This window comes from Cobetia sp. cqz5-12 (assembly GCF_016495405.1).
Classification (GTDB): Bacteria; Pseudomonadota; Gammaproteobacteria; order Pseudomonadales; family Halomonadaceae; genus Cobetia.
In genome coordinates this window covers 343995-399755 of the sequence record NZ_CP044522.1, presented here as the reverse complement: position 1 = coordinate 399755, position 55761 = coordinate 343995, and the positions used below count along the sequence as shown (strand labels likewise).

Genomic DNA, 55761 nt, shown 5'->3' with positions numbered 1-55761 from the left:
CGCAAGGTAAACATGTCCTTACGACGAGACAGCCGGTCATCGAGGGGATTTTCGAAAAACCAGCGCGCAGTCTACCCAAAAGCGGCGATGGCCCCAACCGGCGCAATGACAAACGAAGCCGTCATCGCGCGGGATATAGGACCAATCGCGACTTACTGAGTGACGCGGTGGTCGATACGCAGCATCAGCGGCGCGTCCGCAGCCTCATGGCTGACATCGGCATCGGCCTCGGTGCTGCGAGTAACGATGACATTCTCGAGCGTGCCTTCGAGATCCCCCGGCTGGGCCGCCGGCTGCCCGGAAGCGGAGATACGCGCCACGAGCGTGACGCGCTCGGCCATCGAGAGCCGTGCCATCGGAGCCATGGCATTGTCGTCCGACAGAGTGAGCGTCAGCGGCAGCCTGTCCGCGGTGGTGCGCACCACTGCCAGCGGCGGCAGCTTGCCTTCGCCATCACGCGCCACGACGAACAGGGTCGCCGCTTCGGCACTGACCGGCAGCGCCGCCAGCTGCGCCTCGAGTGCCGGGTCCAGTGACACCTTGAGCGTCAGACGTGCGGCGCCCTCCTTGGTGTCCTGATCAGTCCTCGCTCCCTGCGCATCCGCCGCGTCGTTATCCCTCGCTGCCGAGGGAGCCAGGGCGATCGAAGCATCGACGTCTCCGGCACTGGCCATGCGCTGGCGTGCGGCCTTGATGCCTTCGCGCAGTGCCTTGGCGGCATCGGGATTCTCGAAGCCGGCAATCGCCTTGCGCCAGTAGTCGATGGCCTCGGGATAGCGGGCATGGTCGAAGGCCTCGATGCCCAGCAGACCGAGTACCGTGGGCTGACGCGGATCGGCTGCCAGCACCTCATCGATCAGCCCCTGCACCTCATCGGTCAAGGTACGCTGGGCGGCGAAGAACTTGAGCTGCGCCAGCTGCGCGATCAATGCGGGTACGCGACCTTCGAGCGCGATCAACGCCTCGAGTGACTGCATGGCCTCATCGAGGCGTCCGGCATCGCGGTAGAGCGGAAACAGCGCCATCCATACCTTGGCGTTGTCGGGCTGGGCCTCGGCCTCGGCACGCAGACGCGCGAGGCGCGCCTCGAAGCTGGCGGCATCATGGATCGGCGTGGCGGCGATCGCCTGCGCCAGCGCCAGGTCTCCGCTCGCGCCTTCGCGCTGATACCAGTAGAGCGACCCCGCCACCATCGCCACCAGCAACACGGGCACCAGCACACGGCCACTGCTTGCAGCCTTGAGCGGTGAGCGCCTCAAAGCCTCGGCGTCTTCCAGCAGGCTGCGTTCCAGCTCGATCCGCCCTTCCGCCAGCGCCGTGTCATCCAGCTCGCCCCGCGCGTGACCACGCTCCAGCGAGGCCAGTCGACGCCGATAGACGCGCACGTTCTCGGCGCCGAGACTGTCGTTGTCCTCGAACGCCTGCTGATCGGCATGCACGCGACGCGCACGCCGCAACGGCAGCAACAGCAGCCAGCCGGCAGGAATCAACAGCACGGCAATCGCCAGCCATAGCAGGATCATGAACGCTCCTTGGCATCTCGAGAAACTTCGCGGTGCGTGGCGAGCAGCGCCGACAGACGCGCCTGCTCATCATCATCCAGCGCACGCACACGCGCACGGCGACGGGCACGCACGATCAGTGTCACGATCATCAAGCCGATCAGGATCAGCGCCGCCGGGCCGCCCCACAACAGCCAGGTACGCCCATCGAGGCGCGGATTGTAGAGCACGTACTCGCCGAAACGCGCGACCATGAAATTCTGGATCTCGCTGTCGCTGCGACCATCCTTGAGCAGGTCGGCCACGTTCTGACGCATGTCGCCGGCAATCGGCGAATCCGAGTCGCCGATTGCCTGGTTCTGACACTTGGGGCAGCGCAGGGCTGCCGTCAGGCTGTCGTAGCGCTTCTGCAGCACGGGGTTGTCGAACTGATGCACCTCGATGGCAGCCTGTGCCTTGCCAGCCGCCAGCCATGAGAGAAACAGCAGCACGACCAATGCCTGTACCAGCGGGATGGCAAAGCTCTTGAGGACAGGCTTCATGAACGGGCCTCATTGCGGCTCTTGTTGTCGGCAGCCGCTGGCTCGGCGATTCGCTCCAGCGTCGGCATGATCACATCGCGGATGTCTTCCGGGCGGATATAGCCGGTGTGGTGATAGCGAATCACGCCCTCGGCATCGACCAGGAAGGTTTCCGGTGCACCGTAGACGCCAAGATCAAAGCCCAGCGTGCCATCGGGATCGAAGATGTTGAGACTGAAGGGATTCCCGAACTCCTCAAGAAACTCATGCCCCTTGGCGCGCGTGTCCTTGTAGTCGACGCCGATCATGCGCACGCCACGATCGGCGAGGTCCAGCAGCTGTGGCATCTCATGCTTGCAGGTCGGACACCACTCGCCCCACACATTGACGAGACTGACCTGGCCCTTGAGCAGCGAGGCATCGATGCGCGCCTGCGGGTCACTCAGCGTGCTGAGCGAGAATTCGGGGAAGGGCCGCGACAGCAGCGCGGAATCTCGCGCATAGGGGTCATCATCGAGGCGCTGGTAGAGGAAGGCACCCAGCCCCACCACGGCCAGCAGCGGCACGAACAGCACCAGACGACGAAGATTCATGGGCGAGCCTCCTGCGGGGTGAGTGAGGGATTGTCGGTCACCGTGCTGGTCTCGACACGACGACGATAACGGCGATCCAGCACGGCGATCACACCACCTGCGCCCATCAGCAAGGCGCCCAGCCACAGCCAGCGCACGAAGGGTTTGACCTGAATCCGCACTGCCCAGCTGTCATCATCGAGCTTCTCGCCCATGGCGACGTAGAGATCACGCGTGAAGCCGGCATCGAGGGCGGTTTCAGTCATCGGCATGCCGCTGGCCAGGAACAGGCGCTTCTCGGGATGCAGCGTCGTCACCGCCTCGCCATCCCGGCTGACCTCTACCGTGGCACGGTCCGACAGGTAATTTGGGCCGCGATACTCGCCAAGCTCGGTCATGCGGAATTGATAGCCGCCCACGCTGACCTCCTTGCCCTGCACCATGCGCACGTTCTCGGCAACTTCGGTATTGGAGACCAGCGTCACACCGACGATGGTCACCGCCAGGCCCAGGTGCGCCAGCTGCATGCCCCAGTAGCTGGGCGTGAGGCGCTTGAGGCCCGCCCAGCGCCCTGCCTTCGAGGCACTCTTGTCCCACAGGTCGCGCAGCAGCGGCAGCACCACCCACAGCGCGATGACCAGCCCGAGCGCCACCGAGAAGCTCCACTCGATATCCAACAACAGCGGCAACAGCCCGCCGATGATGAGTGCCGCGCCGCCGGAAAGTGCCAGACGGCGTGCGAGCTCGCGCCCCGGCATCTGCTTCCAGCGCGAGGCCGGCCCGAGCCCCATGAAGGCACACAGCAGCGTGGTCAGCGGCACGAACAGCGCATTGAAGTACGGCGGACCCACCGAGATCTTGCCCAGCCCCAGCGAATCCAGCACCAGCGGATAGAGGGTGCCCAGCAGCACGGTGACCATCATCACCAGCAGCACAAGGTTGTTGACCAGCAGGAAGGCATCACGCGACAGCCAGTGGAAGCCGAGCGTCGAGCGCACGCGCGGTGCGCGCAGCGCGAACAGCAACAGCGAGCCACCGACGGTGATACCGAGCAGCACGAGGATGAACAGGCCACGGTCGGGGTCACTGGCGAAGGCGTGCACCGAGGTCAGCACGCCGGAGCGCACCAGGAAGGTGCCCAGCAGTGACAGCGAGAAGGCGAAGATCGACAGCAGCACCGTCCAGCTCTTGAAGGCACCGCGCTTCTCGGTGACCGCCAGCGAGTGGATCAGGGCGGTACCGGCCAGCCACGGCATCAGGGAGGCATTCTCGACCGGGTCCCAGAACCACCAGCCGCCCCAGCCAAGCTCGTAGTAGGCCCACCAGCTGCCCAGCGCGATGCCGACGGTGAGGAACGCCCAGGCGATGTTGGTCCAGGGACGCGCCCAGCGTGCCCAGGCAGCATCGAGACGCCCGCCCATCAGCGCTGCCATCGCGAAGGCGAAGGCTACCGAGAAGCCGACATAGCCCATGTAGAGCATCGGCGGATGGATGATCAGGCCGATGTCCTGCAACAGCGGATTGAGGTCCGCGCCATCTGTCGGCATGTCCGGCAACAGGCGTGCGAAGGGATTGGAGGTCAGCAGCACGAAGGCCATGAAACCAGTCGAGATCAGCCCCATGATGCCCAGCACCCGTGCCAGCATGTCGCGCGGCAGATGGCGCGCGCCCAGCGAGACGGCAAAGCCCCAACCGGCCAGAATCAGGCTCCACAGCAGCACCGAGCCCTCATGGCTGCCCCAGACGGCGCTGAACTTGAAGTACCACGGCAGCTGACTGTTGGAGTTGTTGGCGATGTAGGCGACGCTGAAATCATCCAGCAGGAAGCTCGCCGTCAGGCAGGCATAGGCGATCAGCACGAATAGGAACTGACCCCAGGCCATCGGCTGGGCGAAGCTCATCCACAGCGGGCGACGTGTGGCGGCCCCCGCCAGCGGCACGACAGCCTGCACAAGGGCCAGACAGGCACCCAGAATCAGCGCGAAGTGGCCGATTTCCGGCAGCAGTTGCGTCACCATCACTGCGCCTCCCGCGAAGCTTTCTCGACCACGGAGGAGCCGGACATCTTGTCGCTCGACTCGTTCCCAGCCATGTTCCCGGTCCTGTTGCCAGACACATCGCGCCCGGAGGCCTTGAGTGCGTCGGATACCTCCGGCGGCATGTACTTCTCGTCATGCTTGGCCAGCACTTCGCTGGCCTCGAGATGATCACCATCGAAGGTGCCCATCACCACCACGCCCTGCCCTTCACGGAACAGGTCCGGCAGAATGCCCTGATAATGCACCGTCACGTCATGATCGAAATCGGTGACGGTGAAGATGGCATCCAGCGTCTCGTTGTCGCGCCTGACACTGCCATCGCGCACCATGCCGCCTGCGCGGATCTGACGCCCCTGGGGCGCCTCGCCATTGGCGATCTGGGTCGGGGTATAGAAGGCATTGATGTTGGCGCGCAGAGCATAGAGCGTGAGGCCCACCGCGAGGGCGGCCAGCAGCACGATGGCCGTGACGATATACAGGCACTGCTTGCGTTTGGGAGTCATGGTCAGGGCTCGGTCAGGGCAAGGGACGTTCATGCCTCTCGCGGCCAGCGGGACGACTGGCACGGGAGGTCGAGAATGGATTCAGGAGCGGGCGGATTCCCGACGCAGGCGACGGCGGATATCGGCCTCCACCGCGCGACGGGACAGCCGCGTGGCAATCACCAGCCCCGCGAGGCACGTCGCCGTCAGCCCCCAGGCGGACCACACATACAGCGCATGGCCGCCCATGGCGAAGAACTCGCTGACACTCGAGAAAGCGACATCGGGCAGGCTCATCAGTGATCACCCTCTGTGGAAACGGAGCCCGCAGGCGAATTCTGGCCGGGGCGTGAGTCCGAGTGCGGCCTCAGCAGATCACGCACCCACTGCTTGCGGCTCTCGCGACGCAGGACTTCGACGCGAGTGCGCATCAGCACCAATGCGCCGAACAAGGCGTAGAAGCCGATCACCATCAACAGCAACGGAATCCACATGCTGGCCGGCATCGGCGGTGCTTCGCTGAGCGTGAAGGTGGCCGGTTGATGCAGTGTGCTCCACCAGTCCACCGAATACTTGATGATCGGGATATTGACCATGCCGACCAGCGCGAGGATCGAGGCCGCACGCGAACCGCTGTCACGACTGGCAAAGGAGCCACGCAGCACGATCACGCCCAGATACAGGAACAGCTGGATCAGCATCGACGTCAGCCGGGCATCCCAGATCCACCAGGTGCCCCAGGTGGGAATGCCCCATACCGAGCCGGAGAACAGTGCCAGCGCCGTCATCAAGGCGCCGACGGGAGCGGCAGCCGTGGCGATCATGTCCGCCAGCTTGATCTTCCACACCAGGAAGAGCAGCGCGCACACCGCCAGCAGCATGAAGCACGACTGGGCGAGAATCGCCGCCGGCACATGCACATAGATGATGCGGAAGCTGTTGCCCTGCTGGTAGTCGGCGGGCGCGAAGGCCAGCCCCCAGACACTGCCGGCCACCAGCGCGATGATCGCCAGGGCCCAGAACCATGGCAGCCAGCGCTGGCTGGCCGCGAAGAAGGTCGCCGGTGCGCCCATGCGATGCAGCCACGGCCACAGTCCGCCCTTGCGGGGGCGAACCTTGCGGGAAGGCGCTTGAGGAGAGTCGGAATCGGCGGTCACACGGGCCTCTTGTCAGGGGCAATGAAGAGCCTTGCGAATGCCCGAGAATACTCGGGCAGCGTCATGCAGTTCTTGATCGGGCTAGCCATTGATGCTCAGCCTGAGTCCGGCGGCGATGGCGAGCGGCGCCAGCAGCAGGGCCAGCGCCAGCATCGCGCCCAGAATGGCCAGATGCGCCAGACTGGGCATGCCGTTGACGGCGCTCTGTACGGCGCCGGCACCAAAGATCAGCACCGGGATGTACAGTGGCAGGATGATCAACGAGAGCAGCACACCGCCGCGCCGCAGCCCGACCGTCAACGCTGCACCGATCGCACCGATCAAGGACAGACTCATGCTGCCCAGCGACAGCGAGGCGATCAACACGGCAAAGGCAGCGCTCGGCAGGCCAAGCATCACCCCCAGCAGTGGCGCCATCAGGGCAAGCGGCAAGCCGGTCAGTAGCCAGTGGCCCGCCACCTTGGCCAGTACCAGCAACGGCAATGGCTGCGGTGTCAGCAACAGTTGCTCGAGGCTGCCGTCGTCCAGGTCCTGCCGGAACAGGCCATCCAGTGACAGCAGCGTTGCCAGCAACGCCGCCACCCACAATAAGCCCGGTGCCAATGTGGCCAGCAGCGCCTTGTCCGGTGAGATGCCCAACGGAAACAGCGTGATCACCAGGGCGAAGAACACCAGCGGATTGATCAGCTCACTGCGTCGGCGCAGCGCCTGACGCAGGTCGCGCGCGAGGGTCGCCTTGAAGGCACCGGCCAGCGAACTGGTGGGCGGGGCCTCGGGCAGTGCCGTCAGCAGCTCATGGTTCATGCCGAGACGCTCCCTCTCGAATCCACGCCTGCGGCGTGTCCCAGACATATCCGTCGCAAGCGCGAGGCCTGTGAGAAGCGATGATGAGTCGTCATCACCACGCTGCCCCCACGCTGGGCGTGGGCCAGCAGCAATGCTTCCAGCGCCTGAACGCCGTCGCGATCGATGGCGGTGAAGGGCTCGTCCAGCACCCACAGCCGGCGTGGCGTCAGATGCAGTCGCGCCAACGCGATACGCCGCTGCTGACCGGCGGACAGCTGCTGGGCAGGCACATCCTCGAAACCGGCCAGCCCCACGGCGTCCAGCGCCGCCCAGGCAAGCTCGCTGCGAGCCTCTCCCCCCTCCTGCGATTGACCACCAAGTGCCTGATACCAGGCGAGGTTTTCCAATGCGGTCAGGGCACCCTTGATGCCGGGCTGGTGGCCCAGATAAAGCAGTGAGCCCAGAAAGTCATCACGTATCCGCGAGGTGGGCTGGCCGCGCCACAGCACTTCTCCCTCGTGATCATGGAACTGCCCGGACAGAATCTTGAGCAAGGTGGTCTTGCCACTGCCATTGGGCCCTTCGACCTGCAGGATCTCTCCCGCATGCAGCGAGAGATCCAGCCCCTCGAACAGCCAGCGCTCATCACGCTCACAGCCGAGCGCCACGACCGTCAACAGAGGCGGCGCGCTACAGACTTCATCGCTGGCAGGCTGGCTGGGCATCCCGAGTACTCGCGGCTGGGCCATCGCGGAGTGCGACATCAAAGGCTGACTCCGAAGGGTCACTGCGTGCCATTCTACGAGCTGAGACCGACACTGACCACCGAGCAGCCAATCGCCTGACCTCAGAGCCCCGCCATGACGGGCAGTCAAGCACTCGAGAAATAAATCAGCGACTTGTGATGCACATTCATACGACACACTTCCGCTGAATTGGCGCCAGTCAATTCGCTCACCTCTTGCCACTTCGCGAGAGCTTGCTATGATGCAGACACTGTATACAAAAACAGTATCCATACAGTACCTTCATCACACGCCTGCCGAGTGCAGGCACAGACTGATCGGGTCGGCTCAACGCGTTGTCAGCATGTCCGCGGAGCCTAGCAGGCGACAGATGAACTCAGCCTGACGACCCTCCACGCTGCACCGCAGGCCGACGCACCATCCGCGCCGACCGCATGGCATCAGGGGATAGCTCATGTCACGTCTTCACGCTCCGCACTACCTTCAGCGTCTTCACAACCTGCCGCTCAATGACCAGGCCTGGCAGGAAATCACCGCCAGCGACATGATGGATATCCCGCTGCTCGGCAACATCACCGCCGGCATGCCCATCGAAGCCATCGCCGACTGCGGTACGGTTGCCGTGCCGACACGCATGGTGCGCCGCAACACCTACGCCCTGCGCGTGCGCGGCCACTCGATGATCAACTGCAATATCCATGATGGCGACATCATCATCATCGAACGCAGCGAAAGCGCCGAGAACGGCGAGACCGCCGTGGTGATGATCAATCAGCAGGAAGTGACGCTGAAGAAGCTGTATATCGAGAAGACCGGCGTGCGCCTGCAGCCGGCCAATGACAGCATGGCCCCCATCTATCTCAAGAATGCCGATATCGAAGTGCTGGGCATGGTGATGGGCGTGGTCCGCGGCAATGCCGTCACTCACTGAGAGCGATGCTTTGGTAAGATGGCAAGATGAGCTATCAGATACCGGCACTGGCGCCCGAGGCGCACCATGAACACAGCATCGAGATCGAGAAGAGCCGCTTCATCGCCTGGCTGGCCCATGCCCCGACGCCAGACGGCATGACGCGGCTGCTGGCCCAGGCGCATCTCGCCCACCCCAACGCGCGCCACCACTGCACGGCGTTCATCGCCGGGGCGCCGAATGAGCAGAACGCCATCGGCTTTTCCGATGATGGTGAGCCGGGTGGCACCGCCGGCAGACCGATGTATCAGGTGCTCGACGGCAGCGGCGTCGGCCAGGTGGCCTGTGTGGTGATCCGCTACTTCGGCGGCATCAAGCTGGGTACCGGTGGCCTGGCGCGCGCATACAGCCGCGCGGTGCTCGAGGCGCTCGAGCACCTGCCCACCACGACCTTCACGCCGCGCACGCCCAGGCGCCTGAAGGTCGGCTTCGCCCATGAAGCCGATGCTCGCCACTGGCTGAGCGGCTACGACGTGCCGGTGGATGCCAGCGACTATGGTGCCGATGGCGTGGTGTTGACGGCGGGCTGGCCGCAAGGTGGCGCCCAACCGCCGCTGGAAGAACTGCATGCGCGCCTCAAGGGCGCACTGGAAGTGCTCGAAGACCAAAGCTGAGCGTTTCCGACAACCTGACTCCCCCCCAGTGACCTCTGATTCCCGATAGCACAAACGCCACCGCCGCTCCTCTCAGAGCGGCGGTGGCGTTTTCGTTCATCATGCTCACCCCATGTGGCTCAGCTACAGCGGATACATCGGGTCAGAGAGCATCTACGTAGTTGGCGATGTTGGTCCTCGCCTCTGACAAAGCCCCCACCTTTTGCTCATCGCCCATGTTGAGGCCTTCAGCGTATATGAAGTGCTGCTCAGTAATGCCCATCAGCCCAAGCATGGATTTGAGATGCGGAGTCTGGGAATCCAACTCACTGCCCGCATACATCCCGCCACGTGCTGCCAATACCAGTGCCTGCTTGCCTTCCAGCAGACCTGACGGCCCCATCTCGGTGTAACGGAAGGTCTCGCCGGCACGCAGCACCCGGTCGAACCACGCCTTCATCTGCGTCGGCAGGCCCAGATTGTAGAGCGGTGCCGCGACGACCAGCAGGTCTGCCTCTCTCAGCTCGGCCAGAAAACCATCGGACAGTGCGGCGAGCTTGCGTTGCTCGGCGCTGCGCTCATCCGCTGGCGTCATCCAGGCCTGCATTTCCACGCCATCGAGATGCGGCAGGTCACGCTCGACCAGATCATGGTGCGTCAGCTGAAATGGCTGCCCGGAGGCCTCGAGCGCACTGAGGAAGGATGTGGCCAGCGCACGTGAATTGCCCTTGTCAGCGAACAGGGAAGCAGACACCAGCAGGACATTGAGCGAAGCTTTTGACATGTAGAGGGTCTCCATCAAGGTGAGGCGCGATCCTGTCGACGGTATTCGACCCGATCCGCATGCACAGCATGATAAATGAACCATTCCACACGAAAAGCGACTTAAATCGCCTATATCATTCGAAAAAAACGAACACTATAGCCAGTCATGCCCCTTATTCGGCCCCCGGCTGATAACGGAACGCCTCGCCACAGCCTTTCAATTCCTGCCCTGCAATCGTCAAGGTCGCCGTCAGGGGATAGGGCGCGCCCTGCATGGAATCGAAGCAGGCACCCGGCGCGACCACCAGCTGCAACGGCTCGCTCTGCTTGCCGTCAGTCGAGAGCTGCGCCTTGAGCACACGACTATCGCTTGCCTCTCGGGCGACCCGATAAGGCAGCTTCACCACCTGAACACCTGACGAGCGAGCATCAGCCTCTGCAGAGCGCTCGGATGCCTGCGCCTCGTGTGGCGACTCGAGCAAGCCCTGCATAGCCGTCAGCGTCAGCAGATTGTGCTGGCTGTCGAGACTGACCTGCCAGCCCGGCTCATTGCCCTGCGCCACCAATAGCGGCTTTTGCGTCGTTGGATGAATCACGCGCCGATCATCCTGCACACACTCCAGATTGCCGCGGGCATTCTGCAGCATCGCCTCGGAACCCTTGAACCACACCTCCAGCCCCTCTTCGCCGGGCAGTGCCTTCCCATCACCGGACGCCTGCCCGGCCGGCGATGCACCGGCATTGGCCTGATAGCGCGCGCCCGAGGCACTGACGACCCGCTCCAGGGTATAGGCATGCCGCCGTGACCACAGCCGCAGCCAGTCATGCGACGCCTCGGCATCACCTTCGCTGAAGGCCATCAGCAGATCCTGCGCCGGAGTGCAGCGCCATACCTGATACTCGCTCGCTCGGGGCGGGGGCAGAAAGCTGGAGGGCAAGGTCACGGCAGCGGCCTTGCCCAGCGACTCCGCACTGGGCGGCGCAGGCTTCTTCGCCACTTCATGCACCACGGGACCCGGGTCCTGCGCGGGGGCCGGCACCTTCAGCGGCGGCTGACCAGCCCTCCCCCCTGTCGTGGCGTCCTGACTCCACGGCAGGGAGGTACATCCGGCCAGTAGCATGGGCACCGCCAGAGGCGACAGGCGCAAGCCTGCTCGCCCGGCAGCGATCACCCCTGGCGTGAGGCTCGTGGCCCACCCATGAGGCAACGCACGGGAAATGGCAAAAAGACGACAGCAATGACGTGACATGATGAACCCTCCCTGGGCATGTCGGACGACAAGATGCAGCGCAGGACTCGCGCGACGAGACACTGCGGCATGGCTGGACTTCAAGGCGGAGACGGCGGCCTTCCTGGCGCACTCTGCCAAAGTCTATCAAGCGCAGTGAGCCTTGTGGGGATGGGAATACACTGTTGGCGCAAGACACGTGCCCTGCCGGCCTTGCATGACACCCTCCTGGCATCCGACTCCGGCCCCCTTCATGTTCCAGCGCCCCCAGTGATACGCGAATCGCCATGAATATGAGACAGTGTCATGAGCGCCCTCTGGCAGCCGCGCGTCATGATGGTGACCTTCCACGACGTACCTTTTTCAACCTATCAACATGAGCACCATTCATCATGCTTGAATTGCGCCATCTGCGTACCCTGCTGGCCCTGCGTGATGCAGGCTCGCTGGTCGAAGCCGCGGAGCGTGTCCACCTCACCCAGTCCGCCCTGTCCCATCAGTTGAAGGACCTCGAGGAGCGCCTGGGCGCGCCACTGTTCATCCGCAAGACACGGCCGGTAGAATTCACGCGCGCCGGACAGCGCCTGTTGTCGCTGGCAGAGCAGGTACTGCCGCAGTTCCGCATGGCTGAGCGCGACATTGCCCGCATGGCGGGAAGCGAGCAGGGCCGACTGCACATGGCCATCGAGTGCCATAGCTGCTTTCAGTGGCTGATGCCCACGGTGGATCGCTTCCGCGATCACTGGCCGGAGATTGAAGTCGATATCCCCTCGGGCCACAGCTTCGCTCCCCTGCAGGCATTGGGCCGTGAGCAGCTGGACCTGGTCATCACCGCCAACCCGGTGGAGATGACCGGCATCCAGTACATCCCGCTGTTCCGCTATGAGGTCATGCTGGCCGTGGCACGCCAGCATGCATTGGCCATCAAGGGCCATGTGGAGCCGCAGGACCTGTGTGACGAGACCTTGATCATCTATCCGGTCGAGCATGATCGCCTGGACGTCTTCACCCAGTTCCTCGAACCGGCCAATGTGAGCCCGCGCGAGATCCGCAGCGCCGAGATGACGGTGATGATGATGCAGCTGGTCGCCAGCGGCCGCGGCGTCACGGCGCTCCCCAACTGGGCGCTGGCCGAATATCTGACACGTGATTACGTGCGTGGCCTGTCGCTGGGCGACGGTGTCTGGGCGACACTTTACGCCGCCGTCAGAGAAGACCTGCTCGGCACGCCGTGGATGGACGACTTCCTGCGTACCGCCCGTGAGACATCATTCGAGGTGCTGAGTGGCGTGAAGCCTGCCTGATACCCGGGCTTCAGCGCTTACGAGGAATGGATACACGAAAGCCCCACCACTCGATGCCTTGCGGCCTGTCGAGTGGTGGGGCTTCTTGTCATTGCTGTTCACTGCGTATTCGCGCCATATCACTACGGCTTGCGCGCAAGACTTTTCTTCAGCACAAACAGAACCGCCCCAGCATGAGCTGGGGCGGTTCTTGACATCTATCATCTCAAGCGGAAAGCATTCCGCAATGAGTGATGATCAGTCGATAGCCTTGACGTTGGCTGCCTGCAGGCCTTTCTGGCCCTGAGTCACGTCGAAGGAGACCTGCTGGCCGTCCTGCAGGGTCTTGAAGCCATCAGCCTGGACTTCGGAGAAGTGAACGAACAGATCGTCACCACCGTCAGCCGGAGCGATGAAACCAAAACCTTTAGCGTCGTTGAACCACTTAACTGTACCTGTAGCCATGAGAAATTCCTCTCTGATTAGCATGTTTGAAATAACGGGCATTACCCGAAGAGCGTGGGCAAAGCAAAACCATGCATCAAATCAGCGAGGCTTCTCGGGGCGCTCAAGGCGATTTACCGAGCAGCACAAGCGACTGAGTGGTGCGTCTTGCTATCCAACAGGGGCTACATTGCACGCTAACCCATGATCACGTCAAGCCTTTTCGACAATCACTTCACACAGTCGTCAATCGATGCCACTCAAGCCATGTCAGAAATCCACCTTCCGGCAGCTGCAGATTCGGCGCATCGGTCCCCAGCAGCAGGCGGTCCCCCTCGAGCGTGACCCGCCGCACGAGCGTCACCTCATCCCAGTCGGCGATCGTGGCCAGCGACAGATGATGGCAGACCTCTTCCCGCTCACTGTCCCACTGCCAGCGCCCACAGTAGGCAAAGCCTTCACGAAAGGCGGCGACCAGCTGATCATCCGTCGGCGCCATCCCCAGAGGCTGACGGTCACAGGACACCAGCTGCACACTCATATAGCCATTGGCCATGTAATGCAGCTGGCCCTTGCACTCGCCCAGCGGCTCCAGCTCGCGTCCATCCGGCCAGGCATACCAGAAACGCTCGAGCCGCCATGCGCCGATCAAGTCAGGATGCAGTGACAAGGAAGATTGCCGCATGGCCGATTCCTCAAACGGTCGTGATCAGGTGGTGTGCTCGTCATGGAGTGACGGCGGCTTGACCGGCGGCAAGGGCACAGGCGCCTTGCGTTCCAGCTGACTGGAGGTCAGTGGCAGCAACAGGCTGAAGCGTGCGCCCTTGAGCGACCTGCCCTTGTCCACCACCACACTGCCGCCGTGGGAATGCAGGATCTTCTGCACGATGGAGAGCCCCAGCCCGTAGCCGCCGGAGGCACGCGTACGCGAATCATCCAGGCGCGCAAAGGGCTTGAAGACCTTCTTGCGGTCTTCCTCATTGATGCCGGGGCCATCGTCCTCGACATCGAGCCTGACCACCTGCGGGTCACTGGTGATGCGCACCAGCACACGGGAGTCCGCATGCCGGCAGGCATTGGAGACCAGATTCTGCAGCGCCCGCTGCAGATAGCGCGCCTCGGCCTCGACCTCCAGCGCCTCACCTTCGATGCTCAGCAGCAATTCAGGGTGCAGCGGCGCCAGCGTCTCGCAGACCTGCTCCGCGATCTCACGGCAATCCACCATGCCGAGATCCAGCTGGATACCGGCGGCATTGTTGAGGCGGGCGTAGGTCAGGATCTCGTCGATCAGCTTGTCGAGTTCCTCGATGTCACCGTCTGCGCCCTTTATCTGACGCTGGACGAAATCATCATCGACCATGTCCTCGATCATCTGCAGTGCGAAGCGGATACGCGCCACCGGGGTACGCAATTCATGCGAGACCGCTCGAATCATGTCCTGCTGCGCGCCCAGCAACCCCTGCACCCGCTCGGCCATGCCATTGAAGGCCATGCCGAGACGCCCGAGAAAGTCATTGGACTCGATGCGCACTCGCGTATCGAGATAACCGCCCGCAATGCGTGTCGCAGCCTTTTCCAGGCGCGTCAGGCGCGCCTCCAGTGAACGCACCACCAGATAGATGACGCCGCCCAATAGACTGATGACCGCCAGTATCATGGCGATGATCAAGGCCGGCGGTGTCGTCTCGAAGCCGCGGATGGGCCCGACCTTGAGCATGGTGCGGTCACCCAGACGAGTATAGAGCGCCATCGCCTGACCGTGACTGGCCACGTTGAGCACCACACGACCGGCCTCCAGGCGGCTGGCCTGCTGCGCATCGAGATTCTGCGGAATGTCCGGCAGCAGCGCGAAGGACAGACCGGAGGCCTGCTGCAGCCGGGCCAGCAAGTCGCTGCGCTGCTCGGCATTCATGGGCTGCAGGGTGTCATGCAGCGACACCATCAACCCGCGCAACTGCCGCTCCGCGAGATGCAGTAGCCGGAATTCCAGCACTCTCTCTTCGCCCGGCACCGCCATCAGCAGCTGCCAGCCGGCGTCATCATGGGGCCGTACCAGCGGCCGCCCTGCTTCAAGGCGGCGCTGCTCCCACCAGCTGAGGTCAAAGACCGCCGCCGGTGCCAGCAACAACCGCCCATCCAGCAGCTGGGCGGTCCGATTGAGGAAGGCCCCACGCTCAGCTTCCGGCGTGGCCGCGATCTGGCTCACCAGCAGGCGCATCGGCGCCGCACCCAGACGCGTCTGGTACGCCTCCAGCCGGACCATGTTGGTCAGCTGAAAGCCGCCCAGCGCGATGCCCAGCGTGAGCACCAATGCCACCAGTAAGGCGACATAGACACGCAGGAAGATGCTGTCGGAGAGAGCCCGGCGCATCGTCTAGAGGTCCTTGACGAACAGGTATCCCTTGCTGCGCACCGTCTTGATCCGCTCAGGATGATTGGGGTCATCGCCAATCTTGGGGCGGATGCGCGAGACACGCACGTCGATGGAGCGGTCCTGGCCGTCGTACTTGATGCCGCGCAGCGCAGAGAAGATCTCCTCGCGCGTCAGCACGCGTCCCGCATTCGAGGACAGCAGCCACAGCAGGTCGAACTCGGCACTGGTCAGTTCGATGCGCTCGCGCGCCAACCATGCCTCACGGGTGGCGTTGTCGATCTCGAGATCATTGAACACCAGGCGCGTCTCACCGGCGGGCACTTCAGGGCCATCGGCACGACGCAGCAAGGCCCGCATGCGTGCCAGCAGAACACGCGGCTGTACCGGCTTGGGCACGTAATCGTCGGCGCCCATCTCCAGCCCCAGCACCTGATCCATGTCATCGGTACGCGCCGTCAGCATCAGGATCGGCCCGGCGAACTGAGGTCGCACGCGACGACAGATGGACAGGCCATCCTCGCCCGGCAGCATCAGGTCCAGAATCACGATGTCGGGGCGCAGACTGATGATCAGGTCCACCGCCCGCGCGCCGTCATTCTCGACGCTCACGCGGAAGTTGTTGGCTTCAAGGTATTCGCGCGTCAGTGTCGCCAGACGCTCGTCATCCTCAACAATCAATACATGTTCTTGCGCATTGGTATCCAAGGGCATTCCATCCGCATCGTTGGGTCAACGTGGCCAGCAGCTCACAAGCAGTTACTTTCCTGTGCCACGTCGTAACCTTTTCAGGGTGATTTGTCACGAATGATACGCCAATTTGGGCGTTTACGCGCCAGCAGCGCAGGCACCATCTGCTTTGACGGAGCGCAGAAAATTTAACACCTGAACTCTTGACATCCCCCAGCGGCAAGGCCGGATTTTCAACCACACCTTACCCACATGTTATCCACTTGCACGCCCCACCAAACAACACTATCTTGTGTCCAAAATCAGCTCACACCCCATATGTAGGGTTTTGGCGACGTCGACACCCATAGATCATGGCGACGATTGTCAAGCCCCGAAAGCATGAATCAGCGTATGGGACGGCAGTCACGCAAGGCTGCTGGATCCGTGTCTCATGAACGATATCAGGCTCAGCCCGGGCGTCGATTGCCCCGTCTGAGCCTGATCGAGTTTCTCGACGACAAGGCTGACGACGACAGAATGTCCCCGGCCGCAGACGGGAATTTCCAGCCTGCGACCCGATACGAATTGCCCTCGAGCCCTAACGGGCAACGATTCACCTTCAGACGATTCAGGAAGGCGTCATGGATTCCACTTTCAGCACCGATCAGGCGACAGTCGACGTGACTGCCCCCCAGCGCCTGCGCGTCATCAAGCGCAATGGCGATGTTGCGGCCTTCGACGCCAGCAAGATCTCCGTCGCTCTCTCCAAGGCGTTCATCGCCGTGGAAGGCGATCAGGTCGAGTCCAGCTCGCGCATCCGCGACCTGGTTCAGCAGCTGACCAGCCAGATCACCGACGCCTTCCAGCGTCGCATGCCTGACGGTGGCACCCTGCACATCGAAGACATCCAGGATCAGGTCGAGCTGGCGCTGATGCGCTCCGGCGAGCACAAGGTCGCCCGCGCCTATGTGCTGTACCGCGATGAGCACGCCCGTGCCCGCAGCGCCCAGAGCGAAGGCATCGCCAAGCCGCACCCGACCATCAATGTCACCCACCTCGACGGCAGCGTGCGTCCGCTGGATCTGGGCCGTATCGAGACCCTCGTCTTCGATGCCTGCGCCGAGCTCTCCAACGTCGATGCCCAGAAGATCGTCGATGACTCCCTGAAGAATCTGTACGACGGCGTGCCGGTCGATGGCGTGTCCACCGCGCTGATGATGACCGCGCGTACGCTGGTCGAGAAGGACCCGAACTACACCTACGTCACCGCCCGCCTGCTGCAGGACAACCTGCGCCGCGAAGCCCTGAGCTTCCTCAAGGTCGCTGACGAGGCCACCTTCGGCGAGATGAAGGAGCACTACCCGGTCGCCTTCAAGGCCTACATCGAGAGCGGCATCGCCTTCGAGCAGCTGGATGAGCAACTGGCCACCTTCGATCTGGATCGCCTCGGCGCGGCCATCGATCACACACGTGACAACCAGTTCACCTATCTCGGCCTGCAGACCCTGTACGACCGCTACTTCCTGCACCAGAACGACGTGCGCTATGAGCTGCCGCAGGTCATGTTCATGCGTGTCGCCATGGGTCTGTCCCTGAACGAGGAAGACCGCGAAGGTCGCGCCATCGAGTTCTACGAGCTGCTGTCCAGCTTCGACTACATGGCCTCCACGCCGACCCTGTTCAACGCCGGTACCCGTCGCAGCCAGCTGTCCAGCTGCTACCTGACCACCGTGCCGGACGCCCTCGACGGCATCTACGGCGCCATCCGCGACAACGCCATGCTCTCCAAGTGGGCAGGTGGTCTCGGCAATGACTGGACGCCGGTACGTGCGCTGGGGTCCTACATCAAGGGCACCAACGGCAAATCCCAGGGCGTCGTGCCCTTCCTGAAGGTCGTCAACGACACCGCCGTTGCCGTCAACCAGGGTGGCAAGCGCAAGGGCGCCGTCTGTGCCTATCTGGAAACCTGGCACATGGATGTCGAGGAATTCCTCGACCTGCGCAAGAACACCGGTGATGACCGTCGTCGTACCCACGACATGAACACCGCCAACTGGGTGCCGGACCTGTTCATGAAGCGTGTCTTCGATGACACCGAGTGGACCCTGTTCTCGCCGTCCGACTGCCCGGACCTCCACGATCTGTACGGCGCGGCCTTCCAAGCGCGTTACGAGCAGTACGAGGAGATGACCCGTCAGGGCCAGCTGAAGCTTTACAAGCGCGTCAAGGCGCGTGATCTGTGGCGCAAGATGCTCTCCATGCTGTTCGAGACCGGCCACCCGTGGATCACCTTCAAGGACCCGTGCAACCTGCGCAGCCCGCAGCAGCACGCCGGTGTCGTGCACTCGTCCAACCTGTGCACCGAGATCACCCTCAACACCTCCGAGGATGAGATCGCGGTCTGCAACCTGGGCTCGATCAACCTGGCGCAGCACGTCATCGACGGCAAGCTGGACGGAGACAAGCTCAAGAAGTCGGTGCGTACCGCCGTGCGCATGCTCGACAACGTCATCGACATCAACTACTACGCCGTACCGCAGGCGCGTCGCTCCAACATGCGTCACCGCCCGGTCGGCCTCGGTATCATGGGCTTCCAGGACGCGCTCTACGCACAGTCCATCGCCTATGCCTCCGAAGAAGCCGTGACCTTCGCCGACGAATCCATGGAACTCGTCAGCTATCACGCCATCGAAGCTTCCAGTGATCTGGCCGCCGAGCGTGGACGTTACGAGAGCTTCGACGGCTCTCTGTGGAGTCAGGGCATCCTGCCGATCGATTCCATCGAGAAGCTCAAGACCGAGCGTGGCGCCGACTACATCGAGATGGACGAAAGCCAGACCCAGGACTGGGACTACATCCGCGAGAAGGTCCGCACCCAGGGCATGCGCAACTCCAACGTGATGGCGATCGCGCCGACCGCGACGATCTCCAACATCTGTGGCGTCTCGCAGTCCATCGAACCGACCTACCAGAACCTGTTCGTCAAATCGAACCTGTCTGGCGAGTTCACCGTGGTCAACGCCTACATGGTCAACGACCTCAAGGCGCGCGGCCTGTGGGACGAGGTCATGATCAACGACCTCAAGTACTACGATGGCAGCGTCCAGCCGATCGAGCGCATCCCGGAAGACCTCAAGGCGCTGTACGCCAACGCCTTCGAAGTCGAACCGAAGTGGATCGTCGAAGCCGCCTCGCGTCGTCAGAAGTGGATCGATCAGGCCCAGTCCCTGAACCTGTACATCCAGGGCGTGTCCGGCAAGAAGCTGGACGTGACCTACCGCATGGCATGGTTCCGTGGCCTCAAGACCACCTATTACCTCCGTGCTCTGGGTGCGACCGCCGTGGAGAAATCCACCGTCGATCGCAGCAAGCACAACGCCGTCGGCAATGCACCGACTCCGGCACCGGCTCCCGCGCCGACCCCGGCACCGGAAGCCAAGCCGGAACCGCGTGGCATTGAAGACTTCCTGCAGGGCAAGAGCGGTCAGCGTGCCCCCTCCGCCAGCAACATCGATGAGTTGGGCTGTGAGGCCTGTCAGTAAGCGATTGCGCCAGACCCGAGTCCGCTGACGCTGACTCACCGCCTGCCAGGTCATGCTTTGCAGGCGGACTGCGGCAAACCCTCAAGACCGAGCCTGGCTCGGTCTTGTGCCGCCACCAACAATCACTGCCTCCTGACATTACCTCGAAACAAGCCCGGGCCTGACTCCCCTCCGGGAGCCACGCCACTCGATGGCGCTCGCGTCGTAGAACGCACCGCCCCTGCCTTTTCGTCACGCTGACTGCCCGCGTGACCATCACCGAACACGAGGAACGCAACATGTTGAACTGGGACGATTTCCACGAAGACGAAGCCCCCGCTGCCGAGAAGCCGGCGACAGCCAAACCGGCGCCGCAGTCCGAAGCTCCCGCTGCTGCCCCGGCGGCTGACGCTGTCGTCGCGAGCGAGAACAGCGAAGGCTACGCGATCAGCGATGCCGAGCGCATCGCCCGCGCCCAGCAGGCGCTGGACGATCTCGACGTGGCCAAGGGTCTGGAAGAACTGGAAATGGGTGCCCAGCGCATTCAGGTCGACGAGAAACGCATGATCAATGCCCGCGCCGACGTCAACCAGCTGGTGCCCTTCAAGTACGACTGGGCATGGCAGAAGTACCTCGACGGCTCCGCGAACCACTGGATGCCGCAGGAAGTGAACATGAACGCGGACATCGCGCTCTGGAAGAGCCAGGACGGCCTGACCGAGGACGAGCGCCTGATCGTGATGCGTTCGCTGGGTTACTTCTCCACTGCCGACTCGCTGGTCGCCAACAACCTGGTGCTGGCCGTCTACAAGAACATCACCAACCCGGAGTGCCGCCAGTACCTGCTGCGTCAGGCCTTCGAAGAGGCGATCCACACCCACGCCTACCAGTACTGCATCGAGTCACTGGGCATGGACGAAGGCGAAGTCTTCAACATGTACCGTGAAGTGGACTCCGTGGCGCGCAAGTCCGCCTGGAGCCTCAAGCACACCCAGGCGCTGGCGCGTGCCGACTTCCACACCGGTACACCGGAAGCGGACCAGGAATTCCTGCGCAACCTGATCGGCTTCTACGCCGTCACCGAAGGCATCTTCTTCTACTGCGGCTTCTCCCAGATCCTGTCCATGGGTCGTCGCAACAAGATGACCGGCGTCGCCGAGCAGTTCCAGTACATCCTGCGTGACGAGTCCATGCACCTGAACTTCGGCATCGACGTGATCAACCAGATCAAGGTCGAGAATCCGCACCTGTGGACTGCCGAATTCCAGGACGAAGTCACCCAGATGATTCTGGAAGGCACCCAGCTCGAGATCGAATACGCGCGTGACACCATGCCGCGCGGCGTACTGGGCATGAACGCGGCCATCATGGAGGAATACCTCCACTTCATCTGCAACCGTCGTCTCGCGCAGCTGGGCCTCAAGGAGCAGTTCCCGGGCGCCAAGAACCCGTTCCCGTGGATGTCCGAGATCATCGACCTGCGCAAGGAGAAGAACTTCTTCGAGACGCGCGTCACCGAATATCAGGTCGGCGGTGCCCTGAGCTGGGATTGATCGCTGATCACTCCCTCTCCCGGGGACAGGCACGCGACTGACGCCTGTCTCCGCTGAGCACCCCAACGGGCCATGTCATTGATATGGCCCGTTTTTGCGTCCAGCGCCCGCACAGGGTAGGCTTCGCGCCGTCCCGACTCTCCCCGGCTTCACGTGAAAGGAACGAACATGCAACTCGGTATCATCGGACTCGGCCGCATGGGCGGCAATATCGCTCGTCGCTTGATGCGCAATGGCCACGAAGTGGTCGCCCATGATCGTGACGCGGCAATCGCCCAGTCACTGGTCGCCGACGGTGCGACGCACGTCGATAGCCTCGTGGAACTGGTTCAACAGCTCGAGGCGCCGCGCGCCGTCTGGGTCATGCTGCCGGCTGGCGAGATCACCGAGCAGACCATCGCCACGCTTGCCGAGCTGATGGAAGCCGGCGACACCATCATCGATGGCGGCAACACCTTCTACAAGGACGACATCCGCCGTGCCACGGCCCTGAAGCTTCAGGGCCTGAACTACGTCGATGTGGGCACTTCCGGCGGCGTGTGGGGCCTGGAGCGCGGCTACTGCATGATGATCGGCGCCGAGAAGGCCGTGTTCGAGCATCTCGAGCCGCTGTTCGACACCCTCGCCCCGGGCTATGGCGATCTGGAGCGCACCAAGGGCCGCAACGCCCCGGATGAGCGCGCCGAGCGCGGCTACATCCACGCCGGTCCGGTCGGTTCCGGTCATTATGTGAAGATGGTCCACAACGGCATCGAGTACGGCCTGATGCAGGCTTACGCCGAAGGCTTCGAGCTGATGCAGAGCAAGGGCTCCGACGCGCTGCCGGAAGATCAGCGCTTCGACCTCAATCTGGCCGATATCGCCGAGGTCTGGCGTCGTGGCAGCGTGGTGTCTTCCTGGCTGCTCGACCTGACCGCCCAGGCACTGGCCGGTGACGAGCGCCTGGATCACTACAGCGGAGCCGTCTCCGACAGTGGCGAAGGTCGCTGGACCGTCGATGCCGCTGTCGAGCAGGGCGTTGCCGTGCCGGTGCTGGCCAATGCGCTGTTCTCGCGCTTCAGCTCGCGCAAGGAAAACACCTACGCCAACCGCCTGCTGTCAGCGATGCGCTTTGGCTTCGGTGGCCATGTCGAGCCGCCCAAGAAGGACTGATCGCCTGCTCTGACATGCCAGACGTGAAACGCCCCGCTCATGGAGATCATGAGCGGGGCGTTGTCGTTTGCAGAGTCTGCTGGCAGAGCGGTGGAGTGTCAGCCGCCCTTTTGCCAGCCCGGTCAGCCCTCAGCTTCAACCACGGACGTTATCGGCCGCCGCCAGCGCCATCCACCGGCGTCAGCGTCATCTGCTGACCGCGCATGTTGATATCGAACTCCCCTAGAAAACTCATTCCCAGCAGCACCACCTCATCGTGCATGCCCGGCACGATGGCCCCGCGCACCTCGCGCTGGCTGAGCCCCGCCAGGCTGACGGCGTCCAATGTCGTCAGTGCGCCGTGACTGACGCCATTGGCGGTGGTGAAGCGCGCATCCCGCCCGCGTGGCAGCTGCAGACGCTCGGCCAGCGCTTCGGACACCGAGACATAGGTGGCACCGGTATCGAGCAGGAAGGTCACCGGCTCACCGTTGATCGTGCCGGGGGCCACGAAGTGCCCTGAGCGATTGCGCGACAGCGTCAGTGGCTCTCCAGATGACAGCGACTGGCCGGCCAGCGAGGCATTGGGCCGGGTGCGCTCATCAAGCTGGCCCTGAAACCACCACACCAGCATGGCGAGAATCAGCGCCCAGCACAGCACCAGCATGCCGACACCATAACGGCGGGTCGCGCCGCCCCCTGAATCACTCATCCACCACCCCGCAACAGCAGGCGCAAACCGACGGCGCACAGTGCGAAGCCCAGTATCAACGGCACTCCGATCAGCCAGCCGCGCGTTCCCGGCAAACTGGCCTCATGCGGGGCATCCAGGCGATAGACCAGTGCCATGCTCTCCCCCACCGCGGGTGTCGGCGAGGGAACCGCCAGCGGCGAGATGATCTCGTGCCAGCCATCACGCTGATCCTGATAGCGCACCACGGGCGCATACTGGATCGACTCGATATTGAAGCGTCCGCCCGGCGGCAGACCCGCCATCGCCAGGGCTTCATCCTCGCTGAGCCTGCCCCCCTTGGGCAGATGGATAGGGCCACGCCCTTCGACGTGCAGGGTGCGGTCGTGATTGATGACCTCGCCCATCACCTGTGCGCTGTTGCGGGCGAAGGACTGCGCCTGCTGCCAGCGATAGCCACCGAGCAGCAGCAAGGCGATGCCGATGATGATCAGTCCCCAGGTCAACGCCATGCGATGCCTCCTTGTGGTCGGTGCCATCATGCACGACGCGGTGTCGAGGTACGGGCATGGACGTCTTCACTTACATCATGGGCGACGCCCTGCTCCCGACCACCTGCCGCTTCCAGCCTCTCGCACAGCGCATCGAACTGGCGCCAGCGCGCATGCGCCAGCGGCGTGACACCTTCGGCATCCGCCAGATTGACGTCGGCACCGTGGGCCAGCAGCTGCTCGACGACCTGTTGATAGTCAACGCCACCATCCCCCAGCAGCACGGCCTCGATCAGCGCCGTCCAGCCGAGCGTATTCTGGTGATTGACGTCGACATCGGTCTCCTCGAGCAGCTGACGGCAGATATCGGCATGACCACGCTCACTGGCCGACATCAGCGCAGTGGAGGAGAAGCGATTGAGTACCGTCGCCGAGGCGCCATGCGCCAGCAGCTGGCTCAGACAGCGGCCATAGCCGAGAGCGGCGGCGGCGAGCAGGGGCGTGTCATGCAGAGCATCGGTCTGCTCGCAATCGGCGCCGGCGAACAGCAGTGCCTCTACCGCTTCCGGCTGATTGGCCTGCACCGCGACCAGCAATGGCGAGCGCCCGCGATAATCCACGTCATTGACTCGCTCGTGCGCATCGGGGGCGGCCAATGCCTGCGCCAGGCCCTCCAGATCGCCATGCTGAGCACACATTGTCATGTCCTTCATCACCACCTCCTGACGCCCGGCGTAACGGATGCTTACTCTCTGACAGCCTATGCGATCCTGAGCGTGACCGTTAGCCCCGCCAGCGTTCAATCATCACCTTGAGCATCATCGATCAGGCACGGCGTGGCGAATGACAGGCAAAAAAAAGCGCTCCCGAAGGAGCGCCAGTTCGTCATCACCGCAGGGCGCGGCAGACGAGACTCAGAAACGAAGCCCGTCCAGCTGCCAGCCGGACACCGTCAGAATACGGTGTCGCCCTGGCCGCGCCCAATCATCTCTCGGGATGGCTGTGATAGCGCTTGACTATCAAGACAAGACCGACGATAAACGAGGCGACGCCCTGTCACTCCGTCGGCTGTGCCCCGACCAGCGGAGAGCTCGGCAGCCAGACGCGTGCCGCCAGCCCGCCCAGACTGGAGCGTTCCAGCGCCAGCTCGCCCCCGTAGAGCGCCATCAGATCATCAACGATCGCCAGCCCCAGACCGGAACCGGAGCGCCCTTCATCAAGACGCGCCCCACGCCCCAGAGCGGCAGCGCCCTCTTCTTCATTCATGCCGGGGCCATCATCCTCGATGATCAACAGCACGCCGCCATCGCGGGTCTCGCTGCTGACGCGCACTTGCTGGCGCGCCCACTGCAAGGCGTTCTCGAGCAGATTGCCGACCATTTCCTGCAGATCCTGGGGGTCGACCCTCACGCTGGCGTCATCCTCCAGCGCCAGACTGAGCGTGATGCCACGCCGACTCGCCAACCGCCCGAGCCCCTCGAAGACCGGCCCCGCCGCCTCACGCAGGCTGATGCGCCCGCTGAGATGCGCGCCACCGGCGGCACTGGCACGCGCCAGGTGGTGACGCACGGCTTCATCGATGCGCCTGAGCTCGGCGTCGATCCGCGCACGGTCCTCGCCGTCGAAGCGCTCGGACTGCGCCTTGAGCACGCTGACCGGCGTCTTGAGGGCATGCGCCAGATTGCCGGCCGCCGCGCGACCACGCTCGATCAAGCGCTGGTCACGCTCGAGCACGGCATTGATGGCGCGGGTCAGCTCGGTCAGCTCCGGCGGCAGGCGGGTCTCCTCCAGCCGCTCCGCCTCGCCGTCGGCGACCTTCTTGAGGCGAGCCCGCAGGCGCCGCAGAGGCGCCAGCCCCCAGCTGATCTGGGCGGCAGAGCCGCATACCAGAAGCGATGCCAAGGCCACCAGCGCACCCGCCAGCAGCCACTCGAAGCGCGCGACCTCGGCATCGACCTCGCTACGACTGGCCGCCACCATCACGTGCAGTGGCTGATTGCGGCCGGGCAGGCGAATATCACGCTCGAGGGAGCGCAGCACCTGATGGCGCGGCCCCTTGAGGTCACGACTTATGATGACGCCCTTGTCCATGTCTTCCAGCGGCGGCAGGCGTTGGTCCCACAGCGAGCGCGACGTCAGTACATTGCCGTTGCGATCGGAAATCTGCCAGTACCAGCCCGAGTAGGCCTGGTCGAAGCGTGGGTCGCCCAGCGAGCGTGTCAGGCCGGGGCGGCCCTTCTCGCGGTCGAACTGGATGGCGGCGATCAGCACCTTCGACAGCGACAGCAGGCGCTGGTCGAAGGCGGTGGTCACGGCATCACGGAAGCTCCAGGCCAGACCGAGCCCGGTCAGCGGCATGACGATCAAGGCAATGACCAGCGAGCCGCCCAGCAAGCGGCGGCCGACGGACAGTGGCTTCATGCGTCACGGCCATCCGTCGGCGCCTGTGTCTCGGCGTCCGGATCACGCAGACGATAGCCACGTCCGCGCAGCGTCTCGATGCGCTCGGCACCCAGCTTGCGGCGCAGACGGCTGATCTGCACGTCGATGACGTTGGAATCGGGTTCGTGGTCGCGGTCATAGACATGCTCGACCAGTTCAGAACGGCTGACCACACCGGGCACGGCGTGCATCAGGTGCATCAGCAGGCGCGTTTCCTGGGCGGTCAGCGACACGGGGCGCCCCGCCAGACTGACGGTACCGCCGTGGGTGTCACAGGCCAGATCACCCAGCTTGAGCACGGGGTGGGCATGGCCGCGTGAGCGACGCACCAGGGCGCGCAGGCGGAAGATGACCTCGGCGGTCTCGAAGGGCTTGGTGACGTAATCATCGGCGCCGGCAGAGAAGCCGGCAGCCTTGTCAGACCAGCGCTCCCGCGCGGTCAGTACCAGCACCGGCACCTCGATGCCGGCTTCTCGCCACTGGGACAGCCAGCGGGTGCCATCGCCGTCCGGCAGGCCGAGATCCAGCACCACGGCATCGTAGCTCTCGGTCTGGATCAGAAAGTCGGCGTCTCCCCCGGTAGTGGCATGCTCAACCAGAACATCGGCTTCTCCCAGGCGCGCCATCAGCGCTTCGGCCAACGGCATGTCATCTTCAACCAGCAATATCTTCATCGATTCTCGGGCTCCTGACGCAAGCGGCGTTCTACCGGTGGCGCAATGGACAATGGCACTAGCATACCGTTCCTCCGGGCCGCCAGGCACCCTCGGCGCCTTATCAAAGCCTGCGCTGGCACTGCCTGGCGCGGTCTCTGCCTGCCGTGCCCTACTGACGCTCGCTCTCGGCACTACCAGCGTCAGACGCAAGCGGCGCGTCGCCGGTCTCGGGCAGGGGCTCAGACAAGGAACCACTGCCAGCACGACGCATGGCATCGAGATTGACCCCGCGCACCTCACGCAGACTGCCATCCGAGGCACGCACGGTGAATCTGGCCATCTGGCCCTGCGGGCCGAGCATCTCGACCTCGTAGATCAGCTCGCCATGTGTCTCTTCGAGCTCCACCTCGACCACCTGCCCCAGCCAGTCACGCTCGAGGCTATCGAGCAGCTCGGACAACGAGATGACGCGTCCGGCGGCGACTTCATCGTGCAGGCTGCGCCAGCGCTCGCTGTCACACAGCGCATGCGGTGGCAGAGCCAGCGCACCGACCAGCAGGCTCCCGAGCCCGAGACACAGCCAGACATAACGTTGCCGCCATTGACTGCCACGCGCTGCATTGGCGTCTGGCTGAGCCTTGTGAGGAGTCTGCATGAAGGGGAACCTCGTGAATGACGGCGGGGCTGGTGTGCGCCCATGGCGGACGCTTGCGCGTGGCGAGCAATCTAGCAACGGAATGTGCAATCAAACCTGCGTTGGAACAACGCGGACCACTCCGAGAGCAACCACTGACCCTGTGATGCAGAGACTGACAGGAGGCAATGAACCTCAGATGAATTCACGTCTCAGCGTCGCGCAAGGTCGCCTGGCCCACAGTGAGCGCCATGCCCAGCCATCCTTGAGGAGGGTGTCATGTCCCCATCTGCCGCGTCCCGTATTGCTCCCGTTCGTGAATCAGACTCCGCATCCCGGCAGCCGCCGGCCGCAGGTGCCGCCCCGTCTCGCTTCTGGCTCGCCAGCCGCGCAGTCCAGCACTGGCGACACGGCCTGGGCGTCAGCGCACTCGGCCTGATGCTGGGCTCTGCTCCCGCCTATGCCAATGGCATCGAGGACCTGCCGGTGCGCCATCAGTTGTCAGCGGCAGAGCTCTCGACCTCTGGACTCTCGGCCGATGGGTCCTCGACCACCAAGCACTCAAATGGCGACCGGGCGCACGCCACGCTCGGCAATGATGCCGGGAAGCCGGCGACGGATATCTCTGACACCGCGTCCACTCAGGGACTTGCGCCAGAGCTGCTCACGCAGATGATGCTCCACGCCAGTCGCAAGGGCATGCTGGAATTCAGTACGCTGGATATCCGCGACGATCATGTTCAGTTCACGGGCTGGGGGCATAATGGGTGGCAGATGGAACTGGCCATCAATCTCGCCGATGGAGAATTCATCAGCGAAGCGCTGCGTCAGAGTGATTCCGCGCCCGGCAGCAAGGCCATCGATGGCGACAGCATGCGTCAGACCTTGAATTTTGCCGCTGTCGACGGCATCAAGAGAGTACAGAGCGTCGAGGTCACCGCGCACGCCATCCAGATTCACGGGCGCGATGCGCAAGGCAGGCCGCAGAGGATGGCATTGAACATGCCGCTGCCGGGCAATGCTTTCAACCTCGCCGCCAGCGCATCCATGAATCCGGATTACCGGCCATAGACTGATCGACCCGCTTGATGCGCAACCGTGCTTCATTGCGGTTCCGGGACTGGGCCCGACCACCAGCGCTGGATCAACGCCGAAGCCGCTTGACGGCAACGATGCCAACTTCGATGCTGAACGAGTCAACCGGCCGCCCGATGCCATCAGACGCCTCATGCAAAAGTGCGTCGCATCGAGCCCCACTTATCCATCCCCGGCCCTGAGCACGAAAGCCAGTAGCGCCGGAAAAGATAACCCCCTGTTTCCTGACCCGATATCCCCGACCACCCACTTTCACCTATCGGGTCATCCTCGCCCGGCCTGACGGCCCGGCTCTATCGTGGAGAAGACACATGCAAGGCCAACAGCACAACACTCTGTGGAATCAAGCTCGCCAATGGCAGGCCAATGCAGGCAACCAACGTCCCTCCAATGGCCTGTCCGGCCTCAAGCTGGTCGCCGCCTGGCTGATCGGTGGCGTGGTCATGATCTTCAGCCTGTTCGCAGCGCTGGTGATGATGGTACTCGGCATCATCATGCTGCCCTTCATCCGTCGTCGCATGAAAAAGCGCATGAGCGAGATGCAGCAGCGCATGCAGGAGGCCCAGGACAAGGCCAATGGCCGCCAGAACTATTCGCGTGATGCCACGCGTGAAGACGGCAGCAGCACCGAGACGCTGGACGGTGAGTACCAGGTCAAGGAATAAGCCTGATCACCACGACGTTCGCCAAGAACGCAAAAGGCCGCCCCATGGGGCGGCCTTTTGCGTTGCAGCATCCTGAAGCTGCCAAGGCAAGCTCAGGCGTCTGACCATCACACGCGATAGACGCTGGCCGTCATCACCTTGGACATCAGGCGCATGGCGCTCTTCAGCGGCCCCGGGAAGCGATGGCCACCGGCCTCCAGCGCCCACTGCTCATGATGGGCTTCGTCGATTTCCATCTGACGCAACACGGCGCGTGAGCGCTGATCACCCTCGGGCAGCGTCTGCTGGTGCTTCGACAGGTGCTCGCCGACCAACTCTTCGGTCGCGGCCACGAACCCGAGGCTGACCTTGTCGTTGATGGCACCGGCCGCTGCCCCGAGCGCGAAGCTCGTCATGTAGAACAGCGGGTTGAGCAGGCTGGTGTTGGCATCCAGCTCGACGAGTCGTGCATCGCACCAAGCCAGGTGGTCGATCTCTTCCTGGGCGGCCAGCTCCATCTGCGTGCGCGTTTCGGGCAGACGCGCCGTGAACCCCTGACCCTGATAGAGCGCCTGGGCACACACCTCGCCAGTGTGGTTGATGCGCATCAGGCCAGCGGCGTGCTGACGCTCTTCATCGCTGATCGCTTCGTCATGGATGTCGCCCGCCGGAGAGGGACGCGACGGCTGGGCGGCATGTGGCACCAGGGTACGCAGTACGGTGTCGAACTGATGGATCAACTGATCGGCGCGGCTGTGATGACGTTGCGCCGAAATGGCATCGGAATGCGGCATGGGAAGACTCCTGCACGGCGTGAGCAATGAGGCCATCTTACGCAAGCCAGCCCGCGACGGTAAGGGGCAGAGTGTCGCCGGGCGAGGCCTGACCGGCTCCCTTGCGCCGTGGCTTCCCCAATGAAAAACCGGCAATGCCGTTTTCACGACATTGCCGGTATGCGCCTGTGTGCCGCGCGCTTGTTATCGCTAGCCGCTACCTGCCCGCGAACCGCCGGTACAGGCGCCTACTCTATGCCGGCTCAGCCAGCCGGCCATGTGAAGCGGCGACCACCCATCAGGTGCATATGAATATGATAGACCGTCTGGCCGCCATCTTCATTGCAGTTCATCACCACGCGATAACCGCCCTCGGCAAAACCGTAGTCCTTCGCCAGTCTGGCGGCGGTGTACTGCAGGCGCCCTACCGTGGCCAGCTGATGCTCCTCGATATCGTTGAGCGTGGCGATGTGCTGCTTGGGGATGATCAACACATGGGTCGGCGCCTGCGGATTGATGTCATTGAAGGCCAGCACCTCATCATCCTCATAGACGATATCGGCGGGAATCTCGCGGTTGATGATCTTGCAGAACAGACAGTCCATGACACCTTCTCCCTTGAAGTGGGGCTGCCCATGGCAGCGTGGCCTGCCAGCGTAGCGCCAGCCGGGCAACAGGCCAAGGGCAGAGACAGGAATACGCGAGCCAGCTTGCAGACAGGGCAATGTCGCCTTTAGGGAAACAGACTGATTCACCGCTGTCAGTGGGCGAAGGAGGAAAACAGTAGGATAATCATTGTTATCCCGCTAACGAGAAGCCGTCTGTCATGCCCGTGTTCACTCGCCAAGATTCCTCCCTGCGCAAGGCCAACCACGAACTGGAGGCCGGCCTTGGCACTCACGGCGAGACACGACCGGCCACTGCCGGCTCCCCCGCCGTTGATCGCGCTGAGCCTACGCGCGCCGAGAAGGCGCAGGCGGCACTGCGTGCCGCGCCCAGGGTCGCGCGTGTTGACGGCGAACAGATCCCGGGCGAGTTCCTGCAGCGCGCCAAGGGCTTTCTCAAGGCCGAGGTCTATATCACGCACCTCAATGGCCAGCCGGTGGTCTGCAAGGATTACCGCCGCTATGCCGGCACGCCGGCGGCATTGGTAGCACGCTGGCTGGTACGCCATGAGCTGAAGATGCTCGAGCGCCTGGGCGACTGGACACACGCCCCTCGCGCCGTGGCGCGCCTGTCACCGCTGTCGCTGGCGATGGAGTACATCCCCGGGCCGCTGCTGAGTGATGCCGCCCTGGATGACGTGACGGATGCCCGCCTCAGTCAGCAGCTGATTCTCGTCGTGCAGCAACTCCATCAGCGCCAGATGGCTCATAACGACATCCGTGGTTCCAACGTCGTGCTGCGCGATGGCGTGCCGGTCCTGATCGACTTCACCTCTGCCGTGTGCCTGCCACGCCTGCCGGGCACGGCCAGCCTTGCGCGCATGATGCGCCGCTTCGATCTGCGTCACTCGCTGAAGCTCAAGCAACGCACCCTCGGCCTGCCGCTGAGCACCCGCGAGGCACGCCTGCTGATCCGCAGTGGTCGTCTGAATCGCACCCTGCGCGTCTGGAAGAAAGGCATCCTGCCACGCCTCAAGGGTCGGTAGGTCACGACGCAAACCAGCCTCTATCCACGTCATCTCAGGCGGCAGAGGCTCATGAATCCTGCTTGAGCGCCTTGTCCAGTGTCACCTTGAAGCGCTCGAAGTCTTCCATCTGCGGCAGATGCCCCAGACCGTCAAGCTCATAAAGCTCGGCATCCGGGATCAAGGCAGCAGCATGCTTGCCGAGCTGATCATAACGCCCCAGCTCGCGCTCCACCCCGTCCTTCTTCCAGCCGCGCCCCGGCGCGGTTCTGTCCCGCGTCCCGATGATCAGTTTCACGGGAACGGCAAAGTCCTCGAATTCCGTGATCACCGGCTGGGTGAAGATCATGTCGTAGGTCTTGGCATTGACCCACGCCATGGTGTCCTTGTCAGGCCCCTGGATCTGACCGGTGATGAAATCGGTGAGCGAGGAGTACTCGTCATTCCAGTCTCCGGCGTAGTAGTTCTTCTGCTGGTAGCGCTTGACGCTTTCCGGTGTCTTGGCCAGCTCGTTCTTGTAGAAGAAATCGGTGTCCTTGTAATCCTCGTATTCGAGATAGTTCTCGAGGCCGATCGGATTGACCAGAATCAACTCATCCGTCGTCTTCGGATACATCAAGGCAAAGCGACTTGCCAGCATTCCGCCCATGGAGTGCCCGAGTATGATCGAATCCTTGATCCCCAGAGAATCCATCAGATCGTGGGTATGCTTCGCCAGGGCAGCGAAGGAATACTGGTAATCCACCGGCTTGGAGGATTTCCCGAAACCGATCTGGTCCGGAATCAATACGCCGTAGCCGAGGGACTGAAGATAGCGCGCGGTTGGCGTCCAGTAATCGGCGTTGAAGTTCTTGCCATGCATGAGCGTGACGACCGGCATGCCCTCGGATGGCGCCAGATAGATGTACGCCATCTTCAAGGACTGGCGCTGTGAATTGAACGCGAAATAGTTCACGTCGAAGTCGTACGCGTAGCCGGTCAACATGGCATCGTAGGAGAGTGACGAGGTATCAGCGGGCTCAGCGGCATAGGTATTGCCTGCCAGGAGCAGCAGGCTGGAGAAACACAAGGCCTTGATCGGGGACATCGATGATTCCTGTAATGAATGAAGACGACGCATGCCCGATGACGGCATCGCGCTGGTACTGACTGGCGTCAGCGGAAACGCCGCTGCGCCAGCAGGCTTCTGACCAAGGGCGTGATGATCAGTTCAATGGCCAGTGCCATCAGCGCGCCCGGCACCACCAGCGTGTGGGGACGCGACATGAACGAGCCCTGGATCATCGCGAGCAGGAAGGGGAAGTCGACACTGCCGGGATCACGGAAGTGAATCACGACCATCGACTCGGCATCCGTCGGGATATCCTGCGGCTCGAAGGGGTTGGAGGTATCCACCGTCGGCACGCGCTGGAAGTTGATGTGCGTACGTGAGAACTGCGGCTGGATGTAGCGCACGTAGTCATCCATGCGGCTCAGGATGGTGTCGACCACCGCTTCCTGGGAATGCCCGCGCAGCTTGGTGTCGCGATCGATCTTCTGGATCCACTCCAGATTCATGGTCGGTGCCACCCCGATCAGCAGATCGACATGCCGCGCGATGTCATGCTCCGGCGTCACCAGCCCGCCATGCAGCCCCTCGTAGAACAGCAGGTCCGTACAGTCCGGCAGCGACTGCCATTCGGTGAAGGTGCCGACCTTGTAGCCGGCCTCGATCATGCGCTTGTCTTCGGCGTGGATGTAATGACGATGCGTGCCGGAGCCCTGCTCGCCATACTCGACGAACAGCGCTTCCAGACGATCGAGCTGATTGGCCTCGACCGCAAAGTGAGACAGCTCGCGCTTGCGCTCCGGCGCCTCCTGGAACATGCGCACCAGCTCATCACGGGTATAACGGTGAAAGGCATCCCCATCCACGTAGGCGGCATGAATCGCCTCACGCGAGAACATGCGCTCGAAGGTGCGCATGACGGTAGTGGTGCCCGCGCCGGAAGACCCCGTCACGGCGATGATTGGATATTCCCGCGACATCAGTTGGTTACCTGAGAAGACATGGCAGTGACGGCCTGCTCGATGGCGGTACTGACGCGCGCGCTCGGTTCCGCCAGCCCCTGCTCGCCAGCGAATACCAGCCCGACGCGCAGCGTCGCCAGTACCGCGTCATCGTTGACACGCAGCAGGCGGTGATGGACGCCAAGCCCCTTGCCGGACACGCTGTCGATGGCCGTTTCCACCACGAGTGCGTCGCCCAGCCGGCCCTCGCCCTGATACTGCACGGCGAGATCCGCGACGATGCTCATCAGCCCATCGATGTTCCACTCGGGGAAGCCCAGCGCCTGCCAGGCCTGGCCCCGCGCCTCGTGCGCCAGGCTGACCACGCTGTCGTGGCCCAGGTGCTGGCCATAGTTGATGTCGCTGACCCGAATCGTCATCGGGTGGCGATGTACCAGGCGGGAAACCGGAAATTCAAGCCGGATACGGTCCATGCAGACTCCTTGTCGGCGAGACAGGAAAAGGATTCAGGGCGGACGGCGACGCCATCGTTCGACGCCGGTCAGCCTCAAGAAGGAATAGAGGATGACTAGGGTTATCGCATGCCCGACACCGCCATGACCAGACCCCGACACGATGGTCGTAGGCGCTCAGGGCACTGAGAGACGCCCCAACGACAAGACCCGGCCTTAGGCCGGGTCTTGTCGTGAAGCAGGCATGTCGCGGGGGGATGGCCCGTGCGACTCAGCGCTTTCAGCTATCGCCGCGCTCGCGAGCGATGGCGCGCCAGGCGATGTCGCGACGCACCAGCATGTCCTGCCAGCTGATGGCATCGACGCCTTCATAGGCACGCTCGGTGGCCGCCGCGACGCTGTCGCCCAGTGCGGTGACGCACAGCACGCGACCACCGCTGGTGATGACCTGGCCGTCCTTTTCGGCGGTGCCGGCATGGAAGACCTTGCAGCCGGTCGCTTCGGCAGCGTCGAACCCGCTGATGACATCGCCCTTGCGGTAGCTGGCCGGATAGCCACCCGCTGCCAGCACCACGCCGACCGCCGCGCGGGAATCCCACTCGCAGCTCTGGGTGTCGAGACGCCCCTCTTCGGCGGCCAGACACAGCGCGACCAGGTCGGACTTCAGACGCACCATGATCGGCTGGGTTTCCGGGTCACCGAAGCGGCAGTTGTACTCGATGATCTTCGGCGCGCCCTGGGCATCGATCATCAGACCGGCATACAGGAAGCCGGTGTAGGGGTGGCCTTCGGCCGCCATGCCACGCACGGTGGGCAGAATGATCTCGTCCATCACGCGCTGGTGAACGTCAGCCGTCACCACCGGTGCCGGAGAGTAGGCCCCCATGCCACCGGTGTTGGGGCCGGTATCGCCTTCGCCGACGCGCTTGTGATCCTGACTGGTGGCCATCGGCAGCACGTTCTCGCCGTCGACCATCACGATGAAGCTGGCTTCCTCGCCGTCGAGGAATTCCTCGATCACCACGCGTGCGCCGGCATCGCCGAAGGCGTTGTCCTCGAGCATGTCACGCACCGCTGCGCGGGCTTCCTCGTCGCTCATCGCGACCACGACACCCTTGCCCGCCGCCAGGCCATCAGCCTTGATGACGATGGGCGCCGGATGGGCCGCCAGGTACTCAAGCGCCGCATCGACCTCCGCGAAGGTCGCGTAGTCGCCGGTCGGGATGGCATGACGCGCCAGGAAGTCCTTGGTGAAGGCCTTGGAGCCTTCCAGCTGGGCGGCTCCGGCCGTCGGGCCGAAGCACTTGAGACCCGCTTCACGGAAGCGATCGACCACGCCGATCACCAGCGGCGCTTCCGGGCCGACGATGGTCAGCTCGATGGCGTTGTCACGCGCGAAGGCGACCAGCGCCTCGAGATCGTCAGCGGCAATCGCCAGATTGGTCAGCTTGGACTCGCGCGCCGTACCCGCATTGCCGGGCGCCACGAAGACCTCCTCGACACGGGATGACTGGGCGGCCTTCCAGGCCAGCGCATGTTCGCGGCCACCGCCGCCGATGATCAGGACCTTCATCTTTTCAACCTTCATGAGCCAGTGAGGATCAGGGCTACCCGCATGGCGCGAGCTACCGAGGAAATATCAGGCTGCGCATTATGGCAGAAAGGCGCCCTGCTCGGGGCGCCCCTTTTCACATCATGATGAATTTGTGTGAAAGCTGGGTCTGACACGGCGTCACACTCAGCGTCGCTCATCATCCGGCGGCGTATCCGACTCATCAGGCGCCGTATCCGCATCGTCGGGCCGTGAGCGCGAGGAGTTCCTGCCAGCGCCCATGCCCCCTCCCATGGCCTGCTGCCAGAAGCGCAGATTCTCTTCGGCGACCTCGCGCATCATTTCCATCGGCGAGTGACGCATGGCCTGAGACCACTGCTCCTGCATGCGCTGCTGCTGCTCCATCATCAACCGCGTACCCTGCTCCAGATAACCGGCCAGCGGCAACGGCTTGGCCATCGCGTAGATACGGATGAACTGCTCCAGCAGCTCGTTGGAGAAGACCTCGGCGTCGCCCTCGCCCTGCTCCTGCTCGATGATGATGGTCAGCAGGATGGTGCGCGTGAGGTCCTCACCGCTCTTGGCGTCCTCGACCTTGAAGACCTCTTCCGCCAGCACCAGGCTGCGCAGGTCTTCCAGGGTCACGTAGCGGCTCTGCTCGGTGTCGTATAGGCGCCGATTGGCATATTTGCGGATCACTCGCACGTGTCAGGCTCCTGTCGATTTTTCTTCATTGTGCACTCAAGGGGGGGGACTGCAAGAAAAGGCGTCTCCACGCGTCAGCCATTGACGCCATGCCAACGCTGTCCCCGTCGGGACAGCAGGCACGACATGCTAGAATAACGCCCCGCTTGCCACTGTCTGCAAGCGATGCATCCCGCCCTCCACTGCCCCGGTATTGCCATGAATCTGATTTTGCTCGGCGCTGATGACCTGACCACTCAGGACCACGCACGTGTCACGGACCCGCGCCGCCTGCGCCATCTGCGTGAGGTGCATCGTGCCAGCGTCGGCGACGAGATGACGCTGGGGGTGGAGGGTGGCCTGATCGGCCGTGGCCGCCTGGAGCGACTGGACGCGGACAGCGCCGAATTCAGCCTGACGCTGGACCGTCAGCCGCCGGCGCCACTCGACGTGCATCTGCTGCTGGCGCTGCCGCGCCCGCGCATGCTGGCACGCTCGCTGGAACACGTCACGGCATTGGGCGTGAAGCACATCACCCTGCTGCATACGCGGCGTGTCGAGAAGAGTTATTGGCAGTCACCGGAGCTCAAGGAAGACAAGATTCGCCAGCATCTGGTGCTGGGGCTGGAACAGGCGCGTGACACCATCATGCCGACGGTGACCCACGAGAAACTGTTCAAACCTTTCGTGGAAGACCGCCTGCCGGCACTGATGGCACCAGCATCAGGCACGCCTCCCCGCGGTATCATCGCCCATCCGGGCATGCCGAATGAGTGCCCACGCGCCGTCCGCGAGCCGGTGATGCTGGCCATCGGTCCGGAAGGCGGCTTCGTGGACTATGAGGTCGAGAAATTCATGGCGGCAGGCTTTGAAGGGGTGCATCTGGGCGAGCGCATCCTGCGCGTCGAGACGGCCGTCACGGCGCTATTGGCACGTCTGGGCTGAAGAGCGCCAGGTCATGAAAGCAGCAGTCATAGCAGCAGGCCATGGCTGCAGGACGTAGAAGAGGTGCCAGTCGAGCCTGGATCTTCCCGGACGACTCGCGTGGCATCGACACCGCCTGATCACACATCGAAGCCCGCCAGATGCCGCCATTCCCCCCAGTGGATGGCGGCGTCGTAATCGAGCAGACAACGCTCGAACCAACGCGCACCCAACCGCCAGTCGCCGCCGCGCTCCAGCCAGGCACCGGCCAGATACTTGCGCTCGGACCACGGCAACCAGCCTTCGCGTACCAGCACCTGCATGGCCTTGTCGGCACGGGCATCACCGGTTCGCCCTTCGCGCCAGCGCGCAAAGGCGTCGTCATTTGCGGCGTCTTCTCGCAACGCGGCGCCATACCAGGCCGCGCGAGCCTCCTCGTCCTTGTCGCGCAGCATGCGCTGCCAGCACTCGCGCTGCAGCACGATGGCCAGCAGCTGCTGATTGATCGCCTCATCACCCGCCTCGTGGCGGCGGGCATCCAGCACCTGCAGGATGCGGCGCGGACTGATGCAACCCAGCGCCAGCCAGGCTGCCAGGGGCCATGCATCCGCCGGACGCGCCATCAATTGCATATCGTCCAGGGTCTTCCCCGCCTCCCGCTGGGGTGCCAGCCCCGCCGGCACACCAGCGCCTTCGGCATCGGCAAGGTGCGATCGCTGATAGGACGCTCCTTCGATCGAGTCATCATCCCTCTTGCCGGCATCTCCCTTCGCCCAGGCCTTGCCCCACAGCAAGGTCGACAGGTGGGTGCGGGCGGGTTCCTCGCCGCCCTGCAACTCCGCAAGCCTGTCAGTCGCCGGCTGCCAGGCTTGCGCCGAGCCACAGATGGCATCCAGCGGCGGAAAGCCACGCGAGGCAGAATCGGGCCACGGCGGCAGGGAATAGGGAAGCCCCTGCAAGGGTGGCTGCGCCTCGCACAGCGCGCGCCACTGCTCATCATTCAGTCCCGACGGGGAAGCCTCGCGTTGAGACCGAGCCTCGCACTGAGGACGGGCCTGCAAAGCACCCGGTACCGGCGCCAGCACGGCCGAAGGCGGCAGCATCAGGTCGGCCACCCCAGAGTCATCGCCACCACTGGCATGCAGCACCTGCGAGGCAAGCGCTGCGCAGGTCGCCAGATCCTCATGATCGCCTGATGCGCCTGTATCAGCAGAGTCCGTATCACGCAGATCGAGATGATCACCAGAGGGAGCCGCACGCTCGTCTGCGACAGGGGTCGCCCCGTGCGCATCACCCAGGCGCGCAGACTTTTCGCGGGGGAGTCTGCCCGGCAGCAGGCGATCAAGCAGCGGGCCATCCAGCAGCTGGCTATCGAAGGCGATCTGGTCAGGGGGGTGACAGTGGAGCCGAGTCGAGGCCGGCAGGCGGCGTGAGAGCTGCTGCAGAGCGCGGCTGTCTTCCGGCGCGGCGGCGAGGCTGACTTCCAGACACTGGACATCATGCCGGGCGACCTGCGTCAGTACTTCCTCGACGGGGTCCCCGACGCGCACCAGCAGGTCGCTTCCGCGGCGCAGCAGCATGCCACGCAGGTTCATCAAGCTCTGCCACAGCAGGCGCAGACGCGCTGGCCCCAGGCGTGGCAAGCCGTCGCTCGGCGCAAGCAAGCGACGGTCGAAGACATACATCACCAGCATCTGGTGCGGGCGACGTGACAGGGGCAGCGCGAACAGCGGGTTGTCTTCCAGCCGCAGGTCGTGACGCAACCACACCAGAGAGGTTTCGGGCGCATTGCCCGAATGCATGCTGGCGACCTCGTGCATGGTGACCTCGTACAGAATGACGTCGTGCAGATGACGTGGTGGAACGTATGGCGTGCAATATTTGTACAAGAAAATCGACATCTTGTACAACACTTCACAGGGTACATGTCGCGTTCCGGCGGGTCGGGCATGCGCTGGCGAGGGGTGCAAGTGCGTGATACATTCGAGAGGTTAGGTCACGTTCCATCAATGTTTTCAACAAGATCGCGCAAGTGTCTCCACTCGAACACACACTTGTCATCCAGGGGCTTCAGGAGGAATACGGCCATGCTCGCAAGACATGACATGACCGCACCAACCCGGCATATTCGCCGTCTGCCCGTTGCGGGCAGCCGGGGACGCGCTGCGGACCTCATCCCATCCTGGATGCTGGCACCCCGTGCCGTGCGACTCCCCTTCCTGACGGATCCGCCCCTTGTGACGGTAATGTCATGCCCGGAGCGATTGACGCGCTGAACCCGCGCCAGATCCTCCGCGCAGCCCGAGCCAGCCACTGCCACCCCCTTGCTGCCGCGTAACGCATGTCGTGTCTCGCATGGCCCCATGAGAACGTCTTCCTGACAGAGTCTCGGGTGTCCGGCACTTCATCGCGGCAACCTGCAGTGCGCTCGCCTATCCTGTCGGCACCCAGTGGCCGAAACTCCGCCTCCCGATCTCGAAGCTGGCAGTCCGGCCCTGAGCCTGTGTCTGCGCAGCCCACGAATGACGGACTACGTACTACAACAACGACTGGAGCGAGTCTTCCATGACCCTGCTGTTGATCGTGCTATTGCCGTTACTCGGTGCCCTGGTGCCCTTGATGGCCAGAAATCTGCCCCGTGCACGCCTTGCCTGGCTGACCGCGGTGGCACCTGCCCTAGCACTCGGTATCGCCGTCTTCCACCTCGGGGACGTCTTCTCGGGCATGGTGCCCCAGTTCCATCTGCCCTGGATCGCGGAGCTGGGACTCAACCTGTCGCTGCGCTTCGATGGTCTGTCGGGATTGTTCGTGCTGCTGATCCTCGGCATTGGCCTGCTGATCATCCTCTATTCCCGCTATTACCTGTCGGGCGAGGACTCACTGGCACGCCTCTACAGCTTCCTGATGCTGTTCATGACCGCGATGCTCGGCATCGTGATGGCAGACAACCTGCTGCTGATGTGGGTGTTCTGGGAGCTGACCAGCCTGAGCTCCTTCCTGCTGATCGGCTACTGGTACCAGCTGAGCGAGGCGCGCAAGGGCGCCCGCATGGCGCTGACCGTCACCGGCGCCGGGGGCCTGGCATTGCTGGCCGGTATCCTGGTCATCGGGCATATCGTCGGCAGCTACCAGTTCGATGACGTGCTGGCCGCGGCAGACAAGATCCGCTCCCACGAGCTCTACCCGGTCGCGCTGGTGCTGGTACTGCTGGGCGCCTTCACCAAGTCGGCCCAGTTCCCGTTCCAGTTCTGGCTGCCCCACGCGATGTCGGCACCGACGCCGGTATCCGCCTTCCTGCACTCCGCCACCATGGTCAAGGCCGGTGTCTTCCTGCTGGCGCGCATGCACCCGGTGCTCGCGGGGACAGACCTGTGGTTCTACATCGTCAGTCTGACCGGCCTGGCCACCCTGCTCTACGGCGCCTGGTTCGCCTTGATGAAGCAGGATCTGAAGGGCGTGCTGGCCTTCTCGACCATCAGTCACCTGGGCCTGATCACGCTGCTGTTCGGCTTCAACAGCCAGATGGCCGCCGTCGCGGGTCTGCTGCACATCATCAATCACGCCACCTTCAAGGCCTCGCTGTTCATGGCCGCCGGCATCGTCGATCACGAATGCGGCACGCGTGACATCCGCAAGCTCAATGGCCTGTATCGCTACATGCCGCATACCACGGTGCTGGCGATGGTCGCCTCGGCCTCGATGGCCGGCGTGCCGCTGCTCAACGGCTTCCTGTCCAAGGAGATGTTCTTCGCCGAGAGCCTCGATGCCCAGCTGCTGGGCGGCCTGTCGTGGCTGATTCCGGCACTGGCGACCCTCGGTGGCATCCTGTCGGTGGCCTACTCGCTGCGCTTCATCCACGACGTCTTCTTCAATGGCGAGCCGAAGGATCTGCCCAAGACCCCGCATGAGCCGCCGCGTTACATGAAGCTGCCCATCGAGGTGCTGGTGCTGATCTGTCTGCTGGTCGGTATCCTGCCGTCGCTGGTGATCAAGGATCTGCTGGTCAGTGCCTCCGCCAGCGTGCTGGCCGGACCGGTACCGGAGTTCAGTCTCGCCATCTGGCACGGCTTCAATCTGCCGCTGCTGATGAGCGGTATCGCGCTGGCGGGCGGCGTCGCCGTCTATGCTCTGCGCCACCATCTCTACTCCTTCCAGCGTCAGTTCCGCGCGCGCAATGCCCTGCTGGTGTTCGAGGCCAACGTGCAACGCCTCGTCAAGCTTTCCGAGCGCAGCATGGACAGCTTCGAGAATGGCTCGCTGCAGCGCTACATGCTGTGGCTGCTGCTGACCGCACTGCTGTTCGTCGGCATCGGCCTGCTGGCCGTGCCGCAACTGGGCGGGGAGCTTGAGCAACAGCCCTTCGATGGCATGCTGCTGACCGGCGCCGTGATCACCGGCCTGGCCGGCCTCGGCACCGCGATCACCCACCGCAAGCGCCTGATCTCGCTGCTGATGCTGTCCGTGGTCGGCCTGATGACCTCGCTGGCCTTCGCGCGCTTCGCCGCACCGGACCTGGCACTGACCCAGCTGGCGGTCGAGGTGGTGACGATGATCCTGCTGATGCTGGCGCTGTTCTTCCTGCCCCAGCGCACGCCCAAGGAATCCAGCGCGCGCCGCATCATGCGCGACGTGCTGCTGGCCAGTGCCTTCGGCGTGGTGGTGGCGAGTCTCAACTTCGCCATCCTGACCCGCCCGGTGGAGTCGATTTCCGACTTCTTCATGGCCAATGCCGTATCCGGTGGCGGCGGTCACAACGTGGTCAACGTGATTCTGGTCGACTTCCGTGGCTTCGATACGCTGGGTGAGATCACCGTTCTCGGTATCGCGGGTCTGGCGATCTTCAAGCTGCTCAACCGTCTGCGTCTGTTCATGCCGTCCAGTGACCTGGATGGCCGTGGCTGGTCGCCGGATCGCCATCCGATGATCCTGGCCACCGTCTCCCAGACGCTGCTGCCGCTGGCACTGCTGGTCTCGGTCTACATCTTCCTGCGCGGCCACAATGCGCCGGGTGGCGGCTTCATCGCCGGTCTGGTGACGGCGGTCGCCATCATCCTGCTCTACATCGCGCGTGGCGTGGACTGGACGCAGCGCTGGCTGCGCTTCCCCTACCAGCCCGTCGCGGCGGCCGGGGTGTTGATCGCCGGTCTGACCGGTGCCGGCAGCTGGGTGTTCGGCTATCCGTTCCTGACATCCTCCTTCGGCCACTTCACCCTGCCCGTCATCGGGGAAATCGAGTTGGCCACCGCGCTGCTGTTCGACCTCGGCGTCTACCTGACCGTGGTCGGCGCGACCCTGATGATTCTCGCCAATCTGGGCAAGCTGACGACTCCGCATCGCCCGACCAAGGAGAAGATGTGATGGAAGCCCTCTACGCTACTACCACCGGCCTGCTGGCCGCCTGCGGTGTCTACCTCACCCTGCGCGGCCGCACCTTCCCCGTCGTGGTCGGCCTGACGCTGCTGTCCTACGCCGTCAATCTGTTCCTGTTCTCCATGGGTGGCCTGGCCATGCACGGCACGCCGGCCGTGGTCGGCTCAGGCTCGCCCACGGCAGACCCCCTGCCCCAGGCGCTGGTGCTGACCGCCATCGTGATCGGCTTCGCCATGACGGCCTTCGTGGTCATCCTGGCGATGCGCGCGCGCGGCGACCTGGGCAGTGACCACGTCAATGGCAATCGCCTGGATGATTCGAAAGAGAAAGAGGACACCAAGTGATGCTGCAACACCTGATTGTCCTTCCGATTGTCCTGCCACTGCTGGTGGGGGCGGGCCTGCTGCTGAGTCGTGCTACCTCACCGACCCTGCGCCGCACGGTCAGCCTTGTGGCTCAGGCATTGATGGTGGCCATCGCCATCGCGCTGGTCGTGCAGGCCGGTGATGGCACCATCCGCTACTACGCGCTGGGCGACTGGCAGCCGCCATTCGGGATCGTGCTGGTACTGGACCGCCTGTCGGCGACCATGGTGCTGCTCAGCTCGCTGCTGGGGCTGCTGGCCTGTCTGTACGCCACGGCGGGCATCGATGAGACCGGCTCCAACTTCCATGGCCTGTTCCTGCTGCAGCTGATGGGCATCAACGGTGCCTTCCTGACCGGCGACCTGTTCAACCTGTTCGTGTTCTTCGAGGTGCTGTTGATCGCCTCCTACGCCCTGCTGCTGCATGGCGGCAGCAAGGCCCGCACGCTGTCGGCGCTGCACTATGTGGTGCTGAACCTGATGGGCTCGGCGTTCTTCCTGATCGCGCTGGGTATCCTCTACGGCGTGACCGGCACCCTGAACATGGCCGACATGGCGGTCATCGTCACCACGCTGGACCCGGGCCGTGCCGGCCTGATGGAAGCCGGTGGCCTGCTGTTGCTGGTGGTGTTCGGCCTCAAGGCGGCGATGCTGCCGCTGTACTTCTGGCTGCCGCGCGCCTATGCCGCGGCCTCGGCACCGGTCGCGGCACTGTTCGCGATCATGACCAAGGTCGGCATCTACTCCATCCTGCGCGTCTACTCGCTGATCTTCACCGACAATGCTGGCGCACTGGCGGACCTCGGCCGTGACTGGCTGTGGTGGGCGGGACTCGCCACCCTGGTGGTGGCGATGCTGGGCGTGCTCTCGGCGCGTGATCTGCGCACCCTGGTGGCCTATCTGGTGATGGTGTCGGTGGGCACGCTGCTGACGGCACTGGGCATGAACACGATCGAGGCAGACAGCGCGCTGCTGTTCTACCTGATCCACTCGACACTGGTCACCGGTGGCCTCTTCCTGCTGGTCGACGTGGTCGCCGGTCAGCGCGGCAAGGCCGGGGCACGCATCGTGCGCTCGCGCCCGCTGCTGCAGGCAGGCCTGCTGGGCGGCCTCTTCCTGATCGGCACCGCCGCCGCCGCCGGGCTGCCGCCGTTCTCGGGCGCCATCGGCAAGGCACTGATTCTCGCCTCGGCAACGCCGGAGCAACAGCTCTGGCTGTGGCCGCTGCTGCTGCTGGCCGGTCTGTGCTCGCTGGTCGCCTGCTCGCGCGCCGGCTCCAGCGTGTTCTGGCGCACCAGCAAGGCCGAGCCCAGCGGCGAGCGGATCGGCACGGCCCGTGGCATCGCGACTGGCGGGCTGATCTCGGCCGCACTGATGCTGGTCATCTTCGCGGGACCGCTGGCGAACTGGACCAAGGCCACCGCCGAGCAGCTGTCCAACCCGGCCCCCTATCTTGAATCCTTGCTCGGCAAGGACGCGGCACCCGAAACCGCACCGCCGCTGAAGGGAGATGTCTCATGATCAAGCCTCGTTCCCGTCTCTTGCCCACGCCGATGCTGTCGGTGCTGCTGCTGATTGTCTGGCTGATGCTGCAGAACAGCGTCGCGCCCGGTCAGATTCTGCTCGGGGCAGTGCTGGCCATCGCGATTCCCATCCTGACCTACCGCTTCTGGGAGCCGCAGCCTGACCTCCAGAAGCCCTGGCGACTGATCAGCTACTTCCTGCGCGTGATCATGGACATCATCATCGCCAACCTGCAGGTGTCCTACCTGATCCTCAATCCGCGCGCCAAGTTCCGTCCGGCCTTCGTGCGCTATCCGCTGGAACTTGAGGAGAAATTCCCGATCACCCTGTTGTCGAGCACCATCACGCTGACGCCGGGCACGGTCTCGGCCTATCTGACGCTGGATGGCCGCCACCTGATCATCCACGCGCTGGATGTCGAGGATGAGCAGGAACTGATCGACGAGATCCGCCAGCGCTACGAGCGTCCGCTCAAGGAGATCTTCGAATGCTAGACATCGCCCTGTGGATCAGCATCGCGCTGTTCGCCACCTCGCTGGTGCTCAACGTCTTCCGGCTCGCCATCGGGCCGGACCTGCCGGACCGGATTCTGGCGGTGGACACCATGTACGTGAACTCCATCGCCCTGATCGTGCTGTTCGGCATCCAGCTCAACAGCAAGTCCTACTTCGAGGCGGCGCTGTTGATCGCCATGCTCGGTTTCGTCAGCACCGTGGCAGTCTGCAAGTACCTGCTGCGCGGCGACATCATCGAATGACCTGAGCGGAGACTCCCCATGCCCACCTGGTTCTATCCTGTCCTCGAAGGCGTGATCGCCTTCTTCCTGGTTGCCGGCGGCCTGTTTGCCTTCATCGGCTCTCTGGGACTGACGCACCTCAAGGACTTCTACATGCGCCTGCACGGCCCCAGCAAGACCACCACGCTGGGGGTCGGCTGCGTACTGATGGCGTCGATGATCTATTTCCGCGCCACCACCGGTCACTTCAGCTTTCAGGAAATGCTGGTGTCCATCTTCCTGTTCATTACCGCTCCCGTGACCGCTCATCTGCTGTCCAAGGCGGCGCTGCACCAGAAGCTGGTGGCGGACAGCCGCACACGCAACGTGCCGGAGCGACTCGAAGTCGCCGAGGAGCCGGATGAGGTCAACGCCGAGGCCAACGAATCCCGCCTGCCGTGATCGTCACTCGGCTCTCGCCAGGCAGGCTCTCATCCATCAGGCTCTGAGCCACGAGAGCGAATTCACGAGCGCTGATTCGCAGGAGTGGATTCACGAGCAGCAGACCAGCAACAGCAACGCCCCACCAGTCATGACTGGTGGGGCGTTTTCATTTCTCGGGCCATGGAAGCTTGACGGGCCTGCTGGTTACCAGCCCTGAGTATGCTGGCGACACAGCGCCTCGAGCAGATCGATATGGTCACTGCGATCATTGAGCGCCGGGATATAGCGGAAGTCGCCACCACCGGATTCGGTGAAGTAGCCGCGGTTCTCCTCCTCCAGCTCTTCCAGCGTCTCGAGACAGTCAGCCGCGAAGGCCGGCGAGATGACATCGACGCTTTCCAGCCCTTCACCACCCCACGCCTTCAGCGTTTCATCGGTGTACGGCTTGAGCCATTCGGCCTTGCCGAAGCGCGACTGATAGGTCATCGCCCACTCATCGTCGCCAAGCCCCAGCGCCTCGGCCAGCAGCTGGCTGGTACGCTCGCATTGCGTCGGGTACGGATCGCCCGCCGTCGCATAGCGCTTGGGAATGCCGTGATAGCTCATCAGCAGGCGCTTGCCGCGCCGGCCTTCCCTCTCCCAGTGCTCACGCACACTGGTGGCCAGCGCCGCGATGTAATCCGGGTGATCGTGATAATCGCGCACGAAACGCAGCTCCGGAAGATGCGGGCACGGCTTGAGCGCGCGCGCCAGGCGATCGAAGACCGCGGCGGTAGTCGTGCGCGAGAACTGCGGATAGAGCGGCAGGATCAGCATGCGGTCCGCACCACGGCTGGCGAGCTTGCGCCCCACCTCTTCCATGGTCGGCTTGCCATAGGTCATCGCCAGTTCGACGGGAATGTCCTCGCCCAGCGACTCGGCCAGGCGTGCTTCCAGCGCGGCGCGCTGACGCTTGCCGATCGCCATCAGCGGCGAGCCGTCTTCCGTCCATACCGAGGCGTAGGCCTCGGCCACCTTCTTGGGACGCGTCGTCAACACCAGGCCATGCAGAATTGGCAGCCAGAGCAGACGCGGCAAGTCGATCACGCGCACATCACCAAGAAACTCCGCGAGGTAACGGCGCACCGCCTTGGGGGTCGGGGCATCGGGGGTGCCGAGATTGACCAGCATGACGCCAAAACGCGGGGTACTCATGGATGATGGACTCCTGACAAGGGGCAAGAAAAGAGGTGAAGCGGCAGCGCATCCACTTTCATCGACAGCGCAACTACTTTCACTGACAGCGCAGCTACCTTCACCGACAGCGCAGCCATGTTACCAGCTCACCCTGTGCGTGAGGGATGAAGTTATACTATCATCACGATTTGTATAGCTTTAAGACAATTATTGTCACAACCCTCCCGGAGTCCTCGTGCCCGATCCCACCCCCGCCACTCTGCGCCTGGCGACGCGTCATGATTTCGCGAGGCCACTGGTGCTGATTCTCGGCGACCAGCTCAGCCATGACCTGGCAAGTCTCAAGCAGGCGCCCGCCGACAGCGTGATCGCCTTCTGCGAGGTCGAGGAGGAAGGTCGCTACGTGCCGCATCACCCACACAAGATCGCGATGATGCTGGCCGCGATGCGCCACCACGCCCAGGAACTCAGGGAGTGTGGCTGGCAGGTACATGAAAGCCGACTGGAGGATCCGGACAACCTCCAGCGTCTGACCAGCGAGGCAGAGCGTCTGGCCGCCCTGTATCAGTGTGATGGCGTGCTGGTGACCCGCCCCGGCGAGTGGCGGCTGCTGGACGACTTTTTGGCGCGGCGCGAGGCCGGCAGCGTGCGCTGGGAAGTCCTCGAGGACACACGCTTCTTCACCACGCCGGCAGCCTTCGCCGGCTGGGCCGAGGGCCGCAAGCAACTGCGCATGGAGTACTTCTATCGCGAGCAACGCCGTGACACCGACCTGTTGATGGAAGGCAGCGAACCCGCCGGCGGCAAGTTCAACCACGACCACGACAACCGCGAACCGATTCCAGACGACTTCCACGCCCCACCGCCACCGGTGCATGCCCATCATGAGGATGCGACGACCCGCGAGGTGCTGGCGCTGGTCGCGGCACGCTTCGGGGAGCAGGCCAGTGACAAGGAGCGCCACTTCGGCAGCCTCGAGAACTTCAACTGGGCCGTCACCCGTGCCCAGGCTCGCTGTGACCTCACGCATTTTCTCGATCACTGCCTGGCAGACTTCGGCCGCTATCAGGATGCCATCGAGGACAGCGATCCCTTTCTGTTCCATTCACGCCTGTCTGCCGCGCTCAATATCGGGCTCTTGAGCCCGCAGGAGGTCTGCAACGCCGTGGACGCCGCCTGGCGGCGCGGCGATGTGCCGATCAACTCGGCGGAGGGCTTCATTCGTCAGATACTCGGCTGGCGTGAATATGTGCGCGGCATCTACTGGACGCGCATGCCGGGCTACAAGCGCGAGAACCGGCTGGAAGCCAGCCGCAACCTGCCGGAATTCTTCTGGACAGGTGGCAGCGGCATGCGCTGTCTGGATCAGGCCATCGCCAGCACCCGCGAGCATGCCTACGCCCACCATATTCGCCGCCTGATGGTCACGGGCAACTTCGCGCTGCTGTGCGGCGTGAAGCCCGAGGCACTATGCGACTGGTATCTGGCGGTCTACATCGATGCCTGCGAGTGGGTCGAGCTGCCCAATACGCTGGGCATGGTGCTGCATGCCGATGGCGGCCTGATGGGCTCCAAACCTTACTGCGCCTCGGGCAAGTACATCGACCGCATGTCCAATCACTGCGACAGGTGCCAGTACTCGCCGAAGAAGGTCACCGGCACGCATGCCTGCCCGTTCAACAGCCTCTACTGGCACTTCATCGAGCGCCATCGCGAGGCGTTGTCGCGCAATCCACGCATGTCACTGGTCTACGGCAGCTGGCGACGCATGAAGGACGACAAGCGCGAAGCCCTGCTGCAACAGGCCGACGCCTTTCTGGCTCGCCTCGACAGCGCCGTGGACTATGGCAGTGATGCCCATCGCGCCGGGTATTACGCCGCGCCCTCCAGCCTCACGACCGACAAGGAATCCTCATGAGCCGCATCTGGCAAGCCAGCGCACCCGTCACGCTTTACCACGATGGCAAATGCCCCCTGTGCCAGCGCGAGGTCGCCTGGCTGGGCAGGCATCCCAGGCGAGAGCGGGTCAGAACGGTGGATATCCGTGCACCAGATTTCTCGCCTCAGGCGCTGGGCTTGAGCTTCGAGACGATGATGGGACGCCTGCATGTACAGGACGCACGCGGGGAGTGGTATGTCGGCATGGATGCCAGCCGAGCACTCTATGCGGTACTCGGCTACCGGCGCCTGGTGCGCCTGTCGCTGCTGCCGGGCCTGCGCCCGTTGATGGACATGAGTTACCGCCTCTTTGCCCGCCATCGCGAGCACATTGGCCGCTGGGTGCCTCAAAAGCATACCTGAGCCAGAGGCGCGGGCTCAGAAGCTCAACGGGATACGCGAGCTCAAGGGCTGATGGTACTGCGGCGGACGGCCGATCATCTCGTCATTGGCGACCTGCGAGACCAGCCACGCCCGTGACATCCCGCCCCGCTTGAGCTCGCTGTAGACATCCTCCAGCGAGCGGAACAGCATCGGCTTGCCACGCTTCATCAGCAGCTCACTGCGCTCCTCCTCTTCCTCGCCGGCGGCTTCCAGCACCAGCTGGACCTGATAGAAACGGCTGGCGGCATGACTGATCACGCGCGCCTCCAGTGCAGGGTATTCGGCCATCAGTGACTGCAGATTGCTGGTAAAGATGGCGGACGGCGTGAAGATGCTGGCGGTTCTGGACATGTAAAGACTCCTGCGCATCCATGAGGCTGCGCATGGCAAGGCCGTAAGACGGCGATGTGGAACAAGGATAGCCCGTGAAAACAGGGGCTGGGCGGATCAGACACTCCGGCAACCCGACGCTTCAGGATGAACTTCAAGGCTTCACGCCAGACTGATGGCCAGCGATGACAGTCATGGGGCAGGCGGATGACGATTGAGTGACTCGCAGGCGGACATCAACGCACTGGCGATGCACACGCCTCGATGACACGCCCGGAGTCCCGCGCCTTGGCCTCGCTCTTGAGCTCGCTCCAGCGCGCGGCGATCCGGGTCGTCTCGCACCCGGCAAGGCCATGCAGCGCCACCAGTGACAGTCGCGTCAGCGGGAAGAAGCGCGTGGTGCCGAAGCGATCGTGGCCCTGAAAGCCCCCCGCTGCCAGCACATCGGCCGGATACAGGCTGACGACCGCATGCTGGAATGCCGACTGCAGGCCAGCCAGGCGTTGCTCGAGCGCTGTCAGGCGCAGTGCTCGGTGGGGTTCGGACATGCACAGCGTCATCACGAAGTCATCGCCGCCGACATGACCGAGGAAGTCACCCTCCTGCAGCGCATCGCGCAATACCGTCGCCAGCGCCAGCAGCATGCGGTCGCCCTGCGCGTGGCCGAAACGGTCGTTGAAGGGCTTGAAGTTGTCGAGATCCAGATAGATCGCCGCCCATTCGGCACTGCGCGCGTTGCTGTTCTCTCGCAAGTCCTCGCCCAAACCCTCACCCATGCCCCCGCCCTCGCCAGCCACGCACTCGAGCAACTGCCGCTCGATCGGCCCATTGCCTGGCAGGCGCGTCAGTGGATTGGCCTCCTCGGCGCTGGCCACCTGCAGTTCCGTGATGATGCGCAGCAGATCCAGGGTGCGTCCCAGTCCCTGATAGCGTCCGCCTCGCGTGATGATGAAATCCTCATCGCGATCGCTGCCTTCGCGACCGGTCACCTTGGCCGAGACGCGCTCCAGCGTCTCATCTGCCTCGACGCGCAGCGGACTGGTCTGCATGACCTCATGGATCATACGACGCGCATGCAGCTCCGGCCCGAAACGCTGGCTCAGTAGCCCCAGCAGGCGATGGCGGATGATCAGACCCACCGGACGCTGCTGTTCGTCCACCACGGCCAGTGACATGACCTCCTGCTCGGCATGCAGACGCTGGGCGACCTCATCGACGGTGACATCCTGCTGCACTGGAGTCACGGCACGCGCCAGACTGCCGATGCTGCGCCCAGGTGGCGGGCGCTGCTGGAGCATGCGACTCAGGTGGCGCAGATGCCGATCGAGCGCGGCGCGCTGGCCGAGCGGGTCGGCCTCGGCTGGCGCGAACAACCAGCCCTGCAGGTAGTCGGCCCCAAGCTGGCGCACGCACTCCATTTCCGCCTCATGCTCGACGCCCTCGGCGATCACCTGGCTGCCGCTGCCGTGGGCGATATCGATGATCGAGCGCACGAAGCGCCGCTTGAGCGGGTCGGCATGGATACCACTGATGAAATGACGGTCGATCTTGACGAAGTCCGGCTGCACTGACGACCACAGCTTGAGGCTGGCATAGCCCTCCCCGAGATCATCGAGCGCAATGGCGAAGCCCATCGATTGATAATGGCTGACGGCTTCCCGCATCAGCGCCGAATCCAGCCCCGGCGTCTGCTCGGTCAGCTCGATCACCACCTGATGCGGGCGCAGGCCGAAGCGCCGCAGCAGGCGTCGCGTCAGGCCGGGCGAGTGGGCGCCATCCAGCAGCACGTCGGGAGACACGTTGATGAACAGCCGCTCCGTCAGGCCCAGCGTCGACCACTGCTCGAGCGCACGTTCGCGACACAGGCTGTCGAGCTCCACCAGGCGACCGTGCTCGCGCGCCGCCGAGAACATCGTCAACGGTGAGGCCAGCGGCCCCGCGGCATTCCCGCGCGCCAGCGCCTCATAGGCGAAGACCTCACGGCCGGTGGACGACACGATGGGCTGGAAATGCATGCTCACCTGGCGCAGGCGCAGCAACGCCTCCAGTGCATGACGGGATTCGACGACAGGCTGGCCATGAGCGGCTTGCAGGGACGGGGATGGGAGCATGTCAGAATCTGAACATGCTGATATGACAGAGGGATGACAAAGGTGCCGCGCGGCGCATGAGACGCCTCATCCGGCAGAGGAGAGGCTACACGCCAAGTCGGCATCTTGCCCGGGGTGACGCCATGCCGGCCTGGCAGCCGGCATGGCGTGATTCTCATGCGCCAGAGTGACGCTTACAGCGAGTTGGGGTCGATGGCCTTGCCCAGGGAGTTACGGTCGATCCACTTGCCCGCCTTGGTCTCCTTGTAACGGAAGACAACCATGTCGCCGGCCACTACCGGCACTTCGCTGTCTTCGGTCTGGTAGCTGTAGCTCTCACCTTCCACGACCAGCGTGAAGCGGTAGAGGTCCGGCATGCCCAGCCATTCCTTGAAGGGCCCTTCACGCTCCAGGCTCTCCAGCGTGCCGCGGCCCTGCAGCTTGGGGGTACGTGCGCGTCCGCGCCCAAATCCACCTGCCATGCTATCTCCTCCCCGTCGGTGCGGGTCTTGCGAGGCAACGGCGATGCCGCCGCCCGGGTACATGATTGACGCGCGTACGCATCACGTTATTCAGCGAAGGCCTGGCCATAACTGTCGGGTGCCAGGTCCTCGAAACGGGTGTACTTGCCGATGAAGGCCATGTGAACGGTACCGATGGGGCCGTTACGCTGCTTGCCGATGATCAGCTCGGCCAGTCCCTTGTTGTCGGGATTGTCCTTGTTGTAGACCTCATCACGGTAGACGAAGGCGATGACATCGGCATCCTGCTCGATGGCACCGGATTCACGCAGATCCGACATCACCGGGCGCTTGTTGGGACGCTGCTCAAGCGAGCGGTTCAGCTGCGAGAGCGCCACGACCGGGCAGGCGAATTCCTTGGCCAGGCCCTTCAGCGAGCGCGAGATCTCCGAGATCTCGGCGGTACGGTTTTCGGAAAGCCCCGGCACCTGCATCAGCTGAAGGTAATCGATCATGATCAGGCCGATACCGCCATGCTCACGCGCCATGCGTCGACAGCGCGAGCGCATCTCGTTGGGCGACAGCGCCGCGGTGTCATCGACGAACAGCTGCTTGTCCTTGAGCAGGTTGACCGCCGATGTCAGACGCGGCCAGTCCTCGTCTTCCAGCTGGCCGGTACGCACCTTGGTCTGGTCGATGCGGCCCAGCGAGGAGATCATGCGCAACATCAGCGATTCGGCGGGCATCTCCATCGAGAACACGGCGACCGGCTTGTCGCCGGAGACCACGGCATGCTCGACCAGGTTCATGGCGAAGGTGGTCTTGCCCATCGAGGGACGCCCGGCAATGATCACCAGATCCGACGGTTGCAGGCCGGAGGTCATGTCATCGAGATCACGGAAGCCGGTCGAGAGGCCCGTCATCTGCCCCTTGAGGTTGAACAGCTCATCGATGCGGTCCACCGCGCCGGTCAGCAGCTGACTCATGCCCTTGGGGCCGCCGCTCTTGGGCCGCGACTCGCTGATCTGGAACACCAGGCGCTCGGCCTCGTTGACCAGCTCATCGGCATCACGGCCCTGCGGGCTGAAGGAGCTCTCGGCGATCTGGTTGGCCGCCTGGATGAGCTTGCGCAGCGTGGCGCGCTCGCGAACGATGTCGGCATAGGCCTTGATGTTGCTGGCCGAGGGCGTGTTGCGCGCAAGCTCAGCGAGGGTCGCCAGCCCGCCGACCGACTCGAGCTGGTCACGACTTTCCAGCAGCTCGGACAGCGTCACCACATCCAGCGGGCGGCTGCCACCGACCAGCTGAGACATGGCGTTGTAGATGAGACGATGCTCATAGCGATAGAAGTCGTCGGCCACCAGTCGCTCGGAGACCGTATCCCAGGCGCTGTTGTCCAGCATCAAGCCGCCAAGCACCGACTGCTCGGCCTCCAGCGAATTGGGCGGCACCTTGAGCGCTGCCGTCTCGCGATCCTGATCCTGAATCTCGCTCATGCCTGGCTGACTCCTGCTGATGACTGACATGCCCGCGGGGGCTTCTAGTTTCACGCATTGACGCAAGCCTGCCAACCGCCGCGCCCACGCCGAAGCCTCTTCCTGACGGGGGCAGGCATTCTACCGGATTTTGTGCGTCATCGCCTCGCCGGCGACCAGTCAAATGCCACGCCGATGACAAATCGCGCCCATGAAAAAACCGCCTTCGCATCGAGGATGCAAAGGCGGCTTGGGTACCGCAGCAGTCACTACACCGGTTCACCGGCCAGTCACTGCAAATCAGCGATTACTCGCCGACCACGACCACACGGACAGTGGCAGTCACTTCAGCGTGCAGCTGCAGCACGATGTCGTATTCGCCAGTGTTGCGCAGCGGGCCTTCCGGCATGCGGACTTCGCTCTTGGCGATGTCGATGCCAGACTGGGCGATAGCTTCGGCCAGGTCACGCGGACCGATGGAACCGAACAGCTTGCCTTCCTCGCCAGCCTTGGCGACCAAGGACAGTTCGATTTCGTTCAGCTGAGCGGCACGCGCTTCAGCTTCGGACTTGCGCTCTGCAACCTGTGCTTCCAGCTCAGCGCGCTGAGCTTCGAAAGCTGCCTGGTTTTCAGCAGTGGCCGGAACTGCCAGGCCGTACGGCAGCAGGTAGTTGCGACCGAAGCCAGCCTTGACGGAAACCTGGTCACCCAGGTTGCCCAGCTTGCCAATCTTGTCGAGCAGAATGACTTGCATCTCGTAAACCTCTTATCGATGACTGCCGGCGAGACGTGCGCGAAAATCCGCAAAGACGTCCACAAGCGCCAACAGCAGCAAAATCAGAATCGTGGGCCAGGTGGTCAGCATCATGAAATAGACGCCGACGAGCCATAACCCGCTCATCCCCTTTAACCCGATGTAACCATGTACCAGGGCAATGCCCGCCACCAGCAGCGGTATCCAGATCAGCAGGAGCACTGCAGGCACATTGAGCAGTACGCCAATGATTCCGCAGGCTGCCAGTATCAGGATTTCGGGCAAACTCAGCCGAAAGGCATGGAATTCGCTGCGAAACCCACCCGGATTGTAGAGCCCGGACTGCCAACTGCGCGCCAGGGCCAGACAGCCCGTGGCGGCCAGCAGGACCACCAACCCGGTAATACCACCGATGACCAGCCCTGCGAGCTGTTCAGTCGGCACACCTTGAGCGGCAAAGTCGTTCAAGCGTGCGTCAAGCTCAGGGGCATTCTTGCGAATGCTCTCAAGCAGTGGACCGGCTCCGCCTGGTGGCAGGAATATCCCGGACTGCACCATCAGTGCCGCCGTCAGGCTGGCGCCTATCAGCGCCTCACCCCACCGCACGCGAGCGCGCAGCAGGGTGGCCATCAGGGTGACCAGCAATACGGTTGCCAGAGGCACCGGATCGCCTTGTACCCACCACCAACCGGCCGGAACAGCAGCGGCGATGACTACGGGTGCGGCAGGCGCAAGGCCACGCCGAAGCGTGACCAGCGCACTGATGGCGGCACTGAACCAGAAGAACCAGGGCACGATTCCCGTCAGCAATGCAATCGCGATGCATTGCAGGGGGCCGCGCATGGCCCAGCGTGCCAGTGCCAGCATCATGGTGTCGCCTTACTGGTGGCTGTCGCTGTACGGCAGCAGAGCCAGGTAGCGAGCACGCTTGATGGCAGTCGCCAGCTGACGCTGGTAGCGTGCCTTGGTGCCAGTGATACGGCTCGGGACGATCTTGCCGGTCTCGGTGATGTAAGACTTCAGGACTTCGATGTCCTTGTAGTCGATCTGCTTCACGCCTTCAGCGGTGAAGCGGCAGAACTTGCGACGACGGAAAAAACGTGCCATTGCAATGACCTCCTGGGGGTGCGGTATCAGTTAGCGTCTTGAGCTTCGGATTCGTCACGCTTGTCTTCGCGACGCGGACGCTTCTCTTCAGCCGGCTTCATCATCGGAGACGGCTCGATGGCCGCTTCCTTTGAACGCACAACCAGGTTACGGATGACGGCGTCGTTGAAACGGAAGATGGTTTCGAGTTCTTCAACCACCTCACCGGTAGTTTCGACGTTCATCAGCACGTAGTGGGCCTTGTGGATCTTGTTGATCGGGTAGGCCAGGTGACGGCGACCCCAATCTTCCAGACGATGCACAGTACCGCCGGCTTCGGTCACGATGGAGGTGTAACGCTCGATCATGGCCGGAACCTGTTCGCTCTGGTCCGGGTGGACCATGAACACGATCTCGTAGTGACGCATGGCTTGGCTCCTTTCGGTTTGACAGCCCCCACGGCGCGTCTCGGGCCGGGAAGCAAGGAGTGGAGTGATTACTACGGTTGTGCCATTCAGACCCGAAGGCCATGAAAGACGCGCGCGGGCGAGGACAGGTGCCCCCATGCCGCGCATTCACTGCAGACTGCACTTCACAGAACCGCAGTATTGTAGAGAGGAGTCAAGGGCTTGGCA

The 55761-nt window shown here is 63.5% G+C and carries 56 protein-coding genes; 18 read left to right on the top strand and 38 right to left on the bottom strand.

Going from position 1 to position 55761, the window contains the following annotated elements; translation table 11 throughout:
- Positions 1 to 152: 152 nt before the first annotated feature.
- The 9 genes from ccmI to ccmA form a co-directional block, all read right to left on the bottom strand.
- Positions 153 to 1523 (bottom strand): c-type cytochrome biogenesis protein CcmI, encoded by a 1371-nt coding sequence (gene ccmI / locus F8A90_RS01865; RefSeq protein ID WP_200018660.1) that lies wholly within the window; start codon positions 1521 to 1523, stop codon positions 153 to 155.
- A complete protein-coding gene (locus F8A90_RS01860; protein WP_200018658.1) occupies positions 1520 to 2044 on the bottom strand; it encodes a cytochrome c-type biogenesis protein in 525 nt (174 codons plus the stop codon). Before F8A90_RS01860 ends, ccmI begins: the two co-directional genes overlap by 4 nt.
- Entirely contained in the window at positions 2041 to 2616 is a 576-nt protein-coding gene (locus F8A90_RS01855) for a DsbE family thiol:disulfide interchange protein (RefSeq protein WP_200018656.1), read from the bottom strand. The genes F8A90_RS01860 and F8A90_RS01855 overlap by 4 nt, the downstream gene beginning before the upstream one ends.
- Positions 2613 to 4613: a heme lyase CcmF/NrfE family subunit gene (locus tag F8A90_RS01850; protein WP_233593400.1), complete on the bottom strand. Its 2001-nt coding sequence runs from the start codon at positions 4611 to 4613 to the stop codon at positions 2613 to 2615. The genes F8A90_RS01855 and F8A90_RS01850 overlap by 4 nt, the downstream gene beginning before the upstream one ends.
- Positions 4613 to 5137 (bottom strand): cytochrome c maturation protein CcmE, encoded by a 525-nt coding sequence (ccmE, locus tag F8A90_RS01845; protein WP_200018655.1) that lies wholly within the window; start codon positions 5135 to 5137, stop codon positions 4613 to 4615. The genes F8A90_RS01850 and ccmE overlap by 1 nt, the downstream gene beginning before the upstream one ends.
- 81 nt (positions 5138 to 5218) lie before the next feature.
- Positions 5219 to 5413, bottom strand: coding sequence for a heme exporter protein CcmD (gene ccmD / locus F8A90_RS01840; protein WP_166019729.1), 195 nt, complete (start codon positions 5411 to 5413; stop codon positions 5219 to 5221).
- On the bottom strand, positions 5413 to 6189 hold the full coding sequence (locus F8A90_RS01835) for a heme ABC transporter permease (protein ID WP_200019833.1): 777 nt from the start codon (positions 6187 to 6189) through the stop codon (positions 5413 to 5415). The genes ccmD and F8A90_RS01835 overlap by 1 nt, the downstream gene beginning before the upstream one ends.
- A 165-nt stretch (positions 6190 to 6354) precedes the next feature.
- A complete protein-coding gene (gene ccmB / locus F8A90_RS01830; RefSeq protein WP_200018654.1) occupies positions 6355 to 7077 on the bottom strand; it encodes a heme exporter protein CcmB in 723 nt (240 codons plus the stop codon).
- Positions 7074 to 7823 carry a cytochrome c biogenesis heme-transporting ATPase CcmA gene (gene ccmA / locus F8A90_RS01825; protein ID WP_233593399.1) on the bottom strand — a complete coding sequence of 250 codons (750 nt, stop codon included), beginning with the start codon at positions 7821 to 7823 and terminating at the stop codon, positions 7074 to 7076. The genes ccmB and ccmA overlap by 4 nt, the downstream gene beginning before the upstream one ends.
- 436 nt (positions 7824 to 8259) lie before the next feature.
- Here ccmA and F8A90_RS01820 point away from each other — a divergent pair, with 436 nt between their 5' ends.
- Complete coding sequence (locus F8A90_RS01820; RefSeq protein ID WP_043333703.1) at positions 8260 to 8736, top strand: LexA family protein; 477 nt, start codon at positions 8260 to 8262, stop codon at positions 8734 to 8736.
- Between the two features lie 26 nt (positions 8737 to 8762).
- Positions 8763 to 9389: an IMPACT family protein gene (locus F8A90_RS01815; RefSeq protein WP_200018651.1), complete on the top strand. Its 627-nt coding sequence runs from the start codon at positions 8763 to 8765 to the stop codon at positions 9387 to 9389.
- A gap of 142 nt (positions 9390 to 9531) precedes the next feature.
- Here F8A90_RS01815 and F8A90_RS01810 read toward each other — a convergent pair whose 3' ends face one another.
- Complete coding sequence (locus F8A90_RS01810) at positions 9532 to 10152, bottom strand: FMN-dependent NADH-azoreductase (RefSeq protein ID WP_200018649.1); 621 nt, start codon at positions 10150 to 10152, stop codon at positions 9532 to 9534.
- Positions 10153 to 10306: 154 nt separating this feature from the next.
- Entirely contained in the window at positions 10307 to 11254 is a 948-nt protein-coding gene (locus F8A90_RS01805; RefSeq protein ID WP_200018646.1) for an MliC family protein, read from the bottom strand.
- 500 nt (positions 11255 to 11754) lie between these two features.
- On the opposite strand from F8A90_RS01805, the gene F8A90_RS01800 reads away from it, so the two are divergent.
- A complete protein-coding gene (locus F8A90_RS01800) occupies positions 11755 to 12666 on the top strand; it encodes a LysR family transcriptional regulator (RefSeq protein WP_054555293.1) in 912 nt (303 codons plus the stop codon).
- A gap of 237 nt (positions 12667 to 12903) precedes the next feature.
- Here F8A90_RS01800 and F8A90_RS01795 read toward each other — a convergent pair whose 3' ends face one another.
- The 4 genes from F8A90_RS01795 to F8A90_RS01780 form a co-directional block, all read right to left on the bottom strand.
- A complete protein-coding gene (locus F8A90_RS01795) occupies positions 12904 to 13110 on the bottom strand; it encodes a cold-shock protein (protein WP_043333698.1) in 207 nt (68 codons plus the stop codon).
- Between the two features lie 214 nt (positions 13111 to 13324).
- Entirely contained in the window at positions 13325 to 13774 is a 450-nt protein-coding gene (locus tag F8A90_RS01790) for a lipocalin-like domain-containing protein (protein ID WP_200018644.1), read from the bottom strand.
- Between the two features lie 24 nt (positions 13775 to 13798).
- Positions 13799 to 15460, bottom strand: coding sequence for an ATP-binding protein (locus F8A90_RS01785; protein WP_200018640.1), 1662 nt, complete (start codon positions 15458 to 15460; stop codon positions 13799 to 13801).
- 3 nt (positions 15461 to 15463) lie between these two features.
- The gene (locus F8A90_RS01780) at positions 15464 to 16174 is read right to left on the bottom strand and encodes a response regulator (protein WP_200018639.1); all 711 of its coding nucleotides are present in this window, start codon (positions 16172 to 16174) and stop codon (positions 15464 to 15466) included.
- Positions 16175 to 16773: 599 nt separating this feature from the next.
- Between F8A90_RS01780 and F8A90_RS01775 the strand changes: the two genes are divergently transcribed.
- From F8A90_RS01775 to gnd, 3 genes are all read left to right on the top strand, one after another.
- Positions 16774 to 19674 carry a ribonucleoside-diphosphate reductase subunit alpha gene (locus tag F8A90_RS01775; RefSeq protein ID WP_200018638.1) on the top strand — a complete coding sequence of 967 codons (2901 nt, stop codon included), beginning with the start codon at positions 16774 to 16776 and terminating at the stop codon, positions 19672 to 19674.
- A gap of 278 nt (positions 19675 to 19952) precedes the next feature.
- Positions 19953 to 21206, top strand: coding sequence for a ribonucleotide-diphosphate reductase subunit beta (locus F8A90_RS01770; protein ID WP_166019720.1), 1254 nt, complete (start codon positions 19953 to 19955; stop codon positions 21204 to 21206).
- A gap of 168 nt (positions 21207 to 21374) precedes the next feature.
- A complete protein-coding gene (gene gnd, locus F8A90_RS01765; RefSeq protein ID WP_200018637.1) occupies positions 21375 to 22358 on the top strand; it encodes a phosphogluconate dehydrogenase (NAD(+)-dependent, decarboxylating) in 984 nt (327 codons plus the stop codon).
- A gap of 148 nt (positions 22359 to 22506) precedes the next feature.
- Here gnd and F8A90_RS01760 read toward each other — a convergent pair whose 3' ends face one another.
- From F8A90_RS01760 to F8A90_RS01735, 6 genes are all read right to left on the bottom strand, one after another.
- The gene (locus F8A90_RS01760; RefSeq protein ID WP_166019718.1) at positions 22507 to 23049 is read right to left on the bottom strand and encodes a retropepsin-like aspartic protease family protein; all 543 of its coding nucleotides are present in this window, start codon (positions 23047 to 23049) and stop codon (positions 22507 to 22509) included.
- Positions 23046 to 23540 (bottom strand): hypothetical protein, encoded by a 495-nt coding sequence (locus F8A90_RS01755; RefSeq protein ID WP_166019717.1) that lies wholly within the window; start codon positions 23538 to 23540, stop codon positions 23046 to 23048. The genes F8A90_RS01760 and F8A90_RS01755 overlap by 4 nt, the downstream gene beginning before the upstream one ends.
- A 26-nt stretch (positions 23541 to 23566) precedes the next feature.
- Positions 23567 to 24232: an ankyrin repeat domain-containing protein gene (locus tag F8A90_RS01750; protein ID WP_200018635.1), complete on the bottom strand. Its 666-nt coding sequence runs from the start codon at positions 24230 to 24232 to the stop codon at positions 23567 to 23569.
- A 343-nt stretch (positions 24233 to 24575) separates the two neighbouring features.
- Complete coding sequence (locus F8A90_RS01745; RefSeq protein ID WP_166019715.1) at positions 24576 to 25940, bottom strand: sensor histidine kinase; 1365 nt, start codon at positions 25938 to 25940, stop codon at positions 24576 to 24578.
- A complete protein-coding gene (locus F8A90_RS01740; protein WP_166019714.1) occupies positions 25937 to 26635 on the bottom strand; it encodes a winged helix-turn-helix domain-containing protein in 699 nt (232 codons plus the stop codon). The genes F8A90_RS01745 and F8A90_RS01740 overlap by 4 nt, the downstream gene beginning before the upstream one ends.
- A gap of 151 nt (positions 26636 to 26786) precedes the next feature.
- A complete protein-coding gene (locus tag F8A90_RS01735; protein WP_200018633.1) occupies positions 26787 to 27272 on the bottom strand; it encodes a PepSY domain-containing protein in 486 nt (161 codons plus the stop codon).
- 258 nt (positions 27273 to 27530) lie between these two features.
- Here F8A90_RS01735 and F8A90_RS01730 point away from each other — a divergent pair, with 258 nt between their 5' ends.
- Together F8A90_RS01730 and F8A90_RS01725 are read left to right on the top strand one after the other, a co-directional pair.
- Positions 27531 to 28322 carry a hypothetical protein gene (locus F8A90_RS01730; protein ID WP_200018631.1) on the top strand — a complete coding sequence of 264 codons (792 nt, stop codon included), beginning with the start codon at positions 27531 to 27533 and terminating at the stop codon, positions 28320 to 28322.
- Positions 28323 to 28657: 335 nt separating this feature from the next.
- Positions 28658 to 29011 carry a hypothetical protein gene (locus F8A90_RS01725; protein ID WP_166019712.1) on the top strand — a complete coding sequence of 118 codons (354 nt, stop codon included), beginning with the start codon at positions 28658 to 28660 and terminating at the stop codon, positions 29009 to 29011.
- Between the two features lie 107 nt (positions 29012 to 29118).
- Here F8A90_RS01725 and coq7 read toward each other — a convergent pair whose 3' ends face one another.
- Both coq7 and F8A90_RS01715 read right to left on the bottom strand, forming a co-directional pair.
- Positions 29119 to 29784: a 2-polyprenyl-3-methyl-6-methoxy-1,4-benzoquinone monooxygenase gene (gene coq7, locus F8A90_RS01720; RefSeq protein WP_205700843.1), complete on the bottom strand. Its 666-nt coding sequence runs from the start codon at positions 29782 to 29784 to the stop codon at positions 29119 to 29121.
- Between the two features lie 242 nt (positions 29785 to 30026).
- On the bottom strand, positions 30027 to 30368 hold the full coding sequence (locus F8A90_RS01715) for a histidine triad nucleotide-binding protein (RefSeq protein ID WP_043334727.1): 342 nt from the start codon (positions 30366 to 30368) through the stop codon (positions 30027 to 30029).
- 221 nt (positions 30369 to 30589) lie between these two features.
- On the opposite strand from F8A90_RS01715, the gene F8A90_RS01710 reads away from it, so the two are divergent.
- Positions 30590 to 31414, top strand: a complete 825-nt coding sequence (locus F8A90_RS01710; RefSeq protein ID WP_200018629.1) for an RIO1 family regulatory kinase/ATPase domain-containing protein — start codon at positions 30590 to 30592, stop codon at positions 31412 to 31414.
- A gap of 49 nt (positions 31415 to 31463) precedes the next feature.
- On the opposite strand, the gene F8A90_RS01705 is transcribed toward F8A90_RS01710, so the two are convergent.
- The 5 genes from F8A90_RS01705 to phaR form a co-directional block, all read right to left on the bottom strand.
- Positions 31464 to 32480 carry an alpha/beta fold hydrolase gene (locus F8A90_RS01705; protein WP_200018627.1) on the bottom strand — a complete coding sequence of 339 codons (1017 nt, stop codon included), beginning with the start codon at positions 32478 to 32480 and terminating at the stop codon, positions 31464 to 31466.
- A gap of 68 nt (positions 32481 to 32548) precedes the next feature.
- Entirely contained in the window at positions 32549 to 33421 is an 873-nt protein-coding gene (locus F8A90_RS01700) for a phosphoribulokinase (protein ID WP_166019709.1), read from the bottom strand.
- Positions 33421 to 33876, bottom strand: a complete 456-nt coding sequence (locus tag F8A90_RS01695) for an acyl-CoA thioesterase (RefSeq protein ID WP_200018625.1) — start codon at positions 33874 to 33876, stop codon at positions 33421 to 33423. Before F8A90_RS01695 ends, F8A90_RS01700 begins: the two co-directional genes overlap by 1 nt.
- 259 nt (positions 33877 to 34135) lie before the next feature.
- On the bottom strand, positions 34136 to 35428 hold the full coding sequence (gene purD / locus F8A90_RS01690) for a phosphoribosylamine--glycine ligase (RefSeq protein ID WP_166019707.1): 1293 nt from the start codon (positions 35426 to 35428) through the stop codon (positions 34136 to 34138).
- Between the two features lie 165 nt (positions 35429 to 35593).
- On the bottom strand, positions 35594 to 36112 hold the full coding sequence (phaR, locus tag F8A90_RS01685; protein WP_200018624.1) for a polyhydroxyalkanoate synthesis repressor PhaR: 519 nt from the start codon (positions 36110 to 36112) through the stop codon (positions 35594 to 35596).
- Positions 36113 to 36310: 198 nt separating this feature from the next.
- Between phaR and F8A90_RS01680 the strand changes: the two genes are divergently transcribed.
- Entirely contained in the window at positions 36311 to 37036 is a 726-nt protein-coding gene (locus tag F8A90_RS01680) for a 16S rRNA (uracil(1498)-N(3))-methyltransferase (RefSeq protein WP_200018621.1), read from the top strand.
- A 119-nt stretch (positions 37037 to 37155) separates the two neighbouring features.
- On the opposite strand, the gene F8A90_RS01675 is transcribed toward F8A90_RS01680, so the two are convergent.
- A complete protein-coding gene (locus tag F8A90_RS01675; RefSeq protein ID WP_200018620.1) occupies positions 37156 to 38835 on the bottom strand; it encodes a deoxyribodipyrimidine photo-lyase in 1680 nt (559 codons plus the stop codon).
- Positions 38836 to 39580: 745 nt separating this feature from the next.
- Between F8A90_RS01675 and F8A90_RS01670 the strand changes: the two genes are divergently transcribed.
- From F8A90_RS01670 to F8A90_RS01645, 6 genes are read left to right on the top strand one after another with little or no spacing between them, the layout of a single operon-like run.
- Positions 39581 to 42373, top strand: coding sequence for a monovalent cation/H+ antiporter subunit A (locus F8A90_RS01670; RefSeq protein ID WP_200018619.1), 2793 nt, complete (start codon positions 39581 to 39583; stop codon positions 42371 to 42373).
- Positions 42373 to 42729, top strand: a complete 357-nt coding sequence (locus tag F8A90_RS01665) for a Na+/H+ antiporter subunit C (RefSeq protein ID WP_166019703.1) — start codon at positions 42373 to 42375, stop codon at positions 42727 to 42729. The genes F8A90_RS01670 and F8A90_RS01665 overlap by 1 nt, the downstream gene beginning before the upstream one ends.
- On the top strand, positions 42729 to 44270 hold the full coding sequence (locus tag F8A90_RS01660; RefSeq protein ID WP_200018618.1) for a monovalent cation/H+ antiporter subunit D: 1542 nt from the start codon (positions 42729 to 42731) through the stop codon (positions 44268 to 44270). The genes F8A90_RS01665 and F8A90_RS01660 overlap by 1 nt, the downstream gene beginning before the upstream one ends.
- Complete coding sequence (locus tag F8A90_RS01655) at positions 44267 to 44767, top strand: Na+/H+ antiporter subunit E (RefSeq protein ID WP_043334742.1); 501 nt, start codon at positions 44267 to 44269, stop codon at positions 44765 to 44767. Before F8A90_RS01660 ends, F8A90_RS01655 begins: the two co-directional genes overlap by 4 nt.
- The gene (locus F8A90_RS01650) at positions 44761 to 45030 is read left to right on the top strand and encodes a K+/H+ antiporter subunit F (protein WP_166019701.1); all 270 of its coding nucleotides are present in this window, start codon (positions 44761 to 44763) and stop codon (positions 45028 to 45030) included. The genes F8A90_RS01655 and F8A90_RS01650 overlap by 7 nt, the downstream gene beginning before the upstream one ends.
- Positions 45031 to 45048: 18 nt before the next feature.
- On the top strand, positions 45049 to 45450 hold the full coding sequence (locus tag F8A90_RS01645) for a Na+/H+ antiporter subunit G (RefSeq protein ID WP_200018617.1): 402 nt from the start codon (positions 45049 to 45051) through the stop codon (positions 45448 to 45450).
- A 186-nt stretch (positions 45451 to 45636) separates the two neighbouring features.
- On the opposite strand, the gene hemH is transcribed toward F8A90_RS01645, so the two are convergent.
- Positions 45637 to 46626, bottom strand: a complete 990-nt coding sequence (gene hemH, locus F8A90_RS01640) for a ferrochelatase (RefSeq protein WP_200018615.1) — start codon at positions 46624 to 46626, stop codon at positions 45637 to 45639.
- Positions 46627 to 46843: 217 nt separating this feature from the next.
- On the opposite strand from hemH, the gene F8A90_RS01635 reads away from it, so the two are divergent.
- Both F8A90_RS01635 and F8A90_RS01630 read left to right on the top strand, forming a co-directional pair.
- Complete coding sequence (locus F8A90_RS01635) at positions 46844 to 48526, top strand: cryptochrome/photolyase family protein (protein ID WP_233593398.1); 1683 nt, start codon at positions 46844 to 46846, stop codon at positions 48524 to 48526.
- Positions 48523 to 48909: a thiol-disulfide oxidoreductase DCC family protein gene (locus F8A90_RS01630; protein WP_200018613.1), complete on the top strand. Its 387-nt coding sequence runs from the start codon at positions 48523 to 48525 to the stop codon at positions 48907 to 48909. The genes F8A90_RS01635 and F8A90_RS01630 overlap by 4 nt, the downstream gene beginning before the upstream one ends.
- A 15-nt stretch (positions 48910 to 48924) precedes the next feature.
- On the opposite strand, the gene F8A90_RS01625 is transcribed toward F8A90_RS01630, so the two are convergent.
- The 8 genes from F8A90_RS01625 to rpsF form a co-directional block, all read right to left on the bottom strand.
- Complete coding sequence (locus F8A90_RS01625; RefSeq protein WP_225347494.1) at positions 48925 to 49281, bottom strand: DUF6482 family protein; 357 nt, start codon at positions 49279 to 49281, stop codon at positions 48925 to 48927.
- Between the two features lie 215 nt (positions 49282 to 49496).
- A complete protein-coding gene (locus F8A90_RS01620; RefSeq protein ID WP_200018611.1) occupies positions 49497 to 51371 on the bottom strand; it encodes a bifunctional diguanylate cyclase/phosphodiesterase in 1875 nt (624 codons plus the stop codon).
- Positions 51372 to 51544: 173 nt separating this feature from the next.
- Complete coding sequence (locus F8A90_RS01615; RefSeq protein ID WP_043334752.1) at positions 51545 to 51832, bottom strand: hypothetical protein; 288 nt, start codon at positions 51830 to 51832, stop codon at positions 51545 to 51547.
- An 86-nt stretch (positions 51833 to 51918) separates the two neighbouring features.
- The gene (gene dnaB / locus F8A90_RS01610) at positions 51919 to 53307 is read right to left on the bottom strand and encodes a replicative DNA helicase (protein WP_165873876.1); all 1389 of its coding nucleotides are present in this window, start codon (positions 53305 to 53307) and stop codon (positions 51919 to 51921) included.
- Between the two features lie 286 nt (positions 53308 to 53593).
- Positions 53594 to 54040: a 50S ribosomal protein L9 gene (rplI, locus tag F8A90_RS01605; RefSeq protein ID WP_166019698.1), complete on the bottom strand. Its 447-nt coding sequence runs from the start codon at positions 54038 to 54040 to the stop codon at positions 53594 to 53596.
- Between the two features lie 12 nt (positions 54041 to 54052).
- Positions 54053 to 54907, bottom strand: a complete 855-nt coding sequence (locus F8A90_RS01600) for a hypothetical protein (RefSeq protein WP_043334783.1) — start codon at positions 54905 to 54907, stop codon at positions 54053 to 54055.
- Positions 54908 to 54919: 12 nt separating this feature from the next.
- A complete protein-coding gene (rpsR, locus tag F8A90_RS01595; RefSeq protein ID WP_024952281.1) occupies positions 54920 to 55147 on the bottom strand; it encodes a 30S ribosomal protein S18 in 228 nt (75 codons plus the stop codon).
- A gap of 26 nt (positions 55148 to 55173) precedes the next feature.
- Positions 55174 to 55554, bottom strand: coding sequence for a 30S ribosomal protein S6 (rpsF, locus tag F8A90_RS01590; RefSeq protein ID WP_043334756.1), 381 nt, complete (start codon positions 55552 to 55554; stop codon positions 55174 to 55176).
- Positions 55555 to 55761 lie beyond the last annotated feature (207 nt).

Excerpts from the sequence above, each read along its gene's own strand:
- ccmI (WP_200018660.1), bottom strand. The coding sequence starts at position 1,523 with ATGATCCTGCTATGGCTGGCGATTGCCGTGCTGTTGATTCCTGCCGGC.
- F8A90_RS01860 (WP_200018658.1), bottom strand. The coding sequence starts at position 2,044 with ATGAAGCCTGTCCTCAAGAGCTTTGCCATCCCGCTGGTACAGGCATTG.
- F8A90_RS01855 (WP_200018656.1), bottom strand. The coding sequence starts at position 2,616 with ATGAATCTTCGTCGTCTGGTGCTGTTCGTGCCGCTGCTGGCCGTGGTG.
- F8A90_RS01850 (WP_233593400.1), bottom strand. The coding sequence starts at position 4,613 with ATGGTGACGCAACTGCTGCCGGAAATCGGCCACTTCGCGCTGATTCTG.
- ccmE (WP_200018655.1), bottom strand. The coding sequence starts at position 5,137 with ATGACTCCCAAACGCAAGCAGTGCCTGTATATCGTCACGGCCATCGTG.
- ccmD (WP_166019729.1), bottom strand. The coding sequence starts at position 5,413 with ATGAGCCTGCCCGATGTCGCTTTCTCGAGTGTCAGCGAGTTCTTCGCC.
- F8A90_RS01835 (WP_200019833.1), bottom strand. The coding sequence starts at position 6,189 with ATGGGCGCACCGGCGACCTTCTTCGCGGCCAGCCAGCGCTGGCTGCCA.
- ccmB (WP_200018654.1), bottom strand. The coding sequence starts at position 7,077 with ATGAACCATGAGCTGCTGACGGCACTGCCCGAGGCCCCGCCCACCAGT.
- ccmA (WP_233593399.1), bottom strand. The coding sequence starts at position 7,823 with ATGTCGCACTCCGCGATGGCCCAGCCGCGAGTACTCGGGATGCCCAGC.
- F8A90_RS01820 (WP_043333703.1), top strand. The coding sequence starts at position 8,260 with ATGTCACGTCTTCACGCTCCGCACTACCTTCAGCGTCTTCACAACCTG.
- F8A90_RS01815 (WP_200018651.1), top strand. The coding sequence starts at position 8,763 with ATGAGCTATCAGATACCGGCACTGGCGCCCGAGGCGCACCATGAACAC.
- F8A90_RS01810 (WP_200018649.1), bottom strand. The coding sequence starts at position 10,152 with ATGTCAAAAGCTTCGCTCAATGTCCTGCTGGTGTCTGCTTCCCTGTTC.
- F8A90_RS01805 (WP_200018646.1), bottom strand. The coding sequence starts at position 11,254 with ATGCTACTGGCCGGATGTACCTCCCTGCCGTGGAGTCAGGACGCCACG.
- F8A90_RS01800 (WP_054555293.1), top strand. The coding sequence starts at position 11,755 with ATGCTTGAATTGCGCCATCTGCGTACCCTGCTGGCCCTGCGTGATGCA.
- F8A90_RS01795 (WP_043333698.1), bottom strand. The coding sequence starts at position 13,110 with ATGGCTACAGGTACAGTTAAGTGGTTCAACGACGCTAAAGGTTTTGGT.
- F8A90_RS01790 (WP_200018644.1), bottom strand. The coding sequence starts at position 13,774 with ATGCGGCAATCTTCCTTGTCACTGCATCCTGACTTGATCGGCGCATGG.
- F8A90_RS01785 (WP_200018640.1), bottom strand. The coding sequence starts at position 15,460 with ATGCGCCGGGCTCTCTCCGACAGCATCTTCCTGCGTGTCTATGTCGCC.
- F8A90_RS01780 (WP_200018639.1), bottom strand. The coding sequence starts at position 16,174 with ATGCCCTTGGATACCAATGCGCAAGAACATGTATTGATTGTTGAGGAT.
- F8A90_RS01775 (WP_200018638.1), top strand. The coding sequence starts at position 16,774 with ATGGATTCCACTTTCAGCACCGATCAGGCGACAGTCGACGTGACTGCC.
- F8A90_RS01770 (WP_166019720.1), top strand. The coding sequence starts at position 19,953 with ATGTTGAACTGGGACGATTTCCACGAAGACGAAGCCCCCGCTGCCGAG.
- gnd (WP_200018637.1), top strand. The coding sequence starts at position 21,375 with ATGCAACTCGGTATCATCGGACTCGGCCGCATGGGCGGCAATATCGCT.
- F8A90_RS01760 (WP_166019718.1), bottom strand. The coding sequence starts at position 23,049 with ATGAGTGATTCAGGGGGCGGCGCGACCCGCCGTTATGGTGTCGGCATG.
- F8A90_RS01755 (WP_166019717.1), bottom strand. The coding sequence starts at position 23,540 with ATGGCGTTGACCTGGGGACTGATCATCATCGGCATCGCCTTGCTGCTG.
- F8A90_RS01750 (WP_200018635.1), bottom strand. The coding sequence starts at position 24,232 with ATGAAGGACATGACAATGTGTGCTCAGCATGGCGATCTGGAGGGCCTG.
- F8A90_RS01745 (WP_166019715.1), bottom strand. The coding sequence starts at position 25,940 with ATGAAGCCACTGTCCGTCGGCCGCCGCTTGCTGGGCGGCTCGCTGGTC.
- F8A90_RS01740 (WP_166019714.1), bottom strand. The coding sequence starts at position 26,635 with ATGAAGATATTGCTGGTTGAAGATGACATGCCGTTGGCCGAAGCGCTG.
- F8A90_RS01735 (WP_200018633.1), bottom strand. The coding sequence starts at position 27,272 with ATGCAGACTCCTCACAAGGCTCAGCCAGACGCCAATGCAGCGCGTGGC.
- F8A90_RS01730 (WP_200018631.1), top strand. The coding sequence starts at position 27,531 with ATGTCCCCATCTGCCGCGTCCCGTATTGCTCCCGTTCGTGAATCAGAC.
- F8A90_RS01725 (WP_166019712.1), top strand. The coding sequence starts at position 28,658 with ATGCAAGGCCAACAGCACAACACTCTGTGGAATCAAGCTCGCCAATGG.
- coq7 (WP_205700843.1), bottom strand. The coding sequence starts at position 29,784 with ATGCCGCATTCCGATGCCATTTCGGCGCAACGTCATCACAGCCGCGCC.
- F8A90_RS01715 (WP_043334727.1), bottom strand. The coding sequence starts at position 30,368 with ATGGACTGTCTGTTCTGCAAGATCATCAACCGCGAGATTCCCGCCGAT.
- F8A90_RS01710 (WP_200018629.1), top strand. The coding sequence starts at position 30,590 with ATGCCCGTGTTCACTCGCCAAGATTCCTCCCTGCGCAAGGCCAACCAC.
- F8A90_RS01705 (WP_200018627.1), bottom strand. The coding sequence starts at position 32,480 with ATGTCCCCGATCAAGGCCTTGTGTTTCTCCAGCCTGCTGCTCCTGGCA.
- F8A90_RS01700 (WP_166019709.1), bottom strand. The coding sequence starts at position 33,421 with ATGTCGCGGGAATATCCAATCATCGCCGTGACGGGGTCTTCCGGCGCG.
- F8A90_RS01695 (WP_200018625.1), bottom strand. The coding sequence starts at position 33,876 with ATGGACCGTATCCGGCTTGAATTTCCGGTTTCCCGCCTGGTACATCGC.
- purD (WP_166019707.1), bottom strand. The coding sequence starts at position 35,428 with ATGAAGGTCCTGATCATCGGCGGCGGTGGCCGCGAACATGCGCTGGCC.
- F8A90_RS01680 (WP_200018621.1), top strand. The coding sequence starts at position 36,311 with ATGAATCTGATTTTGCTCGGCGCTGATGACCTGACCACTCAGGACCAC.
- F8A90_RS01675 (WP_200018620.1), bottom strand. The coding sequence starts at position 38,835 with ATGCACGAGGTCGCCAGCATGCATTCGGGCAATGCGCCCGAAACCTCT.
- F8A90_RS01670 (WP_200018619.1), top strand. The coding sequence starts at position 39,581 with ATGACCCTGCTGTTGATCGTGCTATTGCCGTTACTCGGTGCCCTGGTG.
- F8A90_RS01665 (WP_166019703.1), top strand. The coding sequence starts at position 42,373 with ATGGAAGCCCTCTACGCTACTACCACCGGCCTGCTGGCCGCCTGCGGT.
- F8A90_RS01660 (WP_200018618.1), top strand. The coding sequence starts at position 42,729 with ATGCTGCAACACCTGATTGTCCTTCCGATTGTCCTGCCACTGCTGGTG.
- F8A90_RS01655 (WP_043334742.1), top strand. The coding sequence starts at position 44,267 with ATGATCAAGCCTCGTTCCCGTCTCTTGCCCACGCCGATGCTGTCGGTG.
- F8A90_RS01650 (WP_166019701.1), top strand. The coding sequence starts at position 44,761 with ATGCTAGACATCGCCCTGTGGATCAGCATCGCGCTGTTCGCCACCTCG.
- F8A90_RS01645 (WP_200018617.1), top strand. The coding sequence starts at position 45,049 with ATGCCCACCTGGTTCTATCCTGTCCTCGAAGGCGTGATCGCCTTCTTC.
- hemH (WP_200018615.1), bottom strand. The coding sequence starts at position 46,626 with ATGAGTACCCCGCGTTTTGGCGTCATGCTGGTCAATCTCGGCACCCCC.
- F8A90_RS01630 (WP_200018613.1), top strand. The coding sequence starts at position 48,523 with ATGAGCCGCATCTGGCAAGCCAGCGCACCCGTCACGCTTTACCACGAT.
- F8A90_RS01625 (WP_225347494.1), bottom strand. The coding sequence starts at position 49,281 with ATGTCCAGAACCGCCAGCATCTTCACGCCGTCCGCCATCTTTACCAGC.
- F8A90_RS01620 (WP_200018611.1), bottom strand. The coding sequence starts at position 51,371 with ATGCTCCCATCCCCGTCCCTGCAAGCCGCTCATGGCCAGCCTGTCGTC.
- F8A90_RS01615 (WP_043334752.1), bottom strand. The coding sequence starts at position 51,832 with ATGGCAGGTGGATTTGGGCGCGGACGCGCACGTACCCCCAAGCTGCAG.
- dnaB (WP_165873876.1), bottom strand. The coding sequence starts at position 53,307 with ATGAGCGAGATTCAGGATCAGGATCGCGAGACGGCAGCGCTCAAGGTG.
- rplI (WP_166019698.1), bottom strand. The coding sequence starts at position 54,040 with ATGCAAGTCATTCTGCTCGACAAGATTGGCAAGCTGGGCAACCTGGGT.
- F8A90_RS01600 (WP_043334783.1), bottom strand. The coding sequence starts at position 54,907 with ATGCTGGCACTGGCACGCTGGGCCATGCGCGGCCCCCTGCAATGCATC.
- rpsR (WP_024952281.1), bottom strand. The coding sequence starts at position 55,147 with ATGGCACGTTTTTTCCGTCGTCGCAAGTTCTGCCGCTTCACCGCTGAA.
- rpsF (WP_043334756.1), bottom strand. The coding sequence starts at position 55,554 with ATGCGTCACTACGAGATCGTGTTCATGGTCCACCCGGACCAGAGCGAA.